The sequence below is a fragment of the Leptospira broomii serovar Hurstbridge str. 5399 genome, assembly GCF_000243715.2.
Classification (GTDB): Bacteria; Spirochaetota; Leptospiria; order Leptospirales; family Leptospiraceae; genus Leptospira_B; species Leptospira_B broomii.
In genome coordinates, this window is the sequence record NZ_AHMO02000011.1 from 344,099 (window position 1) to 401,629 (window position 57,531).

The window sequence follows — 57,531 nt, forward strand, 5'->3', positions numbered from 1 at the left end:
CGGCTGCTACGGGAGCTTACAAAGTAATTCTACTTTGGGGTGACGGTAAAATCGTTGATTCCGGAACCGGAGACGGCCGAGCAGCGGATATTACCCAAAAGGTTTCTCGTGAAAAAGCGATCGCTCAGTGGGCGGAAAGCGTTGCGAAAAAAGTAAACAAGCAGCTGAAAGAAGAGTGGTTCAACCTGACCGAAAATAATACGATCATCTTGAAATTCACCGGATTGAATGCTGATGAATCTACAAAGTTCAAGGACGATCTAACTGAATTCACTGCGGCAAAAGACGTCAACGTTCGAACTTCAGATACGAACGGATCGGAATGGGAAGTTACGTATCCAGGCAAGGACGCCCTATTTATGGACGAACTTGTATATAAGAAGGACCGCGGATTCTCTTTCCTAGCTACTAAAAACCTTACTGTGAAGTCAGCTTCTCGCGGCGTAGTAACTTTGGAATTCAAATCCAATAAATAAGATTTAGGCGAATCCCTAGTTTCTAATTTGAAAAGGCACGTAATCTTACGTGCCTTTTTTATTTCATCGGACGTCGCCCGTTACGACGTAAAACGACTCGCTTTATAAATTTATAAATCTTTGCGATTTTCTTCGTAACGAAATGCAACTTTCAGGATTTGAAGGATGGCGGACTATCAAAAGTTGCATCGGATCGGATTGATTCCATCAAAGTAATTCTCCAAAAACTTATAACAACGCAATTTCAGGTAATTCTAAAAAAATCCGCAAGCCTCTAAAGATTCTTCCTATTCTGACGAAAAAAAAACCACCGGAAGAGAAAATCTTCCGGTGGTATTTCCGGTTCCGAGGAAAACTACATTTGAAGAAGTTTCAGGACCGAATTCGGTTTCATATTGGCTTGTGCTAACATCGCCGTACCACTCTGCACGAGTATTTGTTTTGTAGTTAGCGCAACCATTTCCTCCGCCATATCGGCGTCCCGAATTCTAGACTCGGAGGCCTGCATATTCTCGTATGCCGCCATGAGCCCTTTCGCGGAATATTCAAGCCTATTAAAATATGCTCCCATATCCGCCCTTTGCTTCATGATCTTCCCGAGTGCAGCGTCGGCAAAGCCGATCACATCATTGGACTTCGTAGGAGTAGAAACGGAAACTGGTTTCCCATCCGCTCCCAGAAGTTTCAAAGCTCGAGAAGTCATCGTCCCAATGTAAAACCTCTCCCGTTGGTTCTGGTTCGGTCCCATATGGAACCACATAGAGGCCACTTTCGAGCCTCTAGCGAACTGTCCCTCGAAGAGCTTGAATCGATTGAATTCCGCTTGGGAAGCGATTCGATCCACCTCATCGACCAGAGCAGAAACTTCCACCTGGACCAATTGTCTGTCCTCGGGGCTATAGATTCCATTCGCGGTTTGGATGGCCAAAACCCGGATTCTTTGAATGATGTCCGAAGTCTGCTGAAGAAATCCTTCCGCAGTCTGTATGAAACTCATTCCGTCTTCCGTATTTCTCTCCGCTTGCCTAAGACCGTTTACCTGGGTCCTAAGCTTTTCGGAGACAGCCAAACCGGAAGCGTCGTCACCGGCTGAGTTAATCCTCATACCGGATGAGAGCGCTTTCATGGTTTTATCCACAGCTTGCTCGTTGAACTTGAGAGAACGGTGAGCATTCACCGCGCTCAGGTTGTGATTGATAATCATCCTACACTCCTTGTAGAGATTGCCGGAAGATCTCCCTATCTTCCGTCGGACAATGGTCTGTCCGGTGCTCCGGGATGGACCCGGTCGGACCACCCGACAGGCCATTTTCTCCCTAGGAGTTCAATTGATTATCTCTCGCTATAACGAGCTTAGGTTCCGAAAAACCCACGGCCATTTTTCATAGGAATTTCTTCCTAGGAAAAGGAACCGGAGCAGGATTGGATGAAAGTAGAAGACGACCAACCCTGTTCCTGTTTCTCTTCCCGCATCACAAGACGACGATAGCCGCTATTCGCGGCTTCCTAGTCGGGATGGAGAAAGATTCCCGGTGCGGGAGTATTTCTACTCCCGCACCGGAAAGTCCTAATTACCTAAGTAATTGAAGGACGGACTGGGGTCTGACGTTGGCTTGAGCTAACATTGCAGTACCAGATTGAACCAAAATTTGGTTTTTGGTAAACGCAACGGTTTCTTCCGCCATGTCTGTGTCTCTGATTCGCGACTCTGAAGCCTGGATGTTCTCGTAAGCAACCATCAAACCTTTCGAAGCGTGCTCGAGTCGGTTGAAGTATGCTCCAAGATTCGCTCTTTGCTTGTTGATTTTCAACAGAGCGTCATCCAAGAATCCGATAGCGTCGTTAGACTGTTCCGCAGTGGAAAGAGTGAGTAACGTACCATCGGCTTTGATCAGATTCAGGGCTTTCGCAGTCATCGTAGCGATATAGACTCTCTCCCTTTGGTGCTGGTTCGGACCGATGTGGAACCACATCGAAGCGCTTCTAGATCCGCGGGCAAAATCCCCTTGGAGTAGCGCCATTTTGTTGAACTCTGCTTGGGAGGCAATCCGATCGATTTCGTCGATGAGCTGAGAAACTTCTACTTGGATCATTTGGCGATCTTCAGCGCCATAGATTCCGTTGGAAGATTGAATGGCAAGAACCCGAACTCGTTGAATGATATCATTGGTTTCCTGCAGATATCCTTCCGTGGTTTGGATCAAGGACATTCCATCCTCGGTGTTTCTCTCCGCTTGGCGAAGCCCTTTGACCTGAGTTCTCATTTTCTCGGAAACGGCAAGTCCGGAAGCGTCGTCACCGGCACGGTTGATCCGCATACCGGAAGACAATGCTTCCATATTTTTTGCCACTTCGTTGTTCTGGAATTTCAGGACGCGGTGGGAGTTTATCGCGGCTAAGTTGTGGTTAATGATCATGAGTTTCCTCCTTGAAACTGATCATGAGCCCGGCGTCCGTGCCGGGATCCTGTGCATTGGTTTGGTTTTGGTCTTTATGGTTCTATATCTTTTAACGAAGGAAGATGATCTTGAAATTGCTTAAAAGAACACGGTTTCCTTCAGATATATCTTCGGTGGGAAGTAGTTGCTGGATTAATTTGGAGGATTTTGGCAAGTTTTCTGAATTATTTGCCGATTTATAGCGATTATTGCTATTTTTTGATGATTTTAAAACGAGAGAATTTCTATTTTTTTCTAGAAAATTCCCCTTTTTAGGGCATATCTTATCATTCGATCGATTTGCGAATTTCCCTAAGTATTTTTTTGATTTGTTCCCAGAATTCTCCGATTCCTATCCCCTCACCATCGATATTTCGTTCCGAAAAACATCCACCTCTCTAGATTCTCTAGATGCCTACTCCTTCCAGTCCGAGAAATAATTGCTTCACTGACGAGAATTGAGCGAATCCTCCGTCGTAAATTTGCGTTTCTAAGGATAATCGAAAAGCGGTAAGATATTAGTCATTCCATCGCTAACTTCCGAAACAGATTTATAGATATCGCTTCCCGGAAAATGACACGTGGCTATTTGAATATATGCAACTTATCAATTCTTTCCCGCCCGCAATTTGAACAAATGCGGCTTACTACAATTTTTTGGACTCCCTTCTTACCGAAAGCCTATCGCGATAGAAACTTGCTACCTCTAAAAAGACCGATGTTCAGCGCCATTTTGATAGATCAGAAAGCAGGGCGAATCTAATTCGAATAATCGGTATGAAGGACTCTCAAGGAGGAATCAAAGGAGAAGCGGATGAAATTTTCGAATGCGAACTTTAGTAGCCGAAAAATTCAAACGGACTCGAGACCTTTTACTCCGATCGTTCAAGAATTTTTTTGCAAACTGCAGGAAATCAGTTTGCTCTTCCCTCTTCCGCTTCCATAGTTAGAGATTGCAGTAGAGAAAGGAAACTTTCCGTCTAAACAAAACCATGAGCCAACCCAAAACTAAAAAAGACACCCAGGATCTCCATGAACTCTACCACCAAATGCTTTTGATTCGCCGCTTTGAAGAGGCAGCCGCTAAAGCCTATAGTATGGGCAAGATCGGCGGTTTTTGCCACTTGTATATCGGACAAGAAGCGGTAGGAGTCGGGGCAATTGCAGCTCTAGAACAAAAAGATTATATTGTTTCCACTTATAGAGATCATGGCCATGCGCTCTCGAGAGGCTTGGATCCTAAATCCTTAATGGCCGAATTATTCGGCAAAAGAACCGGAATTGCTAATGGAAACGGTGGATCCATGCATTTCTTCGATAAATCTAAAAACTTTATGGGCGGCCACGGTATTGTAGGCGGGCATATCTCTCTAGCGGCGGGCATCGCATACGCTTCGAAATACCGTCAAGACGGTGCGGTTACTTTGTGCTTCTTCGGGGAAGGAGCTGCGAATATCGGCTCTTTCCATGAAGGCATGAACCTAGCGGCGATCTGGAAGCTCCCACTTGTCATGATCTGTGAAAATAATCATTATGCGATGGGGACTCCCGAATACCGGGCCCTGTCGGTCAAAGACGTTTCTGTAAGGGCCGCTGCCTACGATATCGCCCGCGATCATATCGAAGGAGACGAGGTTCGAAAGGTACGTGATCACGTTCAAGTTGCAATCAACCGAGCAAGACGCGGAGAAGGACCGACTCTAATGGAGATTTCTACATATCGTTTTCGAGGGCATTCCATGTCGGACCCGGCCAAGTATCGCACGAAAGAAGAATTGGAAAAATATAAACAAGGCGATCCTTTGATCAAAGCCGAGAAAGAATTGCTCCAGTGCGGCTGGACTCAAGAAGAGCTGGATAAACTTAGCGATTCGATTAATAATACGGTCGAAGAGGCGGTGCTTTTTGGGGAAAAAAGCGAGGAGCCTCCGCTCGGTTGGCTGTACAAGCACGTTTACGCGGAGAACGTTTAATGCCTATCTTAACTTATAGAGAAGCTCTTAATCGAGCTATGAGCGAGGAAATGGAAAAGGATCCGAATATTTTCCTAATGGGAGAGGAAGTCGGCCATTACGAAGGCGCCTATAAAGTTTCGCAAGGGATGCTCGCCAAGTTCGGAGAGAGACGAGTAATCGATACTCCGATTTCCGAAAATGGATTCGCCGGAGTCGGCATAGGAGCCGCAATGGTCGGCCTAAGGCCGATTATAGAATTTATGACATGGAACTTTTCGTTAGTCGCAATCGATCAAATCATCAACTCGGCCGCGAAAATGAATTATATGAGTGCAGGTCAGTTTCCGATTCCGATAGTCTTTCGAGGTGCGGGAGGTGCGGGAGGTCGACTTGCGGCCCAACATTCTCAATCCTTCGAAAGTTGGTACGCGCATATTCCGGGACTCAAAGTTGTCGCCCCCTACACTCCCTCCGATGCATACGGCCTACTCAAAACATCCATCCTGGACAATAATCCGATTATTTTTATAGAAAGTGAAGTCTTGTACGGCAGCAAAGGAGAAGTCCCGGACGGAGAATTTTCAATTCCGTTGGGAAAGGCGGATATAAAGCGAGAAGGCACGCAAGTGACCATTATCAGCTGGTCTAGAGCTCTGATGTACGTACTCCCGGCGGCGGAAAAATTAGCGAGAGAAGGCATTTCCGTTGAAGTTCTGGATCTACGAAGCATTCGCCCCTTAGATGAGGAAGCGATACTCAAGTCCGTACGTAAAACGAATAAAGCGCTCGTCGTGGAGGAAGGCTGGAACGTCGCCGGATTCGGAGCACAAATCGCTTATCTAATACAGAAGGACGCCTTCGATTATTTGGATGCCCCGGTCGAAAGAATTACTCAGGAGGATGTGCCGATGCCCTACGCCGCAAACCTAGAAAAAGCATCCCTTCCCAGTGAAGACAAGATCATATCCAAAGTCAGAGAGATGATTAAATGATTTTTAATATTATAATATTAAAATATAACAATGTTTTAATAGGAATCAAACATGGCCAAAATAGCTGAAATGACGCAACTCAGCCCCACCATGACGGAAGGCGTTCTCGTAAAATGGCTCAAAAAGAAAGGCGAAGCAGTCGCACCCGGCGAGGCAATTGCTGAGGTCGAAACGGATAAAGCGGTCATGGAAATGGAAGCTTTTGATTCGGGAGTTCTCTTGGAAATTATCGCCAACGAGGGAGCGAGATTGCCCGTAGGATCACCGGTGGCAATCATCGGCAAGGCTGGGGAAGAGATCGGTTCGCTATTGGAGGAAGCAAAGGCTCGGACACCTGTAGGGGTCGCCTCGGCCCCGCCGACTACAGAATTGACTCCTGAACAACCTAAACCACCGGCCGCGGTTCCGTCTCCCGCTCAAGCTTTGCCTTCCCCTATGGAAATAGAATCTGAAATCGAAACCCCGAAACCGGTACAACCGTCTCGCGGTTTAACGATGGCGGCCCAGGAAGGACGAATCAAAGCCTCTCCCCTTGCCAAACAGATTGCAAAAGAATCCGGCCTAGATCTAAGCAGAATAAATGGAACCGGTCCCGGCGGCAGAATCATAAAAAGAGACGTTGAGGCAAACCAAGCCATTCAACCGTCGGGATCATCGTTCGCAGGACCAATCCCCCCTGAAGAAAAACAACCGATATCGGGAATGCGTAAAACGATCGCGACACGTTTGGTGCATTCCAAAACCCATCAACCGCATTTTTATCTGGATATCGAATTAAATGCCGAACCACTAATAAACCTAAGAGAAAGCCTGAATGCAGACTTGAAGGCCGCCGGCGAGGACGTCAAACTAAGCCTAAACGACTTTATTATTAAAGCCTCCGCTTTAGCTCTAGTAAAGGTTCCGGCAGTGAACTCTTCTTGGCGGGAAGATCATATACTTCGCCACGGTAGAGTCGATGTAGGCGTAGCAGTATCGATCGAGGGAGGCCTAATTACTCCTTATATTAGGAATGCCGATCGACGCTCGGTGCTCGAAATTGGCGGAAACGTAAAAGAACTTGCGTCCCGCGCCAGAGAACGAAAACTAAAACCCGAAGAGTATTCGGACGGGACCTTTACCGTTTCAAATTTAGGGATGTTCGGGATTAACCGTTTTGCAGCAGTAATCAACGAGCCTGAAGCCGCCATCTTAGCGGTCGGGAATGCGGTAGCGAAACCGGTCATCAAATCCGGAGCGATAGTACCGGGAGTAACACTTTCAGTTTGCCTTTCCTGCGATCACCGGGTCGTAGATGGAGCGGTCGGCGCTCACTGGTTGGAAGTCTTCCGTGATTTATTGGAGCATCCGTTACGCCTTCTTGTCTGATCGATTTCAGATCTTTGGAGAATCAAAATATTGACGGAGAAAGAATCCATTTCCAGATCGCAAAAAGTACGCAAAGCAGCGCTGCTATTGCTTTCTCTGGATAAGGAAGCGGCAGCTAAAGCGCTGTCTCAACTGGAAGAAAACCTAATCGAAGAAATCGTCCAGGAAATGGCTAAAATAAGAACCGTTTCCAAGACGGAAAAAGAGGAAGCCTTACTTGATTTTCAAGATTCGATAAAAGAATTGTCGGGCGAATCCAGAGGCGGTATCGACACCGCGAGGGAATTGCTATACAAATCCATCGGGAAAGAAAAGTCGGAGACTATCCTCGGAAAACTAGATAGAAAAGATACCGAAGAGGATTTTTCTTTTTTAAACGATGCCGAGCCCCAAACCCTGGCGCAACTACTTCTTCCCGAGAATCCGCAAACCATAGCGGTCACTTTGGCTTTTTTAAATCCGAAGAAAGCTGCCGAAACTTTAAAGTTCCTTCCAAAGGAATTGCAATCAAAAGTCGCACTTAAATTAGCTAATACTACCAAAACGCATCCGGACGCAATCCGACAAATCGCTCGCGTATTAAAGAAAAAATACGAACACAGAGATAAATCCGAATTTAGCGAAGCAGGCGGTACTGAAGCTTTAGCTAGCATCCTAAATCATATGGATAAATCCTTGGAAGAAACCATACTCAAGGATTTGGAAGAACATTCCCCGGAACTCGCTTCGCAAGTTCGGGAAAAGCTTTACACTTTCGAAGATGTGCTTTTGTTGAATTCGAAAGAAATGCGGCTTGTGATCAATCGGCTCGGGGACGACGAAGTGATCGCCACCGCATTGCGCGGTTCCGGCGACGAAATTCGATCCCACTTTTTCGAGGCAATGTCTAAGAATCGGGCCAATGATATTTTAGAAAATATGGAATTGCGTGGAAAAGTAACGCTAAAAGAAATTACCGATGCAAGAAATAGAATTCTAACTCTCTTACGGGATCTGGAAGAAATCGGGGAAATCATACTCAAAAAAGATACTGAAGATTTAATCTAAGCAGGTTATCATGTTAAAGCGAATCGTAAAATTTACAGCGGGGACCCTTGCGATCCTTTTCTTCGTCATTGCCGTTTACGTATCGATGACCTGGGCATCCGATAAACCCGTTAGCGAGTTGCAATCAAAATGGGCGCCGACTCCGTCGGTCTTTATAGAAGTTATGGGAATGCAAGCCCACGTCCGAGACGAGGGACCTCGCGAAGACCGTAATCCGATTGTACTGATCCACGGCACCGCCTCGTCTCTTCACACCTGGGACGGCTGGGTCCGAGAACTCAAATCCTCACGTCGAGTCATCCGATTCGACCTGCCCGGCTTTGGATTGACAGGTCCATCGCCGGACAATCGGTATTCTCTCGATCTATATTCTAAATTTGTAATTTCTCTTTTGCATAAACTGGAAGTAAAGCGGTCCGTTATTGTGGGCAATTCCTTAGGCGGAAGCATTGCTTGGTATACAGCCCTTCTTCATCCTATCCGTTTTGAAAAATTGATTTTAGTGGATTCCTCCGGATACAACTATCAATCGACTTCCGTCCCATTAGCGTTCCGCATTGCGAAAATACCTATACTACGGAATATTGCCAATAATGTCCTACCACGAAGTATAGTTGCATCTAGCGTAAAGAATACTTATGGAAATCCTTCCAAAGTGACTGAAGAGCAAATTGACCGGTACTATGATCTCGCGTTGCGCGAAGGGAACCGGAAGGCCCTAACTGAACGTTTTAAACAGATGCCAATGGGAGAAATGGAAAACCGAATTCACGAGTTGAATATCCCTACACTCATATTATGGGGAAATCTGGATCGATTGATTCCTCCTTCGAACGCAGAGCGCTTTCATAAGGACATCGCAAAAAGCAAACTGGTTATCTTTAACGAGTTGGGCCATATTCCCCAGGAAGAAGACCCTCTGAATACCGTAAAAGCAGTGAAAGAATTTATCCGGTAAGCCGGATTGTCTTTATGCAATCCGCTCTCCTTCCGCAGCAACCTAAGAGCGAAAAGACGACCCGAAAAGAAGTCGGCGATTCACTATCAGAGACAGCTCGATCACCTTTACTATACGATTCATCCACGGCTTTTGGAAATCACCCTAATTGAGACAAGTTCAAAAATGTCCTCCCGAAGAATGAAAGTGGAGAGAACTGAAGAGAGTTTACAAGTGCATTGAAAACGATCCTGGACGAGCCTTAGATCTTTGCAGCGAGAATCAGGAGCACCAAAACCGAAGAGGTTCGAGTCCTTGATAAAAATAAGTTGTGAGGAATTTTTTCGGAGCTGACGGGACTCGAACCCGCGACATCCTGCGTGACAGGCAGGCACTCTAACCAGCTGAGCTACAGCTCCTAATATGAAGAACATGATTTCCCAGGAGGGCTCCGGGTCAACCGGTTTATAGGAAAAAGGGATGAATTTTTAAGTCCCTTCCTCATTCTTCTCCAAAGGGTGGAAACTACCCACTCAGTGCGGCAAAAAGATAATGCTACAAGAAAAAAAACCAAAGGATTTGCTCGAAGACCGAATTTTCACTGTCTCGAATTTCTTATCCGTAAGCCGAGTATTCCTACTTCCATTTTTCATCCATTTCACTCGTAAACACATGGAAGCTCCGAGGCATGGCGAATACTTGTTACTTGCAATCGGAACTTGCGTCCTCGCAGTGCTAACGGATTATTTAGATGGATTTTTAGCGAGGTTACTCGGACAAGAATCCATCCTAGGAAGATATCTGGATCCGGTATGCGATAAGATCGTTACCGTCGGCGGTCTTTCCGTTATCGTACACTACTATCAATTTCCTCTTTGGATTCTCTGCGTATATCTATTTCGCGAAGTTCTCGGAGTTTGGCTGGGAGGATTTTTATATCTAAAAAGAGGAATCCAAGGTAGACCGAATTGGTGGGGAAAATTCGGTGTAGGCTTGGTTGCCGTTACAGTTCTATGGTATATGACACTTCCATTATTAGGCGACGACTATTCGCAGGACCATCTATTTCATCACCCGGAATATTCAGGATATGTACTTGTAACGATTTTAATTATCGGTGTTGTAGCGTACGCACGCAGATATTGGGATATCGTTTTCCATCCTGAAAGAGTCGTGCTTGATCCGGAAGACAAGAAGCAAAAGAAGAAATACCAGTTGGTATGAAATTCGTTGACACGGCAAGGTTCTCCCACATTCTGTCAATCGCAGCCCGCTCGGGTGGTGGAATTGGTAGACACGCAAGCTTGAGGTGCTTGTGCCGATTAGGTGTAGGGGTTCGAGTCCCCTCTCGAGCAAACACACCCCTCGGGAACTCTGGACCAATTCAACTGAAACCTCAAATTGGGCCCGTTCAGCGGTAAGACTCAATGTCATCGAGCCCACTCTCCGTACAAGAATTTTTGAATAAGACCAAGTTGGTTTTCTTCGGTGTATTCGGATTGCTTTTCATATTCTTAATCTTGTTTTTCTCCGCTCCGCTTCTACTCGTTTCGAAAGCCGACCCAAAAAAGTCGGACGCTATCGTAGTCGAAGCGATTGAAACTGGCCGGAAAGATAAATTCAAACAAGCGGCGGCTCTATGGAAGAAAGGACTGTCTCCTGTAATTCTAGTTTTATATTCGCCTACCGGAAACGATTCGGATCTCGGGATCGGTTCGGATCTGGCTCCAAATCTCCAATCCTTTTTGACTTCGCAAGGAGTGGAGGAAAATAAAATATTGGTTTATACCGTTTCGGCCGGTCCTCAAGAATTTCCAAAAACTCTATTGAAGATAGCATTGGATCGACAATGGAAAAATTTTCTTTTAGTTGGACGCGAATACGATTCTGCAACATTATTACGACTCTATCGCGCCGTCTTAGAGCCGGCAGGAATCTACTTTGCGGTTTCTAAAGTTCCGGAAGGATTCTCAGCCTCCGATTGGTTTTTAAAACCGAAAAGCCTCGAAAGCATTTTGGGTCGTTTAGCGAAGTATTATTATCTCATATTATTAGGAATCTAAGAATGTCCCAGCAAGAAGTTAAGGAAACCAACGAACTCATACAACAGAGGATTCAAAAAGTAAACGATCTAAAGACCAAGGGAATAGATCCTTATCCTGTACGTTATTTTCCGGATTCTATATCTTCTCAACTGATCGAGGATTATTCCAAGAATCCGACGGGTCCGGAAGCCAGATTTAAGCTCGGCGGCCGATTGCATTCAAAACGAGTAATGGGAAAAGCCAGCTTTGCTCATTTGAAGGACAAAGGCGGTGTGATACAGCTCTACGCTACTCGAGATGATTTAGGCGAGGAAAGTTATTCTCTTTTTAAAAGTTTGGATCTAGGCGATTTGATCGGAGTGGAAGGCTATCTATTTCAGACTCAAAAAGGAGAAACCACTCTACACCTAACTTCCGTTATCCTGCTAGCTAAATGCATCCGTCCTTTGCCCGTAGTGAAAGAAAAAGACGGTGTCATCTACGACGCTTTTTCAGATGTAGAACAAAGATACAGAATGCGTTATGTGGATTTGATCGTTAACGATCACGTTCGGGACACCTTTGTGGTTCGAAGCAAAATCGTCTCCGAGATTCGGGCATTTTTAACCGGGGAAGGATTTCTTGAAGTCGAAACTCCGATGATGCAACCCATCGCGGGAGGCGCTGCTGCTCGCCCCTTCTCTACCCATCATAACGCATTGGACATGCAGTTGTTTTTAAGAATCGCTCCGGAACTGTATTTAAAACGTCTGATCGTCGGAGGATTAGATCGAGTTTTTGAATTGAATCGAAATTTTAGAAACGAAGGTATTTCAACTAAGCATAATCCGGAATTCACCATGATGGAAGCTTATATGGCGTTCGGGGATATGGGAAAAATGTTGGATCTTACCGAAAGATTGATCACTCATGTAACGCAAAAGATCTGCGGATCCTTAAAAATTCCGTACGGCAAAGACCAGGTGGATTTATCCCCTCCGTGGCGGAGAGTTAAGTACGTGGACATTATTAAAGAATATTCGGGTCTTGATTTTTCACAAATCAAGACATTGGAAGAAGCCAAGGAAAAAGCCTCTGCAATTAAGGTTGATGTTTCTAAATGCCATTCTATCTGGAAAGTCGCAGACGAGGTTTTTTCCGAAAAAGCGGAACCGAATTTAATTCAACCTGTGTTCGTGACCGACTACCCTAAAGAACTGTCTCCGTTGGCAAAATCCCACCCTGATAATCCCGATTTCGTCGAACGCTTCGAGCCTTACATTGTCGGTCGCGAAATAGGTAACGCTTTCTCCGAATTGAACGATCCTTTCGATCAGAAAGAACGTTTTGAGGAGCAGGTTAAACAACGGGAAGCCGGCGACGACGAAGCCTTTATGATGGACGAAGATTATATAAGAGCGCTGGAATACGGTATGCCGCCTACTGGTGGGCTCGGAATCGGAATCGATCGCCTAGTAATGTTACTTACAAATTCGCACTCGATACGGGATACGATCCTATTTCCCTTGATGCGACCCGAATAAAATCGGCTAGCGGTTAGTAATTTGTGATCATAAGCTTGGCCTGGGCCTCTATCCTTGCTCTAGTTTCTCTCAAAAAGCTCTTAAAGGTTTCCGCTTCGCTTACACTAAGACCCCTAGTGGTCGTATGCTCCCTAGAAGAAAAACTGAATTCGATTTCCTTTGCAGACTGAATTTTGTCCGCGACTTCGATCGGGAGCATGGAAACCAAGCGGAGAGTGTCACCATATTCCGTGGAAACCTTTCTCAAATTATGCCAGGTTTGATCTAGTTTTATGGAAACTCCGAGCGGAAAACTCTCTTCGAAAGAACTGACGTGATATTCCAAAAATAGAGGTTTTTCGCCGGTTCGATTATTTAGAATTCCTTTAAAATTTAGGGAGCCTGAACGTCCGCTGGAGCAAAACCAGGAAGAAATACAAATCGGCCCCGAACGAAGTGAAATCTGCTCGATAACCGGTTCGGCGACGATTGCAGGACGAGATGAGCAACCCCCGATACCGATTAATGCGACGCTTAATTGCAGGAACAACGATATGAGATTGGGGAAATGTTTTTTCTGCAAGGCGGGACCCTCCTAAGATTTCGACTCCATCCTCTTCGACACTCTTCATAAGTGAAGTAAAAAATCCGATTTCCAGGGAATCGAGGAGACCTTTACATGGTTCTATAACTATGATTTCCTATCCAAAAGAAAAGATCAATGTCCTCCTCTTGGAAAACGTACACAAGGACGCCTTCGACCTCTTTCAAAAAGACGGTTTTAATGTCCGATTGCTGCCGCAAGCGTTAAGCGAAGACGAACTCATGAAGGAAATCGAGAACATTCATGTTCTCGGAATACGTAGCAAGACGAACGTTACTGCTCCGGTGTTGGCAAAAGCTAAGCGTTTGATGACTATCGGCTGTTTTTGTATCGGAACGAATCAAGTAAACCTAGCAGAGGCGGAGCGGAAAGGAATCCCGGTATTTAATGCACCCTATTCCAATACTAGATCCGTTGCGGAATTGGTCATTGCAGAAATCGTGATGTTAGCAAGAAGAGTCCCCGATCATATTCGCAATACACATGCGGGAGTCTGGAATAAAATCTCTAAAAATTGCTTCGAAGTCAGAGGCAAAACGTTAGGAATTGTAGGTTACGGTCATATCGGAAGTCAGGTCTCCGTGTTAGCCGAAGCCATGGGATTAAAAGTGGTTTATTACGATGTGCAGACCGTTTTACCGTTGGGAAACGCCACTCCGATTCAATCCTACGAAGAGCTCCTACAAATTTCGGATTTCGTCACGTTCCACGTTCCCGAAACCCCGGAGACCATGAACCTTTACGGGAAAAAACAAATTGCGGTTACGAAAAAAGGGGCCTATATCATAAATCTTTCTAGAGGAAAAGTCATAGACCTTGAAGCTCTTGCAGAATCGATCAAGACGGGGCAAATAGCTGGCGCAGGCGTGGACGTATTTCCGGAAGAACCCGAATCCAATAACGATCCGTTCATCACTCCGATACAAAATCTTCAAAACGTAATATTAACCCCACATATCGGGGGCTCTACGGAAGAAGCTCAGAAAAATATCGGATCCGAAGTCGCTAGCAAATTGTTAAAATTCATGAACAATGGTTCGACTTCCTTCGCGGTGAACTTCCCTCAATTGGAATTAACGCCGATCCCAGCCGGAATGTATAGAATCTTGAATGTTCATAAGAACCAGCCTGGTTTCCTGAAAGATATCAACGCGTTAGTTTCGGAAGTTGGAGCGAATATCAGTTCTCAACTTTTAGGCACAAGTGCTGAAATCGGTTACTTATCGATGGTAATTAATATGAGCGTGGGTGACGAGTTAAAGGAAAAGATAGAGAAGCATCCTGGATCGATTCGCACTAGAATTTTGTATTAACCGAAGAAAACCTCCCGTTTTAGGCATCGGGTTTATAAGGGATACGCTGTGGTTCTTCTAGTATGGAGAAGGATTCTCTTCTCATGCCGCTAAAAGTCTTGGATAGATTTATGAAGATCCGTCTAGCTTTAGATAAAATCAGCGTTGAAAAGTTCATTTAGCTGCTAAACTAAACAGCTTGTCTGAGCGCCCAGTAACCGTCTCGGCATTGTTTTCAGTTAAATCGATCGATTTCCGACAATTTGTCCGGTTAAAACGAATGCAATCGATGTTTCTTATCAATTCAACGCATTATAATCTTATGATTCTTTTTAGTTTTCCATCCTTTTATATCAATCGAATTCATTTCGGCATGTAACTTGCATATTGAATATCGGAGGTGGCAAAACGACGCTTAAGATTCTTTCCTATTCTTAGTTTTCGCTTCGAATCGTAAAGCATTCTTAATCCTGATGTAAGCTACCTCCGCTACGATTACAGGCAACATCGGGAGGACCGCCATGAAATACAGTAGAATCCCTTCCACCCTAAACGTCCGTTTTCAAGAGATTGAAGACGTTAAAATCAGGATTGCCGAGAATGTGCTGGTAGGACTCGTTCACAGGTCCGACTCACCAGTCGAACCCGGAACCAATCTTGCTATCCGAATTGGGATGGTAAGCTTATCCGGAAATATCGAGCTTCCTATGAAAGTAATTAAGTGTGATAAGATTTCGGACGCCGAATTCGATCTATATTTGAATTACTCGGAAAAGGACTTCGGAAAAATTGAGGAGATCGAGGATCTAATCAGAGATTTAGCTTAGAGACAAGAAACTTTAAGTACGATAAGAGTTCTGACTCCACGCGTAAAAATAGCGGGAGTCAGATCCGATTTTTACGCTACAAATAGATCAGCCTTGCTGATCATCGTAAGAGGAACCTTGCTAGCATTTAGTTTATCAGGGAAATAGACGATCTCTTCGCCAACAAGTCTACGATTCCGGTCGAGTTCAACTACGGATCCGTCTTTCAGATGAAGGACAATATCGATACCACGATAGTTAACATATCTCTCGAGTTGATCTCTGAATTTATTTCCCTGTTCCATGGTTGCTCCTCAGCTAAAACGTTGAAGCGTAGCCTATTTGAGTACCATAAAAGTACAAGTTTTTTTATTTCTTCCGATAAAAATTTTTTATGTCATATACTGTTAGGGGTACTTAATGAATGGCGAGGACTATCGTTTTGTTTAGCTTTCCGATTTTTCGATTAATTTTTATATATATTTAATAATTTCAATCTATACTAATATTTCTTTTTCTGAAAATATTAAAAATCGGACGTTGTCCGTCCTTATACAGGTAACGCCAAGCTATTTAAATTTAAAACGATTGATCATCGGATTCGAAAACCCATCGACTATAAGATTTATCGACGAATAAAATAGATTCGGGTAAGATAAATTAACGACTCTCCAAATCGCGCGCTCAAAATAAGACGGAGTAGCGGAATTCTCCGTACAAAGCTCTCCCGGTCGACCCGACGACCGAACTCGAACCAATCGTACTCGAATTCGATGCGCCACGGTCGTAACCTGCGTTCCACTGAATTCCGTTTCGAATAGGAGTTCCGTCTGAAGATAACACGACATCCTCCTTCGCCCAAGAGCCGCCTGTAAAATAAGAGTGCACTAGCTGAACTAAATATACCGCTCCCACTATCGCAAGAGAGTTATTATATTCCTTAACATCATGTTGATACTGGCTCTTTTTTCCGCTTACATAAATGCTTCCTAAGCCAATCGAAGAATTTCCGAAAATCAATGTAGACGTAAGAGACGCTTGATCATAGTCGGATTTAGCCGAATGCGCATGCTTCGCAGACACTGCGGCATATCCCAAACTTGATACTAATAGACCGCTATAGACGATTCCGGTCGTTTTTCTTCCTGCGTAAATGTGGCCCCAACCGGGCAATACTGCGGATCTCCACACTACGCTCCATCTGCTTCTGCTAGGCGTAACGGGAGTGGGAACAGGAGGAATAATAATGATTGGCTCTTCTTTAACCGTCTCAGGTTCTTCCTTTACTTTTCGTTCTTCTTCTTGTCGGATCTTTTTTTCTTCATCTTTGGTTACTTCTTTATAAATTACTTTCAAGATGGATCGTTTTGAGACATTTACTATCTTACCATCTTGACCACGGACCTGAATCGTTTTCTCATTTTGAGTGATCACGTCCCCTTTAATCGTATTCCCGTTTCTTAGAAGAATGGATTGCATTGCGAAAAGATGAGAAGAATAAATCAGAGCGAAGGTTAATATCGCGAAACGGATAGTATTGAGGGCTTTTGCAAACATTCTGGCCTTTAAAACTTTTTGACAAGAGTAAAGCCGCCTGTCGATAAGCAAAGGAGTTTTTCGGCTAAAAAAACCGCTTTCTCTCCGGTTTTTTTCCAGGACGGGAAAACGCGTATCTATGAATCATGCTTCCTAAAGTCAAAGTATTGGAGATTTACGATGTCTCGGACTGAAAAAAAAATTTTTGATTTTCAACCCCATGCGCTAATTCGGTATCCTCTCCTTAGTCGAGTTCGTTTCTGACTTGTACCCCGCTCAGTTTTTACATCCTCTCTTTAAGGCATGTTCCAATTTCATTCTCAATCGCGAATGTAATTCGATATCGCAATAGTCACAGTTTTCGATAAAAATCGGTTAAGATCGCCGCTAACTCCTCAGGCTTGTCATGATGCATATTATGCCCGGCGTCTTCCAACTCGAAATATTTTAGATTTCGTATATGCGAAAAAACCTCTTCCCTATCATCCAAGGGCAGATGCGTTTCCTTGCCGTAGACGACAAGAACGGGACAAGAAATTGTTTCCCAAAGATATCTAGTGAACTGGGGGCTAATGAATACCGGCGGACCGTTTTTATACGCGGGATCACTTTTCCAGATATAACCGTCATCCACCGGTTTTGTCAAGTATGCCGCTATTTTTAACAAACGTTCCTTCGGCAACCTAGGATAAACTGGTGATAAGCGAAGAGCTGCCTCTTCGATGCTTCGAAAACTTTTTTGCCTCTTTCTTTCTTTACCGGCTAACCCACTCTCCCATGTTTCCAGCCAAGATCGAAATCTCTTCCGCTCCTTTTCGGGATTCTGAAGGGAGCTAAAACCCTCAAGACAAACCAACGATTCCACTCTTTCCGGGATGATGCCCGCGATACGGGATCCTAGGCCGCCTCCCATCGAGTGACCGAGGATGTGAAATTTTTCCGGTAAATGTTTGGAGATAAAACTTTGAGTATCGACGAGGGGCAGCATAAAGTGATAGAAACCTTCACGGAGCCATTCGGAATCTCCATGACCGCGATAATCGAATCGATACAGATCAAAATTTTCGGAAAGAAGATTCTCCTGGAACAGAAAGGTATCCGACGAATCCATAAAACCATGAAGAAGTAAAAGCGCCTTGCCTTTGTTATTATCACGTTTCGTATAGGCGAGTTTGTATCCGCCGGATTCAAAATAATTCCGCTCTAACTTGCCGATATTTTCGTTCGCTGTTTCCATATTTCCTTCAAAAGTCATAGTAAGAAATACTCATACAGATGAAAACCATTCCTCTCCCGTTTCGGTCATCATAGGTAAAGAAAGCTTGCGAATTTGTTCAATATCCCAACCAAAATCTCCGCTGAATTTCGTAAGTAGGATTTCCAAAAATTGAATCGTCTTTACGGTATGAGCACGACCTACCAACGAAAGCTCCGAGGATCGTAATAAAGCATCAAATTTCTCTTTAGATTTTTCAGCCTGCATTCTGGCTCCTCTTATATTCGGTTTTATGAATATTTTATTTAGAGAAATCGCCAATTGTATCCAACCGTGTAAAAGAAGTTTCCTTCCTCCGGATTCTTTCTTCCACTGGAATTCGAAAACCTCATGCAGCTCGAAATAGTTTCCGGAAGAGTATAATTTTCTCCCTTCCATCCATGCAAAGGAGAAGCTGGACTCCAGGTCTGAAGCATTGCGAATCCGGTCTAAAATTGCCAGAATTTCAGGATCGAATTCCATGGTATCCCCATTCCTCCTCTGAAATCGGGGACCAGACTTGATCTTTAAGTTGTAATATATCTTTGACGTATTCCTCTTTTCTCATCCCGATCAGCACTGTTCCCTTTTGTAAAAGTTGAGACAAATGTAAAACCATCATAGAAGAAAGGCTGCTAGGACCGTGCCTGTCCGAATGAAATCTGCCTTTTAATTCCTCATACAAAGAAGACCTGGCTTCGGTCTGATGCAGTAAAATCCATTCCTCGAAATACGGGATAGTCTTGTTTAACAGATCCGTATAGCGAATCGCTTCAGATTTTCCCAAATGATTGGATATAAATTTCAAGGAAGATTGAACGGCGGGAATCCAGGATCTACCCAAAATTTGATGTAGCTGTTCAATATTCTGAATTTTCTCTCGATAAGCGAACCATTGAGAGTTCAAGCTTTGAAACCCTGTTTGACTTTCTAAAAGATCTTGGATCCGAGTCTCGTACGTTTTTAACTCTTTGAATAACGATTCCAAAGCGGCAATTAGCGCTTCTCGATCCCGTCCCGGTTGATAAGCCAATCGAACCATTCCTTTGTCAGAAATGAAAGAATTCAAGGGCCGATTGACTAGCGGGAGGATGTCGAAGTTCCTACAAGTCGCTAATAGATTTTCTCCCGCCGAATTATGATTCCGCAAAAAACCATCTTCGTACCAATTTGCCGGAAATTGAGCTACGGAGAAGCCGGAGTCGTCTCCGCCGACCTCCTTGGAAATTTGTAGTACCTTCGACAAAGAAGTACCGGTGTAAGAATCTTCAGCATCCGGGAAGGTATTGCTTGAGATTCCATAATAAAGAATTCTGCCGTCCGCTCTCGCTCTCTCCAGAAAGGAAAACGCTTCTCGAATTCGTCTATAATATTCGTTCTTTGCTTCCTTTTCAGGAACTCCTTGCTTCTGTCGATCCATCAGAAAATATTCCGGATTATGCAGTAGAAAAATATCGATCGTATACAAACCCAATCTCTTTCTAGATCTATCCAATTGATCTTCTAAGAATTCAGGTGAAATACAATGGAAACATCCGGGTTGATAATATGTCGTTTCGGGAAATGGATTTCCGGATGCCTCCTTTTGTTCAGCGACTTCCATATTACGACCCTGAATATATCCTGCTTTCGTAACGATGCAAACAGATTCACGTTTCAAATTCCCGAATGCGAATTCTTCCGAAAGCACTTCTCCGACTAGACTTTCTGCCTCGCCATCCCCGTAGTTAGCAGAGGTATCGATCAAATTTACACCGGAGCGAAGCGCGAGAATGAGAGCCTTTTTATGCGTTGGATTTCCCAATCCTACTCGATAGCAACCGAACCCGACTCTCGAAAGTCGAAACCCTCTGAATTGGAAATAGAAAGCCTCCGATTCCGAGTCTAAATTCTCGCCGGCTGGTTTAATAGAACCAGGAAAAAGCTCTCTACGATATAGCGAAATAAATGGGTCTATTTTTTGCATGGAGATTGCACCTGATTCAGTTTTCTTTTAGAAATTTCCGCGTTGCACAAAATGGAAGTTCATTATAGCAACTTTGGATACAAATGTCCATTTTTTGTACTTTCGTTTAAAAATGCTTTCCGTATAGACCATATTTTTTACTCTAAATATTAGGGCGAATCGGAGAACATTTGTTCTTTCGAAGTTCTCCTCCCCCATAAAAACAAATCGATGACTTCTTCCCATTACTCTCACAGGAGAATTTGAATGGATTTTCAGGCTGGATACCTTAGGTCTTCCATCGGTAGAAAAACTATCGTCGGAATTACCGGACTCGTTTTCTTCGGCTTCGTGTTTTTGCACATGCTGGGGAATCTCCAGATTTTCCAGGAACCGGATAAAATTAATAGTTACGCCGCGTTCCTCCAAAACCTCGGCGGACTTCTCTGGATCGCTCGAGGTACGCTTTTGATTGCCTTCGTATTGCACGTTTTCTATGCAATCAAACTTTCTCTAGAAAACAAACGGGCGAGACCGGTAGCTTACGTAAAAGAAAGTACGATTCAAGCGACTCTTTCTTCCAGAATGATGGCTCTCACCGGTTTATTAATTTTTGGAGCGATTTTGTATCATCTCGCTCATTTTACGTTCGGGATTACGGACCCGAAAGACTTCGCATTAAAAGATCCCCAGGGACGGCATGACGTTTATTCCATGGTCGTTTTAGGATTCCAAAATCCGATCGTTTCAACCGCTTACGTTCTTTGGATGTTCATATTGGCCTCCCACCTTCGTCACGGAGTTTCCAGCGTGTTTCAGACATTCGGTTTAAATACGCCGTTTTGGGCGCCGAAGACCAATGCATTTGCGATCGGATATGCGCTTCTTATTTTTGTGGGAAACTCTTCCATACCACTATCGATCCTTTTAGGATACGTTAAGTTACCAGGAGCATAATAGAATGAGCTTAGATTCAAAAATTCCTTCGGGTGCTCTGGAGCATAAGTGGGACGATTATAAATCCCATACCAAGCTGGTAAATCCCGCCAATAAACGTAAATATACGATTCTTGTAATCGGAACAGGTCTTGCGGGAGGCTCCGCCTCGGCAACATTGGCGGAACTCGGCTATAATGTAAAAACGTTCTGCTTTCAAGATAGCCCACGACGGGCCCACTCGATCGCAGCACAGGGTGGAATTAATGCCGCAAAGAATTATCAGAACGACGGCGATTCAATTTACCGACTCTTTTATGATACGATTAAAGGCGGAGATTTTAGAGCTCGCGAAGCCAACGTTTATCGCCTAGCTCAGGTTTCAGCGAATATTATTGATCAGTGCGTTGCTCAAGGCGTTCCATTCGCAAGAGAATATGGAGGCCATTTAGATAACCGCTCTTTCGGAGGAGCTCAGGTTTCCCGCACATTCTATGCCAAAGGTCAGACCGGGCAACAACTTCTTTTAGGAGCCTATTCATCCCTTTCTCGACAAATCGGATTAGGAAACGTTAAAATGTATCCCCGGACCGAAATGGTCGATTTGGTCGTAGTAAATGGACATGCGAAAGGTGTGATCATTCGCGATCTAGTTACGGGTAAAATCACCGCTCATGCAGGCGATGCGGTAGTGTTGGCATCGGGAGGATATGGCAACGTATTCTATTTATCGACGAATGCAAAAGGTTCCAATGTTACGGCAACCTATAGAGCTCATAAAAAAGGGGCTTTCTTTGCAAATCCGTGCTATACGCAAATCCACCCCACTTGCATCCCGGTATCCGGCGATCATCAATCCAAACTTACTCTAATGTCCGAGTCGCTTCGAAATGATGGGCGAATTTGGGTCCCGAAAAAGAAAGGAGATACTCGAAATCCCGCAGATATTCCTGAAAGTGAACGCGATTATTATCTCGAAAGAAAATATCCTAGTTACGGTAATCTCTGTCCTCGGGATATAGCTTCGCGCTCCGCCAAAGAAGTTTGCGACGCAGGCTTCGGAGTCGGACCAGGTGGGCAAGGAGTTTATCTTGATTTCTCATCCGCGATTCAGCGATTGGGTGAACATACCATTGCGGAACGTTACGGAAATCTTTTCCAGATGTATGAGCAAATCACTGGCGAAAATCCTTATAAAGTTCCGATGAGAATCTATCCTGCCGTCCATTATACTATGGGTGGACTTTGGGTGGATTATAATCTTATGAGCAATCTTCCGGGCTTGTTTGTTATCGGTGAGGCCAACTTTTCCGATCACGGAGCCAACCGATTAGGCGCCTCGGCATTAATGCAGGGTTTAGCGGATGGATATTTCGTACTCCCTTATACGATCGGTAACTATCTTGCGGAAGTCGGATTCGGTAAAACTCCGTCAGCAGATAATGCGGAGTTTAAGAAAGCGGAGACCGATAGTACGGACAAAATCAATAAACTTCTGACCGTTAAAGGACATCGGACCGTCGATTCATTTCATAGAGAGTTAGGCAAACTTGTCTGGGATAAATGTGGAATGGCCAGAGACGAGAAAGGTCTGAAAGAAGCTCTGCAGAAAATTCCTCAAATCAGGGAGGAGTTCTGGCAGAACGTTAATGTACCTGGATCCGGTGCGGATTTGAATCAGTCTTTGGAAAAAGCCGGACGTGTAGCCGACTTCCTCGAATTTGCCGAGCTTCTTTGCTTTGACGCGCTAACTAGGGAAGAATCTTGCGGCGGACACTTTAGAACCGAGCATCAGATGGAAGATGGCGAAGCCAAACGAAACGACGAAAAATTCTGCCATGTCACTGCGTGGGAATGGAAAGGAATTGGAGCCAAACCGGTTGAACACAGGGAACACCTGGAGTTCGAGAACATTAAACTCGCAACGAGGAGCTATAAGTAATGGATCTCAAACTAAAAGTCTGGAGACAGAAAAATTCTCAAGAGAAAGGCAAGATCGTGGATTATGCCGCGAAAGATATCTCGCCTGATATGTCCTTTTTGGAAATGATAGACGTCGTCAACGAGGAGCTAATTACGAAAGGCGAAGAGCCGATCGCATTTGAACACGATTGCCGCGAAGGAATTTGCGGATCTTGTAATATCATGATCGACGGAGTGGCCCACGGTCCCCTACCGGGCGTGACCACTTGTCAACTTCATATGAGATCGTTTAAGAACGGGGATACGATTTATCTAGAACCTTGGAGAGCGAAAGCATTTCCGGTCATAAAAGATTTAATCGTGGATCGCAGCGCGTTTGATCGAGTTATTCAATCAGGCGGATTTGTAAGTATCAATACGGGCGGCGCTCCGGACGCGAATGCTCTTCCGATCGCTAAAAAACATGCGGATGTGGCGATGGACGCCGCGACTTGCATCGGATGTGGAGCCTGTGTCGCATCTTGTAAGAACGCGTCTGCCATGCTTTTCGTTTCTGCCAAGGTAGCTCATTTGGCCCTGCTTCCTCAAGGACGGGTAGAAAAGAAAGAACGGGTCAAGAATATGGTGTCCGCGATGGATAAAGAAGGTTTTGGAAATTGTACAAACCAGTATGAATGCGAAGCTGCTTGTCCTAAAGACATTAAACGGGATTTTATTCGAGTACTTAACAAAGAATACATACTCTCCTAATATTTAGGGATCGGCGGAGATCCATCCGCCGATCCCCTTAGTTAATGAATCAGAATTTCATAATATTTTAAAACATATGGTTTTATTCCGATAATGCGTCTGTAGAAAAATTCTGCAGTATACCGCCTTGGTATATATATAAAATTCGACCTTCCAACTTCCCTTTGAGAACCATACTCTCTAAAACGCTTAACGTCTTGCAAGCGTATACCGACTCGAAATAAATTCCTGTTTTCTTCCAGAGTTGTTTCGCTTTATCGTGCCAGCTTTCCGTTTCTCCGAAGGAAAAGGAAGCGAACGGTAATTCCGCTTTCGGTTCGATTAAGGAATCATAAGGGATTGCAATTTGTTTCAGATCGAGACCCGCTCGGTGAGACTCCATCCAAACTTGCATTTTCCTCTTAGACAATCCTAAAGTGACTCCAAAAACCGGGAGTCGATTCCACTCGAGAGCTGAAAGCCAGGTAATTCCGGAACCGACATCAAGAACGATGCAATCGAATTCCTTAGGGTCAATTTCGTCCCATAGGGGAGCCAATCCATTTAATGCATTTTGACAGAATAAGTATTCCGGGAGGAGAATTTGCATTCCGTTTGTAGGAACTTCGACATCCCCATCGATCCGATCGAGGCGAAGCATTGTTCCGCCCCTCACATCTGCGGGTAATTCCAGTATGCGATGTTCCCATTCTCGCCTTGTAGGATAAATTACAACCTCCGAAAATCGTTCGGCCAAAATAGAAGCGGGACTCCGCAATTGGAGATTTCGGGAATAGCCGATAATTTTCGTAGGAGTGCCTAACCATCGAAAAAAAAGAATCCCAGCTAAAATCGCGTTCGAATGAATATTCCCTTGCAAAACCACATTTTGAATTTTTTCGGACGGTAAATAGGTAGCAAGCCTCCGGTAGATTCCGAGCAGCTTTCGAATTTTAGTTCCTTGAGAAAAGAAAAGTCGATCCTCGCGTTTTACAAAAACTTCAGACTTATCGATCTTATATAGGAATTGGACCGGGCTAGCTCCGTAGAATCGCTTCGGAAGCTTCAGAAACATTAATCGCCGGTTTTCAGGACCGCCAAGAAGGCTTCTTGAGGAATTTCAACATTTCCTATTTGCTTCATCCGTTTTTTTCCTTCTTTCTGCTTTTCAAGAAGTTTCTTTTTACGGGTAATGTCCCCGCCATAACACTTAGCGGTAACATTTTTCCTGAGAGCGGAAATACTTTCTCTCGCCAGAATTTTCCCCCCGACCGAGGCTTGGATAGGAATCATGAATTGGTGTCGCGGGATTAATTCCTTTAACTTTTCGATAATTTCTCTTCCTCGTTGCTCCGCTTTACTTCGGTGTACGATCATCGAGAGCGCATCCACCGGTTCCCCGTTTACTAGAATATCCATCTTAACCAATTGAGACGCTCTATACCCGCAGGGCTCGTAATCAAGAGATGCATATCCGCGGGTCAAAGATTTAAGCTTATCATAAAATTCGAAAATTAGTTCGGCAAGCGGGAGCTCGTAGGTAAGCTGCACTTTTTCTTGCGTAAGATAAACAGTATCCAATTGAATTCCGCGTTTATCCATCGCGAGCGACATGATATTTCCCACATATTCGATCGGAGTGATTATCGACGCCTTCACGAACGGTTCTTCGGTGGTTTCTATAAAAACCGGGTCCGGGAATTTGGAAGGGTTATCGATATCGAAGACTTCACCATTCCTAGTTTTGATCGTATATTTTACGGAAGGCGCCGTCGTGATGAGGTCTAAGTTGAATTCCCTCTCCAACCTCTCCTGCACAATTTCCATGTGCAACAAGCCGAGATAACCTACCCTAAACCCGAATCCTAAAGCTGCGGAACTTTCTTTTTCGTACACTAGAGCCGCATCGTTTAGCTTCATTTTTTCGATTGCGTCCACCAGTTCTTCGAACTGTTCGCCGGCGATCGGGAAAAGTCCGGCAAAGACCATCGGCTTAGCATCCTTATAACCCGGGACCGGCTCCGCAGTCGGGTTCGACTGTAAAGTTACGGTGTCACCCGACCTTGCATCGGAAACTTTTTTGATGCCCGCGATAATATATCCGACTTCTCCCACAGATAGCGAGTCTTTAGGCATCAATCCGATTCCTTTAATACCTACCTCGTTGACCGTAAAATCTTTCTGATTACTCATTAAAAGAATCCGATCTCCCTTTTTAACGCTTCCGTCGAACACCCGAATTTTGATAACTACCCCCATATAGGGATCAAAATAAGAATCGTAGATTAAAGCTTTCAAAGGCGCGTTGATGTTGCCTTTCGGGGCAGGAATTTGACGAGTAATTTCCTCAAGCACCGCCTTCACATTCAAACCGGTTTTTGCGGAGATTGCTACGGCCTTTTCCGCATCCAGACCGAGACTATCCTCGATTTGAAGTTTAGTCCTCTCTACGTCGGCTGCCGGTAAGTCGACCTTGTTCATCACTGGAATAATTGCGAGATCCTGCTCCATAGCAAGATATAGATTTGCCAAAGTCTGCGCCTCCACCCCTTGGCTTGCATCCACGATCAAAAGAACTCCCTCACATGCTTTTAAAGAGCGAGATACCTCGTACGTAAAATCAACGTGGCCGGGTGTATCTATCAAGTTCATCGTGTACGTATGACCGTCATCCGCCAGGTAATCGAACGTAGCATTATTTGCCTTTATGGTGATTCCCCTCTCCCTCTCGATATCCATCGAGTCCAAGATTTGATCTTTTTTCGTCCGATCGTCCGTGACCCGGCCGATTTCCAAAAGTCGGTCCGCTAACGTCGATTTGCCATGATCGATATGAGCAATGATGGAGAAGTTTCTGATGTATTTTTGCCGGTCGGACATGCTTAGAAACAAAATTCGAGGGAATTCTTCCCCTGAAAAGCCTTTTCTGCGCCAACTCAGGAATGAGGGATGATTTGGAGATCGGAGACTACCTGACAGTGCCTCCTATGAAAACTGCCTTTGCCTTTTAAAGAAACAAAAGGATTCCAGCTAAAAAGCGGGAAGAGAAAAGTTTCTTCCCGCGATTCGACTTAGTAGATGAGCCCGTCCGCAGTAATTCCCTTACAAGAGGAAATAACCGTTAGCGTCGATCCAATCAAATAACCTTTTACTCCCTTGATATCCGTCACACATTGATTGACGACCGATTCTTTGTAGTATTTAGTCGGATCAATGCCGGCTATATCGCTTGCGAGTATGGATAAAATCGAAACGGAGGCTTTTCCGTTTAGAATCGTCGAATTTACCAAATCCGTCGTGATTGCTGCGTCCGTAATTTTACTTGCGGCTTTATCGCCTTTAATTCGATCATAGGTGAACCCTGTCGGATCCAAAACCGCGCAATTAGCGAAAGCAAAAGCCAAAACAATCGCTGAAGAAATTACAATTCTTTTCATTTAGAATTCATCCAATTTAGAATTTTCTCACTTATGAAGATTTTATATTTTAATTACAAGTATTTTTACTCAACAGGTTTGAAAACCACTTGGGGGTGCGAATCTCCTGGAATTTGCATTCCGATTGATACAATTAGGTCTAGAAAACGTAGACAGATTCCGATTTAAGTGCATTTATCTATTTTGAAATTCGATTTTGCTTTCTTAGCTCAATAGGAAAGCTAACTTTAAAAAGCGACCTTAACGAAGGATCGATACCCCATGTTTTTCTAAAACGGAAGGGTCGCAGACGCTTTGAGCTATATCGATTTGTTTATGATGATCAAATAAGAAGGTAGTCATTTTTCCTACGAATCTTCCCTCGTACTCTTCTTCCACAAATCTTAACCAGGAAGAAATATCGATAATTTCATGACATAAAAATTCAAAATCGAATCCTGAATTCCGATCCTTAAATTTCTCTCGACTATTATATATCCGTTCTTCGTCCAATAACAACACGTTTTCAAGAGTAAACGGATAGTCTTTTAATCCTCCTGCTAAACCGACCTGATAGAATTTTTCGGCTTCCGATTTAGTTCTGAATGCAGTAGTCCTGGCATCACAATAATAAGCGAATGAATTCGGTTCAAAAACCGTTTTTATCCTAGCCTTCCCGATGGAAGTGCCGAGGTAAGAAACTTGATGATCTATAATTAATTGCTCGGATTCTTTTGAATTTTCGGGCGGCTCTACCATACAATATCCCTTTTCCCAGACGAGCCCGAAAGGCTTAGAAACGGATATCGATTTACGTGGTGCAATAGCTTGAAGGTTTCCGATCAATCCGTCCAGATAAGGTCGATCGCAAAAATCGAATGTAGGCAGACTTGATTCTGCGGTTTCGATATCGACATATACGCCGAACGCTAACATCCAAGCAAGAGGATGTTCGATAATTTTAACCTCGCCCAATTGTATATTATGATTTCCTTTTACACAATCGGCGGCATTTAAGGGAAATTTTTTTCCGTTAAATGAAAAGGAGGATCGCTTACCCGCAGCGGGGGAAACTTTTACAAGGCTATTCTTATTTTCAAAGGTAGCCTTCCCTTCTAAGGTAAACGCTTTTTCCAGCGTGTAGGAAATGTTCGGTTCTACGCTTAAAGACGAATCCGTAAAATAATCGGGTAACCGCAAAACCGATCGATTTCGATCCTCGAGCAGGTCCTTTATTTCCGCAGCTCCTGTGATTATTCGTGCGTCCATTTTCCACTCCATCACTTAAGAAAACGATCAACTACAATCTGTCAGAATTGATCCGAGGAATAGAATTATTTTTTGTTTTCTAAAATCGACTTTTATTCAAAAGGGGAACCGGTACATTTACGATCGCCAGACTCCTTCCAAAAGAAGATAGAACCACGATAGCGCCCCCAAATAAACGAGCATGGTGGGAATTGTCCAAAGAAGTTTGGAACGCAAAGGTTTTCCCTCGGTATGAAAATATGCAAACGCAGTGAACACCCCTAATATCAATTCGGGAAGCAACACATACACGGCGGTATGGCCGATCATCGAAACGTTTTGGGCGTACCAAATTGGAATCGTTCTAGCAAACTCTTCCGAGAAAGCAAAAATCGCAAACGCGACCCCACCTGCCACGCAGTATTTCGTAATCGGATTAGCGGAAGGCTTGCGCTTGGAAAATCGGACGGCCGCGAAGGTGGATAGAAATAACGGGATCGTCCAAAGTCCCGCCATGTAGGCCGGAACAGTTCCTATCTTATAGAACCCGTCTTCCGGGAACACAAGAACGCCTAACACCCTAGAAAGGAACCAGTCGGGAAACACTTGCAAAATACTTAAAGGAAAGACGAATCGAAAAATGTCCAACCATCGATCATGTTCCCAAATTTGAGCTGCGACCGGTAATCCGATCGTGTAAGCTACCACCAAAAAAAATAATCTCCATCCTATAGAGGCGGGAATGGGGAGTAAAAGCGTAATGATACATAGTACCAAATAACTCGAATGAAAGAAAAATGCATGTTTCTCCGTAGATTTCATGGAAGCGTTTCTATTGTTTCCAAGGGGTTGGGCAACCCTTTTTCCCCGTTTCCCGCTTGATTTATTTTGCTTAAAGCCAACAATCTCTGAAAAAATCCTTCGGGAAAAAATATTACAGGAACTACCATGCTTAAATCTTCCAAAATCTCCGGGATACGAGCCCGAGAAATTATGGATTCTCGCGGAAACCCCACAGTCGAAGTGGATGTAAAACTTGAAGACGGATCTTTCGGACGAGCAGCCGTTCCGTCCGGGGCCTCGACTGGCGAATATGAAGCAGTGGAATTGAGAGACGGGGATAAATCCCGTTATGCCGGAAAAGGCGTTCTCAAAGCCGTCGAACACGTAAATCTAAAAATTAAAGAATTATTGATTGGTGAAGATGCATTGGATCAAAACAGAATCGATGCACTCATGCTCGAAAAAGATGGGACGAAGAATAAAGGTAAATTGGGAGCCAACGCCATTTTAGGAACTTCCCTCGCAGTTGCTAAAGCCTCGGCGGCTCATACAAAGCTTCCTTTATACCGGTATATCGGCGGCAATTTTGCCAAGGAACTCCCCGTCCCTATGATGAATATTCTTAACGGAGGAGCTCACGCAGACAATAACGTGGATTTTCAGGAATTCATGATTCTTCCGGTCGGAGTTCATAGTTTTCGAGAAGCCTTACGAGTCGGAGCGGAAGTCTTCCACACTCTTAAATCCGTCCTAAAGTCAAAAAAACTCAATACTTCCGTGGGGGATGAGGGTGGATTCGCTCCGGATTTGGCCAGCAATGTGGAAGGACTGGAAGTCATCCTGGAAGCGATTGAAAAAGCGGGATATAAACCCCAAAAGGATGTCTTGCTTGGACTGGACGCCGCATCTTCGGAGTTTTACGATAAATCCAAAAAGAAGTATGTCCTGGGCGGAGAAGGAAATAAAGAGCTCACCAGCGTCGAAATGGTGGAATACTACTCAGATCTAGTCTCCAAGTATCCGATCATTACTATTGAGGACGGTTTGGACGAAAACGATTGGGATGGATGGAAAATTCTGAGCCAAAAACTAGGAAAGAAAATCCAGCTCGTAGGAGACGATCTCTTTGTGACGAACATAGAGAAACTATCTAAAGGGATTTCATCCGAGATCGGAAATTCAATATTGATCAAAGTCAATCAAATCGGATCGCTTTCTGAAACATTAGCATCCATCGATATGGCAAAGAAAGCAAAATATACCAATGTAATCAGTCATAGGTCCGGTGAAACGGAAGACGTGACGATTTCGCATATCGCTGTGGGAACCAACGCGGGCCAAATTAAAACCGGCTCGCTATCTCGAACGGACAGAATTGCCAAATACAATGAACTTCTTCGAATCGAAGAGGAACTAGGAAACTCGGCAATCTATAAAGGAAAGGAGACCTTTTATAACTTATAGAATAAGATGGGCTCGGAACTAGCGAACAGGCTATTCTTTCTCCTGGTATTTCTCTCCGGACTTTTTTATTTTACAGTCTTGGGTGAATCCGGCCTGGTCGTAAGGTCCACCTTAGAAGCCAGCCTTTCCAATCTAAAACTGGATGTGGAAAGGCTGGAATATGAAAATCGACAATTGGAAGAGCGTCAAAAACTCTTGCGAGATGATAAGGTAGCATTAGAGCGCGAAGCGAGAAAATACTATCTTTTATCGGAAAATGCACATATAATTAAATTTAAAGAGCCCGAACCCAGGACGGAAAACCGACCGGTGCTCGCCTCCCGGCTGATTGCACTGCGTGCGGGGAAAGACCTACCCGTTCCCCCAATTCAACTGATTCGCTTTTTTTACGTCTCGTTTGTTGCGTTCGTATTTATTGGTGTTTTCAGGAAATTGAGGAGGAAGAAACTGGAACAACGAAGTGCTTAAGGGAGCCAGAATGTCCGAAAACGAGAAAATCGCCGAAGTCTTCGAAGAACTTACCGGTAGTAAAATTTCCAAGAAGCTAATTGACCATAGGAAAATATTCTTATGGGGAGCTGTTACTGATGAGTCAGCCAAAGATATTGTAGGGAAACTACTTTTTCTAGAAATGGCGGATCCAGGCAAAGAGATCACGTTTTATATAAATAGCCCCGGAGGCGTCGTAACTTCCGGACTTACCATTTACGATACGATGAAAATGATAACCTCGCCCGTTCATACCGTATGTATGGGATTGGCTGCTTCGATGGGATCCGTACTTCTCGCAGCAGGAGTAAAAGGGAAAAGGTCTATTTGGCCGAACGGAAAAGTGATGATCCACCAACCGTCGATCGGAGGACAAATCGTCGCGCCTGCAAGCGATCTAAAAATTCAAGCTGAAGAAATTCTAAAAACGCGAGCCAGACTAAACCAAATTCTTGCCGAAGCCTGCGGGCATCCCGTTTCTAAGCTCGAAGAAGATACGGATAGGGATTATTATATGGACGCCGATGAAGCTATCCGGTACGGCATCGTAGATTCACTCGCTACGAAAATCGAATTTCCTAAATCGAATTCTTAAAGGTTTTAGGTTTTGTCGGACGCTCCAAGAATCGAAGACGTCCTCAAGGACTACCTGTCCAATCAGCAGGGCGGAAGTCGGGATGCGGATGAAAAACTCTGCACCCTTCTTCTTGAGTTTTCCGAATTGTTATTCGGAGAGAACGAAGACCAAAAAGAAGATCGAATCACTTTAAAGAATCTCGGGTCATTCGAGCTGGATGAATTCCTACATTTTTTCCTGACCGATATGCATCCGGATGATAGCCTTGTTCAAAGTCGGGCTAAGGATTTCTTGAAGCGATTTAGAAAGTTTCTGGAAAAAAGAAATCTTCTTGGAAAGGCTCAGTTGGAAGATTGGAAGGAATTTTTTCAAGAGAACGGGATCTAAATCACGGCGCCTCTGCTATGGAACACCTGCCCTTTCGCCCTAAACGATTCGTTTCAGGAAAACACGCTCAAACGATCTATAATACTTTTTTTCCTCCTTCAAACCGATTACGGACCGCTTATTATTGCGAAGATATTCTTCTTACGGTAAGTGGAAATTCAGGAGACACTCTTTGGTTAGAGCATAATCCTCCGATCGCAAGCTATAAACGAGATTCTATTCCGTGGAATGGAACTTATATCGTTATGGTTCATGGTATGGAAGGAGATTCGGAAAGCCCGTATCTAATTTCACTAGCTCAAAGTGCATTAGAAAGAGGTTATGGAACTCTTAGAATGAATTTACGAAATTGCGGAAAAGGCAGAGGATATGCAAAATATTCTTATTATGCCGGACAGTCCGAAGATTTACAGGACGTTCTGGACTTCGCAAGAGACTCTCTCTCTGCAAAGGTCTTCGTATCGGGGTTCTCACTTTCCGCAAATCTAGTATTGAAATTTTTCGGAGAACGATCGGATCGGAAAGCGTTGGCCTTTTCCGCAGTATCGCCCCCTTTAGATTTGGCAAAAAATTGCGCTTTTATCGATTCCTTGGCAGGTCGCTTTTATAGAGAGCATTTCTTAAATGCCTTTAGAAAGAAAATTAAGGAAGGAATCGTAGAATTAGCGCCTGAGATAAGAGCCAATCTAGGCAACGTAAAAACCTTCTTTGACTTCGATGATTTGATTACGGCTCCTACGTTCGGATATAGAAGTGCATTAGATTATTATAAGATAAATTCTTGCAAGAATTACATTCGCATGATACGTCATCCCGGAATACTTGTACACGCCGAGGACGATCCTGTCGTTCCTATTTTCGAATGGGATTCCATTCCATGGGAAAATCTTCCGAACCTTCAGGTTTTGCTCACTAAAAAAGGGGGTCATGTCGGATTCTTGTCCGATCGCAGCCCGGCCGTTCCGGACGGTCATTGGGTCACGAAAATTCTGCTGGATTATTTCGATTCCAAATTATAGTCTGATCCCAAGGGATTCTCGACGGGCGCACCGAAGCCTTTATGAGTGAAAAAACAACTCTAAGCAGACGTGAAACAAAAGCTACCCGCAACTAAGCAACGCAAACCTTTACCTGCATCATTTTTCTTAATCGTATCTTTCGAGAATCAGGAAGTTTACTACAAGTTGAAGGAAAGAGCGGAAAATATCTTTTCCCAAACCTTGTATGAATCACAACCTCTCCCTAAATGGAGTCATCAATTCGCAAACTTCTTAGATTCCCCTCTGGGACGACAAACCAGGATACTCTCCTTTAAACGTCGCATATCAAGGGAAGAATTACCCAGTTTGCAAAAGGAATGTCTTAAATTCCAGGAACAGCTTAGGAAAACGGACGAGTCCTTTCGAATTTTCCCCGGCTACCTGACGCCTTATAACCTAGTCTTATCCTTCGTCGAAGAGGATTTGCATAGAATCTATCTTTTTCACGGAGCCTTTGCCGAAATCATATACACATATCAAAGCCAGAAGTGGATATGTCAATCTTCGGCTCCGGACTTTTTTAAAGCCCCCGAAGTAATTTACTTTTTTACAAACTTGAGAGAATCATATGTACTTTCCCTGGAAAAACGCTAAACTCCTTATTCTTTTTATCTTTCTCGCTAGTTGCGAGCCTGCCACTCTCCGGGTGGAGAAAGTGGAATTATGTGATTATTTTACTCGTTATGGAAACTGCGAGGAACCCACTCCCCTCAACCGAAAATACGAGGTGAAAATTCCTAATAATAAAAAACCTCTCACATGGGAGGATTTGGGAAACTATCTGTACTTTCACGCAAGGGAAACCCCGGGTTTCATCCTGCGCATGAATCGAAAATTCACTCCGGAAGAGCAAAAAGGAATCCGAGAATCCTATGTAGCGATCTACGAATTTGCGGGAGATCGGGGAAAAATGGAGGGCTTCGAAGTCGGGGAAGATTGGATCGGGTCCTTTAATTATTTGGGGAGTATGATCAAGGCTAAGCAAAAAAAAGAAAACCGATTGAAACTCTATCCTTATGAAACTAGCCTATTCCCGACCGATTTAGAATTTAGCTGGACTTCGCCCTGGTTTAAGGGAAGCACCAAAACAAGAATCGATTTCGTATATTCCATACTTCCTCCGGAACCTAAAACGACTCCATAAAAATTAGTTAGTAGAATTTCTTAATAAAACATATCCAGAGGATTCAGGAAAATTCGAGAACTGTCCACACCTAACACTAAAAAGGCGACGATCCCAAGCACCAAAGCTGATACCACCGGGATCAATAAATTATCGTCGATTAAACCGTTCCAGTAGGTTCCGCTATAGAGCTCCGTAAATGCCGCCGTAACGATCGCAGGAAGAATCAAAATTAAATTCTGCGAAAGTTCGCCGGAACCGTATTGATAAATTCCTAACGCTTTCGGTTGCCCCTGAATGACATATAAAAACCAAAGCCCCACGATTAATGTGGAAAGAATAAATGCAACGATCCCTTCCTTGGATTTTCCGTTCGCGAATCGATTTTTTCCGAAATGAACTCCTACCCAAGCCGCCATCGGGTCTCCGATCACTAAGAACAACATCGATAAGATCGTAATATCCGGAGGAAAAAATAGAACAACAAAGGTAATGGATAGAAAATAAGGAAAGGTTCCGTTGATCCTATATTTCTCTTCTTCTTTAAGTAAAGGCCCGGCAACTTTTACGAATAAATTTTGAACCGCCTGTACCCTAAAACGGGAGAATTCCACGATCACAAGTAAGCCGAGCGAAAAGAATAAGAGGAATGTAATAATCACCCAGGTAGCGTGTTCCAGCCCGAAACCGCCTTTGAAGACGTCGAAATAATAGCAGACCGGTATCAAAAGACCTAACAAATGCCAAGCTTTGCGAAAATAATTAAAGGGAGCGGGGTTTGTCATTTCCAATTTTCTAAATCCTAATTCATCTTTTAGAAGCGATCTTTAAAGCCGCTTCCTCGTCTCCGGCGATCAGAAAAAAACCGTTTAAACCGGCCATCTTGAATACGTTGGTAATGGCCTTCGAGATATTTACTAAGACTAGCTTATTTTTATTCCCGAAGCTCACCTGACTCACTTCCTTTAAGGCCTGAACACCGGTAGAAGAGATAAGGTGCACATCTTCCAGATCCATAATTACGGGACCTTGACGAACGGCGACAGAAAGTACGTCCCTAAATTTTTTCTCCGTAAAGGAGTTGATAGAACCCTGCAATTTCAGAACTTGAACGCTGTCTATCTTTTCCGTCGAGATTAGAATCTCGTTCAGGATCATAGCTTCCTCGATTGGTCAGGATACGGAATTTTCCGAAAAGATACAAATGGTTTTTCTGGTATTCACTTCCGCCTTCCTCTTTTTCAAATCGTACAATTTTCCCTTTTCCGGCGTATTAGTCCTTGGAGTAGCCCTGAGTAGCTCGGTGCTTGTTCGGTCCGGAAGCAAACGTCTAAATCCGCCTGTATTACTATTCCCTCTCGCTCTATTTCTTACATCGCTCTGGGACGGTTCCTCACCCGAGGATATCCTTGATCTAATCTGCCTCAGTTTAGCCGGTATCATTTCCTGCCGGGATATTTCCTGGTTTCGGGGTCGTTCCATTTCGATATTTCGGGAGGGGGTTTTTTCACTCTTATTCGCCTCCGGGATTATATTTTCTTACTCTAAGGAGGAATATTCCACCTTTCTCGCACCTGGAATGGCGGTTTTATTTCTACGCGGAATTCTTGGAAAAAAACTTCGAACCGCCTTACTCTCACTATTACTTGCAGCGACCACAATCGGATTCCTAGTCTCCGATCCTACTCAACCGTCGGAGCCATCATTTTCAAAAGCGATCCTACTATGTTCGGCGATTGGAATTCTTCTTTTTTACGGTAAGGAAGGCGAAGGGTCCGAAAAAATCATTTTCTTACTTTCTTTTTTACTTGTAGCGGCCTCCCGACCCGGACCGGAATTTCCAGGTTATACAGTGGGTCTCTTCTTTTCGTACTTGCAAGAAGAGACCCAGGAACCAGACTCCGAAATGGGTGGTTCCTCCTTAAATGGCAGGCATTCTTATGAAGATTAAAGTTGCTCACCTTCTACGAAAAACCGAGGAGATCGAACGAGATCTTACCGAATTGGGAAAGATTAGGGATCGAATCGCTGCAGACCGAGATTATTCCGAATCACTTCGAGACTCGATCGGCGCCGAAATGCAAAAATTAACGGCTCAAAGAGATGAAATGCTTTCATTATCGACTAAGGAAACTCCGAGCGATTGGAATTCTCCGTCGCCTCCTTCCGGTGCAAGAGCGGCGGAAGGTTTGTATCAGGATAACGAAAAACGACTCACTCGGGAAATATCCGTTGAAATCCAAGGAAAGCGCTCACAACCTGCCCGAAAGACCATTCACAAATACTGATCCTCCCTAAACTCCGTAAAACCAGGTAATAGAAAAGAAACATGAGTAAAAAAATCATAGTACTCTCACTCTTGGGCTTCCTGTTTGCCGATTGCAAATTGGATTCCGACGTACTCGCCTCTTTCAAAGGCGGAACCCTAACTAGAAAAGAATTAAGACTCCATTATTTTTATAGCTTAAAAGGCAGGAAGGTGGATGAAACGACAGCTTCCGTCGAAAACCAAAATAAGGTTTTAGAAGAACTCAGTCTTTTGAAAATCGCGGAGCTATATAATAAAGATCATTCATTAGTCTCGGAAGGGGACATGGAAAGATTCCTTAAATATTCCGAACCCCAATTTGCATTTTCTCTCTATCGTAAGAAATTCGAGGATCAAATTACGAAAGAAGGTAAAGTAAGAATGGCCTTCATTCGGGTTTTACTAGTGGCTGCTCCGGACCCGACCACGGGAAAGACCTTAAAGCAAAAAGCGGATGATTATCTTGAGCAACTGAAGAAACTTTCATCCAAAAAAGAGATCGCTCAATTCGTATCGGAGCATACCGAAGAACCTCAAAGAAAGTCCGTAAGCGGAGTGTTAGAACCGGCCTGCTTGGATTGCGGTAACGACCCTCTCTCCGCAATCCTTTCTAAAGCCGCCGAAAATAAAGGGCAATGGATTTTAGAGGAAAGCGCAGGTAAAATTTACATCCTACGTTCCGAAAGACTTGAAAACATCTATTTAGCTAGACTAGAGAAACTTTTTAAAAATGAATTAGGTAAACAAAGGGACGCGGCTAAAGATTATCTGAAGAAAGATAACTTAAGCGAAGACGATAAGAAAAATTCGAAATTCTATTCCGAATTGCGAGTGGAAGAAATCGCGGGACAATACGCGGATTACTATAAAAATAAATTTCTGGCCGAAGCTTGGAAGAAGAGCATCGACCAAGTTATGACCGAGTCCGGTTGGGAACCCGCGCAAATTTCCCAGGCGAATATCGGAGCGATCACTCCCGAAACAGTTCTCTTAACGGATAAAAAAACCGGAGAAGTCGTTCGTTATAAGGAAGTATTGGAAAAATTCAAAGATTTCGCCGCGATTAGCGGTACGGATGCGACCCCTGCGAAAGACGAAAAATCGATGGTGATTAATTTCTATTCTTCCCGATATCTACCGTTAAAAATCGGAGAACGCTCCGAGGCTATTAAGCGAATTCGGAACTCCGAGGAATATAGAGAGTTATTCCCGATTCAAAGGAGATTCTTAGTATTACCGCTTTTGATGAAGAAAGTGTTTCCGCCAAAGATAGACGTTACCGAAGCGGAAATTAGAACAACTTACGAAGCGGGGAAAATGTTCTCTTATTCAAAGCCGAATCCGACGAAGCAACAAGAACGCATACCGCTTCCTTTTGCGGATGTAAGAGACAAGATTCGCCAAGAGCTATTGGATTCCAAAAAACAAAGCCTTGCTCAAGAGTTTATTGGTAAATTAAAATCCGAGTATCAGTTAACGGTTGCGACCGAACAGCTTAAGCCCGGAAAGATTTAAATACATCCTAAAAACTTTTGTAAGCTGCTAGCCTCGGTTATTTCAGACCGAGGCTTTTTTATTCCATTTTAGGTTTTCGATTCTTTCCCTAGAACGGGTCATAGACTAAAGTCTGATTTAAGTTATCCCTTAGATATAACACTCTATTTTTGGACTACGTTTAACGTAGCTTTCCCACTGAAATAAAATGAAACCTGTTTAAATGGCACAATTTTCCTTCAAAAGATCGACATTCATCTTAGTGTTACTTTTTTTATCGTGAATTCTATGAAATAGGAAAAAAATTGTAGCCCAACTAGTTAAACAGGAAGTAATGGAAATTTATTCTTGAGCCTATATGACGCATGAATAGAACGGTAAAAAAGAGGGGATAGAATGAATAACCACATCTACATGCTCCGAAAAAAACGGGGTGTCAAACAATACGATATGGCAAGGGCTTTGGGTGTTTCCCCTAGCTACCTCTCCAAGATCGAAACAGGAAGCCAGGCTCCTACTGAGAAATTCAGACAAGCTTGTGCGAAATATTTGAAAACCACTCTTGATAAATTATTCAACGACCGTCCGGTCGAAGATGTTTATCCCGAATTCAGCCAAGGCCTCACCAACAAACTCTGGGCAAAACGTAGAGAGTTGGGAATTAAACAATATGACATGGCAAAGAAATTGAAGGTTTCCACTCCATTTCTATCCAAAGTAGAATTGGGTCTCCTGGAACCGCCAGAAGAATTTAAGAATATGGCCTCTAAGGTCCTAAAAATGAAAAAAGAAGAATTGTTTTTACTGAAAGTAGAATTCTAATTTAAAAACGGGAGGCTAAAGTTGCCTCCCGTTCATTCTAACCTTTTTCTCCCTCGGATATTTGTGTCCCCAATGAACCCCGGCTCTTAAGACCGGGGTTTTTATTTGAAGAGCGTAAAGTCTTAGGAATCGAGTCAGCCTTTTTTAATTTCTACCCGGCCGCCCTGATAGTCTACGTTCACTTTCTGCCCTTGCTGAAACTCCCCTTTTAATATATAGGAGCTGAGTGCATTCCCGACTTCTCTTTGGATTAACCGCTTGAGAGGCCTTGCTCCATATTCCGGATCGAAACCCGCTTTGGTGACGTATTGCTTCAGAGCAGGACTGAAGCTGACATCCAAACCGTTCTCCTTGGCTTTCTTTGACATGATCTGCAATTGCAGTTCGGAGATTTTGGAAAGCATCGCTTCATCCACGGACTTAAACAATATCACTTCGTCCAAACGATTTAGGAATTCGGGTTTGAACTGTTTCTTAAGTCGTTGTTCGACCAACCTTTCCTTTTCTTCCGCGCTGTATTCGAGTGAACCTAATATATCGGATCCTATATTCGAAGTAAGAATAATCACCGTATTCTTGAAATCCACGCTCCTCCCTTTACTATCCGTCAATCTACCTTCGTCCAGAATCTGCAGGAAGACATTGAAGACTTCAGGATGAGCTTTTTCCACTTCATCAAATAGTATGACCGAATAAGGTCTTCTTCTTACGGCTTCGGTGAGTTGCCCGCCTTCGTCGTGTCCTATATAACCGGGAGGAGCACCTATCAATCGCGATACGGAATGCGCTTCCATATATTCGCTCATATCGATCCGGAGCATCGCATTCGGATCGTTAAAGAGGAATTCCGAAAGAGCCTTTGCCGTTTCCGTTTTACCCACACCGGTCGGACCGAGAAAAAGAAATGTGCCGATCGGTCTATGCGGATCCGCCATCCCCGCCCTTGATCTTCGAATCGCTTCGGATAATAAAGACAAGGCATGATCTTGGCCGATAACTTTTGCCTTTAGAGATTCCTCCATATCTAGAAGCTTCGCCTTTTCACCTTGAAGCATCTTGGAAACCGGAATGCCCGTCCAGCGAGAGACTATATTCGCGATATCCTCCTCGTCCACTTCCTCTTTCAAGAGACGGCTAGCCCCTGCGATCTTTTTAAGCTCCTCGTTGGCCTTTTCCATTTGTTTGTCGAGCTCGACTAATTTACCGTAACGAATCTCGGCTACACGGTTGATTTCTCCGCGTCGTTCGGCTTCCGCTTCCAAGACCTTAAATCGATCGATCTGTTCCTTAATTTCCTTAATTTTTGCTATCTTGGATTTTTCCAAATCCCATCTTGCCTTTAGAGTCCTGAAGGTTTCCTCTTGCTCAGCCAATTCCTTTACCAATATTTCGGTGCGTTGCTTGGAAGCAGGATCCGTTTCCCTTTTTAGCGCTTCTCTTTCGATTTTAAAGGACTGGATCTTTTTACTGAGACGGTCCAATTCCTCCGGCATAGAATCCATTTCGATCCGCATTTTAGAACTAGCCTCGTCTATCAAATCGACGGCTTTATCCGGTAAGAAGCGATCGGCGATATAGCGATTGGAAAGAGTCGCGGCGGCAACAAGCGCGGAATCCAAAATCTTAATTCCGTGATGCAACTCGTATCGGTCCTTTAATCCCCTCAGAATCGTTACCGTTTCCTCTACGCTCGGTTCTTTAACGAGAACCGGTTGGAATCTTCTCTCTAATGCGGCATCCTTCTCGATGTATTTCTGATACTCCTTGAGTGTCGTCGCGCCGATACAGCGTAGTTCTCCTCGAGCCAACATAGGCTTTAGCATATTCGAAGCGTCCATCGCTCCCTCGGTAGCCCCGGCTCCGACGAGAGTATGAATCTCGTCTATGAAGAGAATGATATTTCCTTCGCTCTGCTTGACTTCATCCAACGTAGCCTTGAGTCTTTCTTCGAATTCTCCCCTATATTTCGCACCGGCGATCATAGCCCCCAAATCCAGAGCATAGATAATCTTATTCTTGATTCCTTCCGGAACTTCTCCCTGAATGATTTTGTTCGCCAACCCTTCTACGATTGCAGTCTTACCCACGCCTGGCTCACCGATAAGAACAGGGTTGTTTTTGGTTCTTCTTGTCAAAACTTGGATTGTACGACGAATTTCCTCGTCTCTTCCGATAACCGGATCTAATTTTCCTTTCTTTGCGAGCTCATTCAAATTTTTCGCGTATTTTTTAAGAGCATCTACCTTGTTTTCCGGTGAATCGTCCATAATAGGTTGTCCTTTTCTTACGTCTAAAACGACTTTCAATAATTTTGCATAGTCCAATCCGAGTTTTTGAAATTCCTCTCGTAGCGGGGAAATTCCCGATCGAACAAATCCTAGAAGCACATGATCCGTGCTAAGATAATCATCCTTTAGCTCTTTTCGCAAAGCTTCGGAATTTTGAAGGAGGGATACGGCCTCTCTTGAAAAACCCCTTTCTGTGTCACCTTCCACTTTGGGAAGTTTTTGAAGTGCGGACTCGGTTCTGCGACGAAATTCATCCAGAGGCAAACTTAATCTAGCGAATATCGGCGGCGCAAATCCGTCTCCCTGAGATAGAATTTGAGCTACGATATGTTCTTCCCTAATTTCAGGATGTCTTAAATTTGCAGCCGTCGTCTGCGCTTCCGATAAAGCTTCATTTAGCTTTACGGTAATCTTATCCAATTTCATTTTCTATTGCCTCAGGCCAGGGTTGTATCTTTCTTCCCCAGTTGTAAATTTAGACTTCAAAGTTTGCAAAATGGCCATGTTTTCTGCCACATAGTCAGAGACTTTTTCCTTCCATTTATGTCCCGTTTTTTTCCTTTCCGCGAATGGAAATCCTTTTGACAAACCAAGTTCTTCTCGTGCGATTATGATTCAACTTCCCTTTCGAGCTAAAAATAGCACGGAAATCCCCAAACGGAAAACGCAATGCCGAATCAACCTGTTAAGGAACGCTGGAAATCCCGCACTGGACTCATTTTAACCGTGGCTTCGGGAGCAATCGGTCTCGGTAATTTTTTACGATTTCCCGGACAAGCCGTTCAGAATGGTGGCGGGGCCTTTTTACTTCCATATATCGTAAGTTTCATCTTAGTCGGAATTCCCGTCTGTATCACTGAATGGGTCATGGGACGACTCGGCGGAGAACAGGGTCATAGCGCGCCTAATTTATTCCGCTCCTACCTATCGGGAGTTCCCCTTCGACTAGTTGGGGCTATCGGGATTACTATTCCTCTTCTTATTTACGTATATTATGTTTTTGTTGAAGCCTGGTGTCTCGCTTACGCTTTCGATTTTGCCACCGGTCAAATCGATCTCACTACGAACGGGAATAATCGGAGTGCCGTCATCGCTACAGCAACGGACTACTTTCAAACATTAGTCGGTGCGAAAGAGAACGGTTCCGCTATCGCCGGAAAGATTTTCTATGCGACCCTCGCCTGTTTTCTCATGAATTTTATTTTGGTCTATCGGGGAATTGCGAAGGGAATCGAAATTTTTGCCAAGATCGCAGTTCCGTTAATGTTGATCTGTTCAGTGATCGTCTTAGTTCGAGTTTTGACTCTGGATGGTATCGAAATCGGTCTGGGGAAAATGTGGAACCCCGATTGGAATTCTCTCGGGCAGGCGAAGGTTTGGATTTCGGCGGCCGGGCAGATTTTCTTTACGCTATCCGCAGGTTTCGGGATCGCGCTGGTATTTTCCAGTTATTTAAAACGGGAAAACGATGTCGTCTTATCTTCCTTATCCGCGGCGTCATTAAACGAATTCGTGGAAGTCGCATTCGGTGGAATGATCACTATACCTGTGGCCTTTTTATTCCTAGGTCTGACGGTGACCTCATTCGGAACTTTCGGGATGGGATTCATTGCACTCCCCTCCGTTTTCGCGTTGATGCCCGGAGGTCAGTTTTTCGGGACGATTTGGTTCTTCGTTTTATTTTTGGCTGCACTCACATCCTCGGTGACGATGCTTCAGCCCTGGACCGTCTTTCTGGAGGAATCCTTTCATGTAAGCCGAAGAACTTCCAGTTTCCTTTTATTTCTACTTACATTCTCTCTCTCCTTTCCTATCTTATATTTTAATAAGAATTTTAACGCTCTCGATCAGGCAGATTTCTGGATCGGAACCGTGCTAATCTATATTCTTGCAACCATACAAATCTTGATTTTCGGTTGGGTGATCGGAGCAAAAAAAGGGTTGGAAGAAGGATATCGCGGTTCGCACATCAAGCTTCCGAATTTTTTTTGGTGGATCATCAAGTACGTGACTCCCGCATTTCTGCTAGTTATCTTCGGAATGTTCTTATACCAAAATGTGGAATCCTATATCAATAAAATGAGCGTCGACTGGATGGTTGCCAATGCCGGTCCTGGTACGAGTCCCGAAGAGGCTACGGTTCAGGCCTTAGTTTCCCGTTACGTATTTTTAAGCATCGTAGCGGTATTCGCTTTCTTCTATTTTCTGGTTCACCTAAGTTTGAGAGGAAAAGAAGAGGCGGTAACCGAAAAGGATTTACGGAAAAAATATATATTGCCTGCCGTTCTGGGCGGATTCGGATTTATCTTAGTAATCGCGTACAATTTCTTTCCGTATAAAAACGGTTCGATTTCTTCTGCGTTCGCTTCCCTGCCGGTCACTGAATTGAGCATTGAAGGAGCTTTGACAATGGGATTTTCCTTGGGTCTTGTTTCGTTACTTTCTCTTTATTGCATCATAAAACTCTTCCAGACAAGGAACGATTGAGGGATTCTTGGGTAAAACAGCAGATCAATTTTCTAAACTTTCAACTCTATGGCCTGAATTCGAGTCCAGACCTGGCCAGATTCAAATGGCAAACGGAGTCGAAGAAGCTTTCCAGGAGGCTAAGCATTTAATTGTAGAAGCGGGAACGGGGGTCGGTAAATCACTAGCATATCTCATTCCGGCAGCATTATCAGCATTGGAGAACGAGCAAACCGTAGTAATTTCAACAGAAACGAAAGCGCTCCAGGACCAGTTAATCAAAAAGGATATCCCTCTCGTATCGGAAATTTTAGGCGAAGAGATCCGTGCCGAGGTGGCGATGGGCGCCTCCAATTACGTATGCAAGAGAAAACTAGGAAACGTTCTCTCTCAAGGAACCTTCGGTCCAGAAATGATGGATCATTTGGAATCCTTTAAGAACTGGGTCTCGGTCAGCCAAAGCGGACGTCGTCAAGAATACGACGGTTATGCATCATTCGACTTTTGGAATAAGGTTACGCGAGAAGCGGATTCCTGCCTCGGCAGAAATTGTCCGAACTTTTCGCATTCTTTCTATTTTTTAGAGCGAGCCAAATGGCAAAAGGCGCATATACTGATCGTCAACCACCATTTACTCGCTGCCCATATCGCGTCGGACTTCAATATTCTTCCCGAATTTAAAAAACTCGTAATTGATGAAGCGCATAATTTTCCCGAAACCTTAGGCTCCGCATTTCGAATCGAATTGTCTTCCGGAGAAATCCAAAAACTTCTGCAACAAGTTTGGAACTCTCAGAAAAAAACGGGTCTCGCGGTTAAACTGAATTCGCCAAAGATTAACGATTTAGCGACCCAGGCCGGCGAAAGACTTTTTTCTTGCTTTAACGCGATCGCCGGAGAACTCCCTTTGAATTTTTACGGTTCACAAAGAATTCGTAAAGTTCTGAAAATGGACGGGGGGATGTTCGAATCCAATTTGGATGCATTGGAACAAACTCTTCTATTGGAATTAAAAAAATACAGTAAAGAAAGCGAGGAAGTGAGCGAAAAGGAAATCGCGCTGGAAATAGAAATGCTCGCCAATCGAATCGGCAGTATCGCCGAAGGTCTGCATCTCTTCCGAACGATGGATGGCGATGAACGCGTCTATTGGGCCGATCCTCCCAGTCAAAAAACCAAGGAACTATATCCGAAACTTCTCACTCAACCTTTGGAATCCGAATCCATCCTGAAGGAAATTTTAGAACCACGTATGGAAAGTATCATATTCACTTCCGCGACTCTCGCAACGGATAAAGGAAATCTAAAGTATTTTAGCGAGAGAATCGGAAAACTTCCGTCCAAATCAAAGATCGTTCCGTCCCCCTTTCCCTATGAAAAGAATTCCATTTTATTTCTCCCAAAAGATGTGAGGGACGCCTCCGAAAACGCCGAAGGAAATTCCGCCGATTTGTCCCGCTATATCGTAAAACTGATCGAACTAACCCAAGGAGGAACGTTCGTGCTTTTCACTTCGAATCGTTCCTTAAATGAAATACTAGAAATAGTCCGTCCCGTTACGAAATTTCCTATCTTTTCCCAAATTGAGATGGGTCCGGAACCTGCGAAGAACGCTTTCTTATCGGAGGAAAATGCGGTACTGTTCGGGGTATCCACATTTTGGCAGGGGGTTGATATTCGAGGCGATAAACTTCGCTCGGTAATTCTCACTAAGCTACCTTTCCAACCGCCGAATGATCCTGTATTGGAAGCAAGGAGCGAAAAGTTGAAGGAGAGAGGAGGAAACCCATTTCGAGATCTTCAACTTCCTTATGCAACTACGATTTTAAAACAAGGATTCGGGAGATTGATTCGGTCCGAAAAGGATACAGGAATCGTCAGTCTTCTGGATTCTAGAGTCTGGACCAAGTCATACGGAAAAGATTTAATCACCGCTCTTCCTCCGGCCAAGAGGATCTCAAATTGGGACGAATTGAAAATAGAATATTCAAAATTGCCGAAGTATGTCTCGGGAGCGCTCCGATGAAGGAATTAATTTTTTTCAGATACCCGATAGTTTCCCTAACCTGCATCTTTTTGACTTTGATCCTTCCTGTTTTAGCATGGGAATCCAGAGATAAAACGGATACGATCGTGGATTGGAAATCCGGCGAAATTCGCAAAACCCTAGAACTGAAGTTACCGAAGATCGTTTTTCATCCTGACGATCCGGATTATAATCGGGAAGGGACCGCGAAGAATTTAACCGAAGCTAGGAGCATCGCCAAAGAAAAACTTCGGGAAGATCTGAAGAAGTATTTATTTCGCGGTATGGAAAACCTTAGATTAGATTCCAGTCGTTTGTTGAGAGAGAAGATAGCGGAAGACGAATCGTTTCGAGAAGTCTTTCAGGAATTTTACGGAAAAGATCCCATAGAAATTGAAAATCGTTTTAAAGAAAACCGATTGAATGCGACCGGAACTCTTCCATTAAAAGGCAATAAAGGAGTCTTTGCCCATATCCTACTTCCTTACGGGTCCGAGAATTTTCCGGAATTCACTTCTTCCGATCTCCCTGCGGATCCGTATACGGGCCTAATCGTTGACGCAAGACATTTGAAAGCGGAGCCGGCACTCTTTCCGGAAATTAGAAACGAAGACGGGATAAGCCTTTATTCCCCTTTATTCCTGAAAAAGGGAGCTATCGTAAATAACGGTTTCGTAATGTATCTTTCCGATCCCAAAGAGGCGATGAAGAGGGAATTTACGGGGGATAAACCCTATATTGCGATGGCTTTATCCACCTCTGGAAAATATCCGGTCGATTTAGTGGTTTCGATCGAAGACGGAGAAAAAATGCTAGCCTCTCCTAAGACGAAAGAGGCTCTTCGAAAAGGGAAAGTGATTATTTTGCTTGGGAAACCAGAAAAGTGAAAACTTCTTCGGCTTTTTTATACGATTCCGAGAAGAGATACGCATAACCTAAATCTAATAATTCCTTCTTGGATAATTCTTTGCGGCGTTTTTCGTAAACGGAAATACTCTGAATGACAGGAGCATACTCGGTTACTTTTTCCTCATAAGAGGGAATTTCTCCCGCGCCGGGCAATTTTTCTAGAATACCTTTTGCCTCCTCGAATTTTCCGAGTTGAACCAAGCATAGACCCAGGGCGGCAAGAACGTCGCGATCTTCCTTTAGAATCGAAGCATTGTCCTTAAATGCCACCAAGGCCTCTTCGAATTTGCGAAGATAATAGAACGAAAAGAATTCTAATTTGGCGAAATAATTATCTTTGAAAAGCGCCTTGTAACGCAGGATCAAATCCAAGGCAGCCTTATGTCCGCCCGCTTCCTCGCAGGTTTTAATTCCTGTTTTCAAAATAGAATAAGAAACAAGAGACGACGAAGCCTTGAAATATTCGTGAAACAGCAAGGCTGCCTCTTTCACTCTTCCGTTAGCCCTATGCAGGTATCCGGCTAATAAAGGGGTTAGAACCGTTTTGCCTTCCAGGGGAAAATTATTAGCGCTTTCCCCGCCGGTTTCAAATTCGGTGATAGCCCTAAGATGATTGATAAAAACATTTTCCGGATGTCTCTCCGCTACTCGGACGACTTCCTCGTACGATCCCGTTTCAAAGAGTTCCCATACGGACTCTTCCAAAGAGACTTGAGTAGAAAGGGCTGCACTCTTAGCCATACAATACCTCTACTTCTGATATCGGTGCTTGTTCGGTATTTCGGAGTTTTTTTTCCGAGCCCCGTCGGACTTTCCGTCACCCCTTCAGGGATACAGCCTTTCCATCATTCTAGGGAAAGGGATACATTCCCGAATATGGGGTAATCCGCAAATCCATGCGATCAGACGTTCCGACCCTAGACCGAATCCGGAATGAGGAACGGATCCGTATTTGCGTAATTCCAAATACCATTCATATGTCTCCACGGGAAGTCTCTCTTCCTCTAATCGCTTAACGATCGTCTCGTAGCTTTCTTCCCTCTCGGAACCTCCTATGATTTCCCCGACCCCGTCCGGCGCGATCAAATCGGCATTTAACACGGTCCTCGGATCTGCCGGATTCACTTTCATATAAAAGGCTTTTGCCTCTCTCGGATATTTCTGAATAAATATCGGCCCGCCAAACTTGGTAGTCAGCATTTGCTCCCGCTCGGAATTGATATCATCTCCCCAAACGATATCCTCCTTTTGTGACTGTAGATATTCCAACGCGTCCTTATAGTCGATTCTCGGAAAGGGCTTTTCCATGTAAGAAAGTAGCGGAACAGGATCTCTTTCTAGAATCTTCAACTCGGCCGAGCAGGTTTCTACGGTTTGCTTTACGATTGTCTTAACAAAGTCTTCCTGCAATCGTAAGTTTTCTTCGTGTTGAACGAACGCCGATTCTACTTCCAACATCCAGAACTCCGTTAAGTGACGTCGCGTCTTACTTTTTTCCGCACGAAACGTCGGCCCGTAACAATACACCTTACTATGCGCAAAGATGGCTGTTTCCAAATATAGCTGGCCGGTTTGTGCCAAAAACGCTTTGCCTAAATCGAAATATTCCGTCGAAAACAGGGATCCTGCCGACTCTCCGATCGACCCCGTTAAAATAGGCGTATCGATTAAAGTGAACTTTCTTTCATGAAAATATTTTCGAATATTAAACGACACTTCGTCACGGATCCTAAGAATCGCCAATTGTTTGCTGGATCGTAACCAAAGATGACGTTGCGAAAGTAAAAAATCGATTCCATGTTCTTTAGGAGTGATCGGATAATTTTCAGAATCACCGACTTTGCGAAAGGATTTTAGGATAAGTTCAAAACCAATGGGCGATTTTTCGTTCGCTACCAACTTACCCGTCATTTCCAAAGAAGTTTCCTGTTTCAGGTGCTTAATCTGAGTAAAAACTTCTTCCCCCAAAATTTCCTTCTCGGCCAGAACTTGGAGAATTCGTCCGGAATTCCGTAGGCTGATAAATTGACGAGCGTTGGAACCTCTGATCCCGTGTAGCCATCCGGGTACGGTAACTACCAGTCCTTCGTTTTCGGAAAGTTCATTTAAGGAAATCATCTTCGTTTCGGACATGATCGTATTTTAGCTCTCCACCATCACTGAAAAGGATTATTTTCGGATGACATTCTTGGCCGAACCAAAATCCTGATTCCATGACTGCGGTACTCCTGGACGGAAAAAAACTCTCTCAAAAAATCAAAGATACGATCGCGGAAGAAATTCGCACCATGGTTGCATCCGGAAAAAAACCGCCCAAGTTAGCCACGATTCTGGTAGGTAATAATCCCGCCTCGGAAACCTACGTGAGTATGAAAGTTAAGGCCTGCCATTCCGTTGGAATGCTTTCGGAGAAAATCGAACTTTCCGAATCGACGTCTACTCAGGAACTTCTCGCGGTCATCGATAAATTAAATCTGGATCCCGATACCCACGGAATTCTTTTGCAGCACCCTACGCCCTCGCAAATTGACGAGAGAGCGGCGTTTGACAGAATTGATCTTAAAAAAGACGTGGATGGAGTTACGACTCTATCTTTCGGAAAACTTTCTATGGGTGTGGAAACCTATCTTCCCTGTACGCCGTATGGAATGATCCTTTTACTCAAAGAGTACGGCATAAATCCTGAAGGGAAAAGAGCTGTCATTGTAGGAAGGTCTCCTATTTTGGGGAAGCCTATGGCAATGCTTCTGACGGAAATGAACGCGACGGTTACTCTTTGCCATTCCAAAACTAAAAATTTGGAAGGAATCGTTCGCGAGGCGGATATCGTCGTAGGCGCAGTCGGCAAACCCGAATTCGTAAAAGCGACCTGGATCAAACCGGGAGCGGTTCTTTTAGACGCAGGATATAACCCAGGTAATGTGGGAGATATAGAAATCTCGAAAGCTTGGGAAACTTCCTCTTATTATACGCCGGTTCCGGGCGGGGTCGGTCCAATGACCATCGCGGTCCTATTATTGCAGACTCTCTATTCGGCAAAAGATCACTTTACACCGCCGCTAAAATGAAAACGATGTATCCCTGATGGCTATCAGTTTCGACGAATGCTTCCAGACGTATCCTCCCCTGCAACCTCCGGCCGATCTGGACGATTTTTGGACCGATGCAATTCGGGAATTGAAAGGCTTTCCGGTTAAAAACCAGACCAAAGCACTACTAAAAGGAACCATCTTAAAGGAAACGATTTACGATATCTCCTTCCAATCCTACGGGAACGCTACGTTAACTGGAAGTTTAGTCATCCCGCGAAAACGAGGGGATTTACCCGTGATCGCTTACTTTCACGACTACGCAAAAGATCGCCCCCAAATCATCAAGGGGCTTACCGAGGCTGGGGTCGCGCAGCTAATCTTAGACCTTCGAGGCCACGGATCCCAGCTTATACGTCCTGTTTTAAAAGAAGGAGAATTCCCCGATCCCGATTGGACCCCCGGATACTTCCGCAAAGGATTGGAAACAAAAGAATCCTTCTTTCTAAAAGGGATGTATTTGGATGTGATCCGCACGATCGAATTTCTCCGACTGACCGACGGTATAGACGGGGATCGAATTATTCTGGCTGGAAAAGGAATCGGGGCGGCTCTCGCCGCGTTCGGAGCCGCCAACTCCAATCGCGTAAAAGCAATTATATTAGAAACTCCTAATTTTTGCCACGTAGACGATACTCAATTAAGATTAGGGACGAGTTGGACCAAGGAAATCTCGGAGCAGCTTGCTCTATCCAAATCCAAAAAGACGATCCTGCGTAAGAATTTGTCCTACTTTGACACTCTGAATTTTTCTAAGAAGATCAAAATTCCGACTTTGGTTTCGGTCGGAATGGAAGATCAAGTCTCCCACCCCAAATCAGTCTTTGCACTATTCAACCATCTCGTTTGTGATAAACGAATGCAAGTATATCCGACCGAGGGAAACGAAGCGGGAATCGCAGGGGATAAACAAAACCTAGCCAACTTAGAATTTGTGAGAGAAATATTATTTTCGGAATGAGAGAGGTTCGCTTTCATAATTCGCTCACCGGGAATAAAGTCCTATTCTCGCCCGACGACACGAATCGCGTAAAAATTTACTCCTGCGGTCCGACCGTTTATAATTTCGCTCATATAGGAAATCTACGTGCATTTTTGTTCGTAGATCTTCTGCGCCGCTCTCTTAAAGCTCTCGGTTTTATTCCCGATATGACGATGAACATAACCGATATCGACGATAAAATCATTCGAGAATCCATCCAAAGTAAGAAAAGCATTCTCGAATTCACCAAACCTTGGACGGAGGCTTTTTTCCAGGATTTAGAAACGATCGGTATCGAAAAGCTTGAACATTACCCGAAGGCTACGGACTCGGTTCCTGAAATGGTGGAAATCGTTCACAGACTAAAGGAAAGGGGTTTAGTTTATGAAAAAGAAGGAAGCCTTTACTACCCGATTTCAAAATTCCAATCGTACGGAAAGCTATCTCATATAGACGTAACCGGAATGAAAACGGGAACTCGGTACGACACGGACGAATATGAAAAGGACGATGTCAGAGATTTTGTTCTATGGAAATCGCCGAAGTTAGAAGGGGAGACTTCTTGGGAAACGGATATCGGCACGGGTCGCCCCGGATGGCATCTAGAATGCTCTGCCATGATTCGAAAGATCTACGGATCGGGAATCGATATCCATACCGGAGGAGTAGACCTTACCTTCCCTCATCACGAAAATGAAATCGCACAAAGCGAAGGCGCCTACCCTAATGAAGTTTTCGTAAAATACTGGCTTCACTCCGAACACCTTCTTGTAGAAGGGGAAAAAATGTCCAAATCCAAGGGGAACTTTTACACCCTTCGCGATTTAATTTTAAAAGGGGCGGAACCTAAAGCTATCAGATTTCTCCTACTGACCACGCATTATAGGTCTAAATTGAATTTCACATTCGAGCGTTTGGAAGAAGCTAGACAATCCGTTTTAAAACTACAGGCCTGCGTAAATAGACTTTTAGAAGCGAAACAAATCTCCGAAATCGAAAAGTCCGACGAACCACCTCTCCCCGACCCCAAACTCTGGGAGGATATGTTAGACGCCCTTGCCGACGATCTAAATATCTCCAAGTTTCTGGCTTCGACCTATGAGGCAGTGAGAAGCGTTAACCAACGTCTGGATAAACCCGGCTTGGGAAGAGCGGAAATAGAAGACGCCGTTCGATTTTTCGAACGAGTCGATCGAATTTTGGGTGTCTTAAACTTCGATCCAAAACGGGAATCTTTGGATTCCGAGATCGACGAATTAGTGAAACAAAGGCAAGAAGCCCGTAAGAATAAGGATTTTGCACTTTCCGATAAAATTCGAGATCAACTCAATGATATTGGAATCGTAATCGAGGACACTAAAGAAGGTCTTCGCTGGAGAAGAAAATGAGCAAGTCGGATTATATATATGGAAAACGTAATATTTCCGAAAACCTGGCACGGCATCTTGAAACCGGAACCGACCTGTCGTTTCGGGAAGTCTGGGTTAAATCGAATCCGAATCATGAATTGAGAGAAATACTGGAAAAGCTTCCTTCCAACGTAAAGATAAACGAAGTTTCGCTGAGCCGATTGGATCAATTAGCTCCCGGCGTTAATCACCAGGGTATTATTGCCGAAAGAATTCTACTTCACACTGGCGACAAAAAATCCTTCGAAGAACATTTAGAAACTTGTAAAGGACCGATTCTAATCCTGGATCGAATCCAAGATCCCGGGAATTTGGGAAATATTCTTAGAACGGTGGAATGCTTCGGAGTGGAAACGGTTTTGATTCCGGAAAGAGATTCTTCCGGAATCACTCCTGCGGTGGAAAAGACCGCATCCGGAGCGCTCGCATATCTAAACGTATATCGCGTCGGAAATTTGGCGCAACTGATAGACAAACTTAAAAAAAGAAATTTCTGGGTGGTGGCGACCGCCGATCAAGGAGTGGAAGACTGGTCTAAAGTTCCTGCATGGGAAGAGCTGGTAATTTTGATGGGAAACGAAGGTGACGGGGTAAAGAGAATTCTATTGGATAAATCCGACTTTGTCCTTCGAATTCCGCTTCATGGGCATATTTCCTCGTTGAACGTGACTGTCGCAACCGGAATCACCTTAGACCGACTTAAAAACCGACCTTAGTTTTGTCATTTTTTTGCGTTTCATTTCTATCCTTGTTCCCGATTCGTAACTGGGGTATGAATTTTACTGCTTGCGGAAAGTTTGTTCGATAATAGCATTATCGAATCATGTTCGGGTCCGCCGTCGTTAGGAACCTTCCTGCACTACTATTAATCTTTTTCTCCTTTAGTTATTGCCACGTTAACGATCTAAAAGCCCGATTGAGTCCGCATACTCATAAATCCGATCAGGATAAATTATTAAATTACATTTTATTCGAATATTATACCGAGACGAATCATGCTCTCTATCGCTATATAAATATCTTTAGTCCGGTTGCCGCCACTAAGTCGCAAATCAACGCGGATTTCTTCGGAGACCCTTCTATAGGGCAAGTCGCCGGAAAGACAAAATTGATTTTCATACACGGATGGGATTTTACCGAAAGGAATACGGACCCTCCCACGAACAAGTACAAGAAGGTGAGCAATTTACTCGGAACCTGGAATCAAGCTCTGGAGTTCGTCGATAATAATATCTCGAGCGTTTATACGAACTACGAGATATACGTATTTACGTATAGAACTTCCGACTACATCTCCAATAACGGACGTCGTTTAATCGATACGTTAAACGCAAATTTTTCCTCGTCCGATAAGGTGATTATTTTAGCTCATTCTATGGGAGGACTAGTTTCCCGCGCGGCGCTGTACCATCCCAATAATACGAAGGACATTATCCATAATATCGTTAGCCTAGGAACACCTTATTACGGTTCTCCGTTCTCTTCGCCTCAATATCAAAGTAACGATTTATCTGCCATCAGTAGTATCGTAGGATTCGTCACCGGAACGCCCGGGGGAAAGGACCTAGGTTACACCAACGGAGGAACTTTAGGGTCGAATCTTTTACCGGGAGAATACATTTCTAATTCCTATAACGCGTATTTGGAAAGTCTTCTCGGCCAAACATCCAAAGATTCTAAAGTATCCGTGTATTACGGCGATTTGGCGGGTAGTTGTTCCGGTCATGACATTATCTATGCGAGCGGGTGCACAATCTTGAATTCAACTACGCCTCAATTTCCGAATACTGACGGTATCGTAACTGCCTATTCGGGGCAGATGTACCATAACTCCGTTGCAGGAAGATTCTCCCAAGCCGGTTTCGATCATTCCCAAATGTCTTTTCGAAACCCCGCCAACCCGTCAAATATTGCCGCTGCACAAGCATTCTTCACGACCGTTATCACTTATATTAACGGACTTTGATAATTATAGCCGGGACCGCCCCCGGCTTAGAATCCGTTTAAAGTCTAACTTTTATGCCCATCTCTCGCATATTCTCTTTGGTCTCTCGAATCGTATATTCGCCAAAATGAAAAATAGAAGCGGCCAGGACGGCGTCGGCCTTTCCTCGAAGAATCGCCTCCACCATATGCTCCGGATTTCCGGCTCCGCCGCTGGCTATGATTGGAATCTCAAGATTGGAAGAGAAAAGTTTTAATAACTTGATGTCGAAGCCTTTCTTCGTTCCGTCGCGATCCATAGAAGTTAATAAAATTTCGCCTGCACCTCTTTCCTGCGCTTCTCGTCCCCAGTCTAGAGCTTCCCTACCGGTCTCGGTTCTACCGCCGTGCAGAAATATCTCGTGCCGATTTCTTTCCTTGTGAAACTTAACGTCGACCGCACACACTATACATTGTGATCCGTAAATCTCCGCAGATTCCGTCAGCAATTCCGGATGTTGGAATGCCGCGGTATTGATCGAAACTTTGTCGGCTCCCTTTTCTAAAACGGCTTTTACGTCCTCTAAGGTTCGGATCCCTCCACCGACAGTAAAAGGAATAAAAATTCTTTCGGCGACCGCTTCCACTAAATGTATCAGAATGTCTCGTTTATCGCTCGAAGCGGTGATGTCCAAAAAACAAAGTTCATCCGCCAGATTGGCTTCGTACGCCACGGCCGATTCAACCGGATCGCCGGCATCGACTAAATTTACGAAGTTCACTCCCTTTACGACCCGGCCGTCCTTAATATCCAGGCAAGGAATGATTCTGGCGGTCAATTCACTCATCGAATATCTTCCGGAAGCGAAATTTTCAGATTTTCCCAGCTTGAAAGGGCTTGTACAAAACCGAAAATTTTGTCTTCCCCCAAGGCCGGTCCCGTTACCTGGAGTCCGATCGGTAACCCCTTGGTATCCGTTCCGATCGGTAACGATAAAGCGGGAACTCCGGCTAAATTAACGGAGGTTGTTAATATATCGGCTTTGTACATCTGTATCGGATCGGAAGTCTTTTCACCGACTTTAAACGCGGTCGTCGGGGAAGTCGGCTGCAGAATCAAATCCACTTTAGAAAAATAATATTCGTATTCTTTTCGAATCAAAACCCTCGCTTTTTGAGCCCGGCCATAATAGGCGTCGTAATAACCGGCTGAAAGAGAGAATGTCCCGAGCAGAATCCGCCTTTTTACTTCCTTACCGAAACCCTCGCTTCTACTGGCCACGTACAAATCCTCCAGTTTTCCGCTAGGATCTTTTCTTGCTCCGAAGCGAATCCCGTCAAAGCGGGATAAATTGGATGAACACTCGGCGGTCGCAATAATATAATAAATCGGAATTGCGTATGCTAATTTAGAAAAATCTAATTCAATCAGTTCCGCTCCCTTGGATTTCAATTCTCCAAGAACTTCTTTGTAGGCATTCGCTACTTCCGAATCGATTTCCGAAGTCATCTTCATGGTTCCGACCTTCAAGCCGGATAGATTTAGAGATTCTACGACGGAGGCGTCGAAGCTAGGAATCTTTCTAGAACTTGAATCTCTAACGTCCTCACCCGATATGACCGAATAGACGTCGATGACTCCTTCAAGATCTTTAGAAAGAGGGCCGATTTGATCCAGGCTGGAAGCGTAAGCAACGAGTCCGTAACGAGAGACAGTTCCGTAAGTCGGTTTCAATCCATAAATTCCGCATAATGAAGCCGGCTGACGAATGGAACCTCCCGTATCGGAACCTAAGGAGACTGGCACCATCGAGGCTGCCACTGCCGCTGCGGAACCGCCGGAGGACCCGCCGGGAATTCTAGTCGTATCGAACGGATTCGTAGTAACCTGAAATGCGGAGTTTTCGGTGGACGAGCCCATCGCAAATTCATCCATATTAGTTCTAGGAAATAGAACAAATCCTTTTTTCAAAAGGCGGTCGACAGCGGTAGCATTAAAAGGAGAACGATAATTTTCCAAAATCTTAGAGGCACATGTGGTCAACATGTCCTTAACGCATATATTATCCTTTATTCCGATCGGAATCCCGTCGAACTCAGATAAGGCTTTTCCGTTCTTCCTACGCTCCGTGCTCTCTGCGGCAGCGTTCAGAATAAATTCTTTTTCAAGCGATAAGAAGGCTTTTATTTTCGAATCAGTGGATTCGATTCTTTCCAAAAGTGCTTTTGCAAGTTCTGAAGGAGTAAACTCGCCCGCATTCAAACCTTTCTTTATTTCACTATACGTCAATTTCCAAAGAGAGTTCATGTTTCAATCACCTTAGGAACTACAAAATATCCGTTTTGAAAGCTCGGAGCAAATACCTCGATTTCCTGACGAGTCAATCCATCCTCAGCTTTATCCTTACGAACCGAATTTCCCGAATTCGGATATAATTCGTCCTCCGTGACGGAACTCACGTCGAGTTCCTTTATCGTATCTACATAATTTAGTATTTTATTAAAATCTTGGAGAAACGGTGCGACTTCTTCGGAACGTATTTTCAGTCTAGCCAGGTCGGCGATTTTTTTTAAGGATTCTTCGTTCAAATTCACGAGTGCGGGTTCTCCTTTGTCCTAAATTAGTAGGCGTTTTTATCCATTACCCCTTTAAAAGGAGTAAGTAGAATGATCTTTATGTCCAGCCATAGGGACCAGTTTTCTATGTAGTAGATATCGGCAGCTATTCTTTCATCTATCGAAGTATCACCTCTTAGGCCCTTTACCTGCGCTAATCCGGTAATCCCCGCTTTTACGGCATGCCTACGCATATAATGTCGGTGGTCGCTTTTGAACTTCTCCACGAAATGAGGTCGTTCAGGACGAGGCCCGACAACTGACATATCTCCTAAGAGCACGTTAAAAAACTGAGGGGTTTCGTCAAGGGAGGTCTTTCTCATAATTCGACCGATTTTTGTGACTCTCGGATCGTTCTGAACGGTCCAAGTAGTTTCCGACTGCCCTTTTTCCTGAACGACCATACTTCGAAACTTAATCATTTTGAAGCTTTTATTATCCAAACCGACTCTATCCTGGAAATAAAAAACAGGTCCTTTCGAAGTCAGCTTGATTAAGACCGCCAGTAAAAGATAAAACGGAGAAAATAAGGCGATAAACGTTAAGGAAAAAAGAATATCAAAACTTCGCTTAATAAACCTATTATAGCCCAGCCGAATCGGAATATTACGAATCGAGATAACGGGTAAACCGTCCATCTCATCTACTCTACCTTTTGCTTTTATGAATTCTTGAAACCCGGGAATTACTTTTAAGTCGATACCCTCGGTATCGCAGGCGTCCAGAACGTCGTGTAAAAACTCTCCCTCGTCGTTATTCAAAGCGTAAACCACTAAGTCAGGCTTAACTTCAAGAAGGACTTTTTCAATCTTCTCCGCCTTTCCTAATATCTTCATTTCCTTACGAATCGGTTTGATATTCCCGGATGAGACATACCCGATGATTT

General features: G+C 44.1%; 55 protein-coding genes and 2 tRNA genes (2 of these 57 only partly in view). 34 read left to right on the forward strand and 23 right to left on the reverse strand.

Translation table 11 applies throughout. From position 1 onward, the window contains the following. Positions 1-476, forward strand: the 3' end of a protein-coding gene (locus LEP1GSC050_RS18985; RefSeq protein ID WP_010569935.1) for a lipoprotein LipL46. The gene continues 763 nt to the left of window position 1, outside the view; only the last 476 of its 1,239 coding nucleotides appear in the window; its start codon lies beyond the left edge, outside the window; it ends in the stop codon at positions 474-476. 355 nt (positions 477-831) lie between these two features. On the opposite strand, the gene LEP1GSC050_RS18990 is transcribed toward LEP1GSC050_RS18985, so the two are convergent. Together LEP1GSC050_RS18990 and LEP1GSC050_RS18995 are read right to left on the reverse strand one after the other, a co-directional pair. Next, positions 832-1,680 (reverse strand): flagellin N-terminal helical domain-containing protein, encoded by an 849-nt coding sequence (locus LEP1GSC050_RS18990; protein ID WP_010410442.1) that lies wholly within the window; start codon positions 1,678-1,680, stop codon positions 832-834. Between the two features lie 367 nt (positions 1,681-2,047). Next, positions 2,048-2,893: a flagellin N-terminal helical domain-containing protein gene (locus tag LEP1GSC050_RS18995; protein WP_010569936.1), complete on the reverse strand. Its 846-nt coding sequence runs from the start codon at positions 2,891-2,893 to the stop codon at positions 2,048-2,050. 1,013 nt (positions 2,894-3,906) lie between these two features. Between LEP1GSC050_RS18995 and pdhA the strand changes: the two genes are divergently transcribed. Genes pdhA through LEP1GSC050_RS19025 form a run of 5 tightly spaced genes read left to right on the forward strand, consistent with a single transcriptional unit; the run spans position 3,907 to position 9,234 of the window. After that, positions 3,907-4,887 carry a pyruvate dehydrogenase (acetyl-transferring) E1 component subunit alpha gene (pdhA, locus tag LEP1GSC050_RS19005; RefSeq protein ID WP_010569938.1) on the forward strand — a complete coding sequence of 327 codons (981 nt, stop codon included), beginning with the start codon at positions 3,907-3,909 and terminating at the stop codon, positions 4,885-4,887. Further along, positions 4,887-5,861, forward strand: coding sequence for a pyruvate dehydrogenase complex E1 component subunit beta (locus LEP1GSC050_RS19010; protein ID WP_010569939.1), 975 nt, complete (start codon positions 4,887-4,889; stop codon positions 5,859-5,861). Before pdhA ends, LEP1GSC050_RS19010 begins: the two co-directional genes overlap by 1 nt. Before the next feature lie 51 nt (positions 5,862-5,912). Next, positions 5,913-7,229: a pyruvate dehydrogenase complex dihydrolipoamide acetyltransferase gene (locus tag LEP1GSC050_RS19015; RefSeq protein ID WP_010569940.1), complete on the forward strand. Its 1,317-nt coding sequence runs from the start codon at positions 5,913-5,915 to the stop codon at positions 7,227-7,229. 30 nt (positions 7,230-7,259) lie between these two features. Next, positions 7,260-8,276, forward strand: a complete 1,017-nt coding sequence (gene fliG, locus LEP1GSC050_RS19020; RefSeq protein ID WP_010569941.1) for a flagellar motor switch protein FliG — start codon at positions 7,260-7,262, stop codon at positions 8,274-8,276. 10 nt (positions 8,277-8,286) lie between these two features. After that, positions 8,287-9,234 carry an alpha/beta fold hydrolase gene (locus LEP1GSC050_RS19025; RefSeq protein ID WP_010569942.1) on the forward strand — a complete coding sequence of 316 codons (948 nt, stop codon included), beginning with the start codon at positions 8,287-8,289 and terminating at the stop codon, positions 9,232-9,234. Between the two features lie 324 nt (positions 9,235-9,558). Here LEP1GSC050_RS19025 and LEP1GSC050_RS19030 read toward each other — a convergent pair. After that, positions 9,559-9,632, reverse strand: a tRNA-Asp gene (locus LEP1GSC050_RS19030). Between the two features lie 130 nt (positions 9,633-9,762). Between LEP1GSC050_RS19030 and LEP1GSC050_RS19035 the strand changes: the two genes are divergently transcribed. The 4 genes from LEP1GSC050_RS19035 (at position 9,763) to lysS (ending at position 12,781) form a co-directional block, all read left to right on the forward strand. Beyond that, complete coding sequence (locus LEP1GSC050_RS19035; RefSeq protein WP_040911944.1) at positions 9,763-10,437, forward strand: CDP-alcohol phosphatidyltransferase family protein; 675 nt, start codon at positions 9,763-9,765, stop codon at positions 10,435-10,437. Positions 10,438-10,485: 48 nt separating this feature from the next. Continuing rightward, a tRNA-Leu gene (locus tag LEP1GSC050_RS19040) sits at positions 10,486-10,568 on the forward strand. Between the two features lie 72 nt (positions 10,569-10,640). Then, on the forward strand, positions 10,641-11,276 hold the full coding sequence (locus LEP1GSC050_RS19045) for a hypothetical protein (protein ID WP_010569944.1): 636 nt from the start codon (positions 10,641-10,643) through the stop codon (positions 11,274-11,276). Positions 11,277-11,278: 2 nt separating this feature from the next. Beyond that, positions 11,279-12,781: a lysine--tRNA ligase gene (lysS, locus tag LEP1GSC050_RS19050; protein WP_010569945.1), complete on the forward strand. Its 1,503-nt coding sequence runs from the start codon at positions 11,279-11,281 to the stop codon at positions 12,779-12,781. Positions 12,782-12,794: 13 nt separating this feature from the next. Here the strand turns inward: lysS and LEP1GSC050_RS19055 are convergent, their stop codons facing one another. Continuing rightward, on the reverse strand, positions 12,795-13,343 hold the full coding sequence (locus tag LEP1GSC050_RS19055; protein ID WP_010569946.1) for a hypothetical protein: 549 nt from the start codon (positions 13,341-13,343) through the stop codon (positions 12,795-12,797). A gap of 110 nt (positions 13,344-13,453) precedes the next feature. Here LEP1GSC050_RS19055 and serA point away from each other — a divergent pair, with 110 nt between their 5' ends. Next, a complete protein-coding gene (serA, locus tag LEP1GSC050_RS19060) occupies positions 13,454-14,677 on the forward strand; it encodes a phosphoglycerate dehydrogenase (protein ID WP_010569947.1) in 1,224 nt (407 codons plus the stop codon). A 500-nt stretch (positions 14,678-15,177) separates the two neighbouring features. Further along, entirely contained in the window at positions 15,178-15,483 is a 306-nt protein-coding gene (locus LEP1GSC050_RS19065) for a hypothetical protein (RefSeq protein ID WP_010569948.1), read from the forward strand. Positions 15,484-15,554: 71 nt separating this feature from the next. On the opposite strand, the gene LEP1GSC050_RS19070 is transcribed toward LEP1GSC050_RS19065, so the two are convergent. The 5 genes from LEP1GSC050_RS19070 to LEP1GSC050_RS19090 all read right to left on the reverse strand — a co-directional run bounded on the left by LEP1GSC050_RS19070 (position 15,555) and on the right by LEP1GSC050_RS19090 (position 20,219). Continuing rightward, complete coding sequence (locus LEP1GSC050_RS19070; protein WP_010410485.1) at positions 15,555-15,767, reverse strand: hypothetical protein; 213 nt, start codon at positions 15,765-15,767, stop codon at positions 15,555-15,557. Between the two features lie 379 nt (positions 15,768-16,146). Continuing rightward, a complete protein-coding gene (locus LEP1GSC050_RS19075) occupies positions 16,147-17,019 on the reverse strand; it encodes an LA_0442/LA_0875 N-terminal domain-containing protein (RefSeq protein WP_020987955.1) in 873 nt (290 codons plus the stop codon). A 331-nt stretch (positions 17,020-17,350) separates the two neighbouring features. Then, complete coding sequence (locus LEP1GSC050_RS19080) at positions 17,351-18,235, reverse strand: alpha/beta fold hydrolase (RefSeq protein ID WP_010569950.1); 885 nt, start codon at positions 18,233-18,235, stop codon at positions 17,351-17,353. 30 nt (positions 18,236-18,265) lie between these two features. Beyond that, the gene (locus LEP1GSC050_RS19085) at positions 18,266-18,736 is read right to left on the reverse strand and encodes a DUF309 domain-containing protein (protein ID WP_010569951.1); all 471 of its coding nucleotides are present in this window, start codon (positions 18,734-18,736) and stop codon (positions 18,266-18,268) included. Beyond that, a complete protein-coding gene (locus LEP1GSC050_RS19090) occupies positions 18,720-20,219 on the reverse strand; it encodes an aldo/keto reductase (RefSeq protein ID WP_010569952.1) in 1,500 nt (499 codons plus the stop codon). The genes LEP1GSC050_RS19085 and LEP1GSC050_RS19090 overlap by 17 nt, the downstream gene beginning before the upstream one ends. A 246-nt stretch (positions 20,220-20,465) precedes the next feature. Here LEP1GSC050_RS19090 and LEP1GSC050_RS19095 point away from each other — a divergent pair, with 246 nt between their 5' ends. Genes LEP1GSC050_RS19095 through LEP1GSC050_RS19105 form a run of 3 tightly spaced genes read left to right on the forward strand, consistent with a single transcriptional unit; the run spans position 20,466 to position 23,807 of the window. After that, entirely contained in the window at positions 20,466-21,155 is a 690-nt protein-coding gene (locus LEP1GSC050_RS19095; RefSeq protein ID WP_010569953.1) for a succinate dehydrogenase cytochrome b subunit, read from the forward strand. Between the two features lie 4 nt (positions 21,156-21,159). Then, positions 21,160-23,076 carry a fumarate reductase/succinate dehydrogenase flavoprotein subunit gene (locus LEP1GSC050_RS19100; protein WP_010569954.1) on the forward strand — a complete coding sequence of 639 codons (1,917 nt, stop codon included), beginning with the start codon at positions 21,160-21,162 and terminating at the stop codon, positions 23,074-23,076. Then, positions 23,076-23,807: a succinate dehydrogenase/fumarate reductase iron-sulfur subunit gene (locus tag LEP1GSC050_RS19105; protein WP_010569955.1), complete on the forward strand. Its 732-nt coding sequence runs from the start codon at positions 23,076-23,078 to the stop codon at positions 23,805-23,807. Before LEP1GSC050_RS19100 ends, LEP1GSC050_RS19105 begins: the two co-directional genes overlap by 1 nt. An 82-nt stretch (positions 23,808-23,889) precedes the next feature. On the opposite strand, the gene LEP1GSC050_RS19110 is transcribed toward LEP1GSC050_RS19105, so the two are convergent. The 5 genes from LEP1GSC050_RS19110 to LEP1GSC050_RS19130 form a co-directional block, all read right to left on the reverse strand. Then, on the reverse strand, positions 23,890-24,861 hold the full coding sequence (locus LEP1GSC050_RS19110; protein ID WP_010569956.1) for a PALP domain-containing protein: 972 nt from the start codon (positions 24,859-24,861) through the stop codon (positions 23,890-23,892). Further along, complete coding sequence (gene lepA / locus LEP1GSC050_RS19115; RefSeq protein ID WP_010569957.1) at positions 24,861-26,666, reverse strand: translation elongation factor 4; 1,806 nt, start codon at positions 26,664-26,666, stop codon at positions 24,861-24,863. The genes LEP1GSC050_RS19110 and lepA overlap by 1 nt, the downstream gene beginning before the upstream one ends. Positions 26,667-26,857: 191 nt before the next feature. Beyond that, the gene (locus LEP1GSC050_RS19120) at positions 26,858-27,223 is read right to left on the reverse strand and encodes a TIGR04452 family lipoprotein (RefSeq protein WP_010569958.1); all 366 of its coding nucleotides are present in this window, start codon (positions 27,221-27,223) and stop codon (positions 26,858-26,860) included. A 240-nt stretch (positions 27,224-27,463) separates the two neighbouring features. Then, on the reverse strand, positions 27,464-28,471 hold the full coding sequence (locus LEP1GSC050_RS19125; RefSeq protein ID WP_010569959.1) for a UDP-3-O-acyl-N-acetylglucosamine deacetylase: 1,008 nt from the start codon (positions 28,469-28,471) through the stop codon (positions 27,464-27,466). Positions 28,472-28,588: 117 nt separating this feature from the next. Then, on the reverse strand, positions 28,589-29,272 hold the full coding sequence (locus LEP1GSC050_RS19130; RefSeq protein ID WP_010569960.1) for a DUF6989 domain-containing protein: 684 nt from the start codon (positions 29,270-29,272) through the stop codon (positions 28,589-28,591). Between the two features lie 126 nt (positions 29,273-29,398). Between LEP1GSC050_RS19130 and eno the strand changes: the two genes are divergently transcribed. From eno to lcpA, 7 genes are all read left to right on the forward strand, one after another. Continuing rightward, complete coding sequence (eno, locus tag LEP1GSC050_RS19135; RefSeq protein ID WP_010569961.1) at positions 29,399-30,697, forward strand: phosphopyruvate hydratase; 1,299 nt, start codon at positions 29,399-29,401, stop codon at positions 30,695-30,697. 6 nt (positions 30,698-30,703) lie between these two features. Then, positions 30,704-31,165, forward strand: a complete 462-nt coding sequence (locus tag LEP1GSC050_RS19140) for an FtsB family cell division protein (RefSeq protein WP_010569962.1) — start codon at positions 30,704-30,706, stop codon at positions 31,163-31,165. A 10-nt stretch (positions 31,166-31,175) separates the two neighbouring features. Beyond that, positions 31,176-31,781, forward strand: a complete 606-nt coding sequence (locus LEP1GSC050_RS19145; protein ID WP_010569963.1) for a ClpP family protease — start codon at positions 31,176-31,178, stop codon at positions 31,779-31,781. A 12-nt stretch (positions 31,782-31,793) separates the two neighbouring features. After that, positions 31,794-32,150: a hypothetical protein gene (locus tag LEP1GSC050_RS19150; RefSeq protein WP_010410531.1), complete on the forward strand. Its 357-nt coding sequence runs from the start codon at positions 31,794-31,796 to the stop codon at positions 32,148-32,150. Positions 32,151-32,167: 17 nt separating this feature from the next. Next, positions 32,168-33,169 (forward strand): YheT family hydrolase, encoded by a 1,002-nt coding sequence (locus LEP1GSC050_RS19155; RefSeq protein WP_020987837.1) that lies wholly within the window; start codon positions 32,168-32,170, stop codon positions 33,167-33,169. Between the two features lie 69 nt (positions 33,170-33,238). Then, positions 33,239-33,784 (forward strand): DUF4416 family protein, encoded by a 546-nt coding sequence (locus tag LEP1GSC050_RS19160; RefSeq protein WP_010569965.1) that lies wholly within the window; start codon positions 33,239-33,241, stop codon positions 33,782-33,784. Further along, positions 33,759-34,334: a complement regulator-acquiring protein LcpA gene (gene lcpA / locus LEP1GSC050_RS19165; protein ID WP_020987844.1), complete on the forward strand. Its 576-nt coding sequence runs from the start codon at positions 33,759-33,761 to the stop codon at positions 34,332-34,334. The genes LEP1GSC050_RS19160 and lcpA overlap by 26 nt, the downstream gene beginning before the upstream one ends. Positions 34,335-34,354: 20 nt before the next feature. Here the strand turns inward: lcpA and LEP1GSC050_RS19170 are convergent, their stop codons facing one another. Together LEP1GSC050_RS19170 and LEP1GSC050_RS19175 are read right to left on the reverse strand one after the other, a co-directional pair. Then, positions 34,355-35,098 (reverse strand): diacylglycerol/polyprenol kinase family protein, encoded by a 744-nt coding sequence (locus tag LEP1GSC050_RS19170; protein ID WP_010569967.1) that lies wholly within the window; start codon positions 35,096-35,098, stop codon positions 34,355-34,357. 22 nt (positions 35,099-35,120) lie between these two features. Beyond that, a complete protein-coding gene (locus LEP1GSC050_RS19175) occupies positions 35,121-35,471 on the reverse strand; it encodes an STAS domain-containing protein (RefSeq protein ID WP_010569968.1) in 351 nt (116 codons plus the stop codon). Positions 35,472-35,517: 46 nt separating this feature from the next. Here LEP1GSC050_RS19175 and LEP1GSC050_RS19180 point away from each other — a divergent pair, with 46 nt between their 5' ends. From LEP1GSC050_RS19180 to LEP1GSC050_RS19195, 4 genes are all read left to right on the forward strand, one after another. Further along, complete coding sequence (locus LEP1GSC050_RS19180) at positions 35,518-36,264, forward strand: hypothetical protein (RefSeq protein WP_020987877.1); 747 nt, start codon at positions 35,518-35,520, stop codon at positions 36,262-36,264. Further along, a complete protein-coding gene (locus LEP1GSC050_RS19185; protein ID WP_020987922.1) occupies positions 36,254-36,601 on the forward strand; it encodes a hypothetical protein in 348 nt (115 codons plus the stop codon). The genes LEP1GSC050_RS19180 and LEP1GSC050_RS19185 overlap by 11 nt, the downstream gene beginning before the upstream one ends. A gap of 41 nt (positions 36,602-36,642) precedes the next feature. Then, on the forward strand, positions 36,643-38,136 hold the full coding sequence (locus LEP1GSC050_RS19190; protein WP_010569971.1) for an LIC12015 family putative lipoprotein: 1,494 nt from the start codon (positions 36,643-36,645) through the stop codon (positions 38,134-38,136). A 393-nt stretch (positions 38,137-38,529) separates the two neighbouring features. Further along, positions 38,530-38,937, forward strand: coding sequence for a helix-turn-helix transcriptional regulator (locus LEP1GSC050_RS19195; RefSeq protein WP_010410551.1), 408 nt, complete (start codon positions 38,530-38,532; stop codon positions 38,935-38,937). A 134-nt stretch (positions 38,938-39,071) separates the two neighbouring features. Here the strand turns inward: LEP1GSC050_RS19195 and clpB are convergent, their stop codons facing one another. Continuing rightward, a complete protein-coding gene (gene clpB / locus LEP1GSC050_RS19200) occupies positions 39,072-41,651 on the reverse strand; it encodes an ATP-dependent chaperone ClpB (RefSeq protein WP_010569972.1) in 2,580 nt (859 codons plus the stop codon). Between the two features lie 243 nt (positions 41,652-41,894). On the opposite strand from clpB, the gene LEP1GSC050_RS19205 reads away from it, so the two are divergent. Genes LEP1GSC050_RS19205 through LEP1GSC050_RS19215 form a run of 3 tightly spaced genes read left to right on the forward strand, consistent with a single transcriptional unit; the run spans position 41,895 to position 46,604 of the window. Then, positions 41,895-43,712, forward strand: coding sequence for a sodium-dependent transporter (locus LEP1GSC050_RS19205; RefSeq protein WP_020987970.1), 1,818 nt, complete (start codon positions 41,895-41,897; stop codon positions 43,710-43,712). Between the two features lie 7 nt (positions 43,713-43,719). Next, positions 43,720-45,717 (forward strand): ATP-dependent DNA helicase, encoded by a 1,998-nt coding sequence (locus tag LEP1GSC050_RS19210; RefSeq protein WP_010569973.1) that lies wholly within the window; start codon positions 43,720-43,722, stop codon positions 45,715-45,717. Beyond that, positions 45,714-46,604, forward strand: a complete 891-nt coding sequence (locus tag LEP1GSC050_RS19215) for a hypothetical protein (protein ID WP_010569974.1) — start codon at positions 45,714-45,716, stop codon at positions 46,602-46,604. Before LEP1GSC050_RS19210 ends, LEP1GSC050_RS19215 begins: the two co-directional genes overlap by 4 nt. Here the strand turns inward: LEP1GSC050_RS19215 and LEP1GSC050_RS19220 are convergent. Together LEP1GSC050_RS19220 and asnS are read right to left on the reverse strand one after the other, a co-directional pair. Continuing rightward, positions 46,576-47,367: a tetratricopeptide repeat protein gene (locus LEP1GSC050_RS19220; protein ID WP_010569975.1), complete on the reverse strand. Its 792-nt coding sequence runs from the start codon at positions 47,365-47,367 to the stop codon at positions 46,576-46,578. The genes LEP1GSC050_RS19215 and LEP1GSC050_RS19220 overlap by 29 nt on opposite strands. An 84-nt stretch (positions 47,368-47,451) precedes the next feature. Beyond that, positions 47,452-48,744, reverse strand: coding sequence for an asparagine--tRNA ligase (gene asnS / locus LEP1GSC050_RS19225; RefSeq protein ID WP_010569976.1), 1,293 nt, complete (start codon positions 48,742-48,744; stop codon positions 47,452-47,454). A 95-nt stretch (positions 48,745-48,839) separates the two neighbouring features. Here asnS and folD point away from each other — a divergent pair, with 95 nt between their 5' ends. The 5 genes from folD to LEP1GSC050_RS19250 all read left to right on the forward strand — a co-directional run bounded on the left by folD (position 48,840) and on the right by LEP1GSC050_RS19250 (position 54,072). Beyond that, complete coding sequence (folD, locus tag LEP1GSC050_RS19230; RefSeq protein WP_010569977.1) at positions 48,840-49,694, forward strand: bifunctional methylenetetrahydrofolate dehydrogenase/methenyltetrahydrofolate cyclohydrolase FolD; 855 nt, start codon at positions 48,840-48,842, stop codon at positions 49,692-49,694. Between the two features lie 16 nt (positions 49,695-49,710). Beyond that, a complete protein-coding gene (locus LEP1GSC050_RS19235) occupies positions 49,711-50,676 on the forward strand; it encodes an acetylxylan esterase (protein ID WP_010569978.1) in 966 nt (321 codons plus the stop codon). Continuing rightward, positions 50,673-52,085, forward strand: coding sequence for a cysteine--tRNA ligase (gene cysS / locus LEP1GSC050_RS19240; RefSeq protein WP_010569979.1), 1,413 nt, complete (start codon positions 50,673-50,675; stop codon positions 52,083-52,085). Before LEP1GSC050_RS19235 ends, cysS begins: the two co-directional genes overlap by 4 nt. Then, positions 52,082-52,822 (forward strand): 23S rRNA (guanosine(2251)-2'-O)-methyltransferase RlmB, encoded by a 741-nt coding sequence (gene rlmB, locus LEP1GSC050_RS19245; protein WP_010569980.1) that lies wholly within the window; start codon positions 52,082-52,084, stop codon positions 52,820-52,822. Before cysS ends, rlmB begins: the two co-directional genes overlap by 4 nt. Positions 52,823-52,929: 107 nt before the next feature. Next, entirely contained in the window at positions 52,930-54,072 is a 1,143-nt protein-coding gene (locus LEP1GSC050_RS19250) for an esterase/lipase family protein (protein WP_010569981.1), read from the forward strand. Positions 54,073-54,109: 37 nt separating this feature from the next. On the opposite strand, the gene hisF is transcribed toward LEP1GSC050_RS19250, so the two are convergent. The 4 genes in view from hisF to LEP1GSC050_RS19270 are tightly spaced (at most 26 nt apart) and all read right to left on the reverse strand, a layout consistent with a single transcriptional unit that may run on beyond the window. Beyond that, positions 54,110-54,877: an imidazole glycerol phosphate synthase subunit HisF gene (hisF, locus tag LEP1GSC050_RS19255; RefSeq protein WP_010569982.1), complete on the reverse strand. Its 768-nt coding sequence runs from the start codon at positions 54,875-54,877 to the stop codon at positions 54,110-54,112. Beyond that, positions 54,874-56,337 carry an Asp-tRNA(Asn)/Glu-tRNA(Gln) amidotransferase subunit GatA gene (gene gatA, locus LEP1GSC050_RS19260; RefSeq protein ID WP_010569983.1) on the reverse strand — a complete coding sequence of 488 codons (1,464 nt, stop codon included), beginning with the start codon at positions 56,335-56,337 and terminating at the stop codon, positions 54,874-54,876. The genes hisF and gatA overlap by 4 nt, the downstream gene beginning before the upstream one ends. After that, on the reverse strand, positions 56,334-56,624 hold the full coding sequence (gene gatC, locus LEP1GSC050_RS19265; protein WP_010569984.1) for an Asp-tRNA(Asn)/Glu-tRNA(Gln) amidotransferase subunit GatC: 291 nt from the start codon (positions 56,622-56,624) through the stop codon (positions 56,334-56,336). Before gatC ends, gatA begins: the two co-directional genes overlap by 4 nt. Positions 56,625-56,650: 26 nt before the next feature. Continuing rightward, positions 56,651-57,531: the 3' portion of an undecaprenyl-phosphate glucose phosphotransferase gene (locus LEP1GSC050_RS19270; protein WP_010569985.1), read on the reverse strand. Its footprint extends 535 nt past the window's final position; only the last 881 of its 1,416 coding nucleotides appear in the window; its start codon lies off the right edge, out of view; the stop codon is at positions 56,651-56,653.

Coding starts and splice junctions, on each gene's coding strand:
- LEP1GSC050_RS18990 (WP_010410442.1), bottom strand. CDS start 1,680: ATGATTATCAATCACAACCTGAGCGCGGTGAATGCTCACCGTTCTCTC.
- LEP1GSC050_RS18995 (WP_010569936.1), bottom strand. CDS start 2,893: ATGATCATTAACCACAACTTAGCCGCGATAAACTCCCACCGCGTCCTG.
- pdhA (WP_010569938.1), top strand. CDS start 3,907: ATGAGCCAACCCAAAACTAAAAAAGACACCCAGGATCTCCATGAACTC.
- LEP1GSC050_RS19010 (WP_010569939.1), top strand. CDS start 4,887: ATGCCTATCTTAACTTATAGAGAAGCTCTTAATCGAGCTATGAGCGAG.
- LEP1GSC050_RS19015 (WP_010569940.1), top strand. CDS start 5,913: ATGGCCAAAATAGCTGAAATGACGCAACTCAGCCCCACCATGACGGAA.
- LEP1GSC050_RS19025 (WP_010569942.1), top strand. CDS start 8,287: ATGTTAAAGCGAATCGTAAAATTTACAGCGGGGACCCTTGCGATCCTT.
- LEP1GSC050_RS19045 (WP_010569944.1), top strand. CDS start 10,641: ATGTCATCGAGCCCACTCTCCGTACAAGAATTTTTGAATAAGACCAAG.
- lysS (WP_010569945.1), top strand. CDS start 11,279: ATGTCCCAGCAAGAAGTTAAGGAAACCAACGAACTCATACAACAGAGG.
- serA (WP_010569947.1), top strand. CDS start 13,454: ATGATTTCCTATCCAAAAGAAAAGATCAATGTCCTCCTCTTGGAAAAC.
- LEP1GSC050_RS19065 (WP_010569948.1), top strand. CDS start 15,178: ATGAAATACAGTAGAATCCCTTCCACCCTAAACGTCCGTTTTCAAGAG.
- LEP1GSC050_RS19070 (WP_010410485.1), bottom strand. CDS start 15,767: ATGGAACAGGGAAATAAATTCAGAGATCAACTCGAGAGATATGTTAAC.
- LEP1GSC050_RS19075 (WP_020987955.1), bottom strand. CDS start 17,019: ATGTTTGCAAAAGCCCTCAATACTATCCGTTTCGCGATATTAACCTTC.
- LEP1GSC050_RS19080 (WP_010569950.1), bottom strand. CDS start 18,235: ATGGAAACAGCGAACGAAAATATCGGCAAGTTAGAGCGGAATTATTTT.
- LEP1GSC050_RS19085 (WP_010569951.1), bottom strand. CDS start 18,736: ATGGAATTCGATCCTGAAATTCTGGCAATTTTAGACCGGATTCGCAAT.
- LEP1GSC050_RS19090 (WP_010569952.1), bottom strand. CDS start 20,219: ATGCAAAAAATAGACCCATTTATTTCGCTATATCGTAGAGAGCTTTTT.
- LEP1GSC050_RS19095 (WP_010569953.1), top strand. CDS start 20,466: ATGGATTTTCAGGCTGGATACCTTAGGTCTTCCATCGGTAGAAAAACT.
- LEP1GSC050_RS19100 (WP_010569954.1), top strand. CDS start 21,160: ATGAGCTTAGATTCAAAAATTCCTTCGGGTGCTCTGGAGCATAAGTGG.
- LEP1GSC050_RS19105 (WP_010569955.1), top strand. CDS start 23,076: ATGGATCTCAAACTAAAAGTCTGGAGACAGAAAAATTCTCAAGAGAAA.
- LEP1GSC050_RS19110 (WP_010569956.1), bottom strand. CDS start 24,861: ATGTTTCTGAAGCTTCCGAAGCGATTCTACGGAGCTAGCCCGGTCCAA.
- lepA (WP_010569957.1), bottom strand. CDS start 26,666: ATGTCCGACCGGCAAAAATACATCAGAAACTTCTCCATCATTGCTCAT.
- LEP1GSC050_RS19120 (WP_010569958.1), bottom strand. CDS start 27,223: ATGAAAAGAATTGTAATTTCTTCAGCGATTGTTTTGGCTTTTGCTTTC.
- LEP1GSC050_RS19125 (WP_010569959.1), bottom strand. CDS start 28,471: ATGGACGCACGAATAATCACAGGAGCTGCGGAAATAAAGGACCTGCTC.
- LEP1GSC050_RS19130 (WP_010569960.1), bottom strand. CDS start 29,272: ATGAAATCTACGGAGAAACATGCATTTTTCTTTCATTCGAGTTATTTG.
- eno (WP_010569961.1), top strand. CDS start 29,399: ATGCTTAAATCTTCCAAAATCTCCGGGATACGAGCCCGAGAAATTATG.
- LEP1GSC050_RS19140 (WP_010569962.1), top strand. CDS start 30,704: ATGGGCTCGGAACTAGCGAACAGGCTATTCTTTCTCCTGGTATTTCTC.
- LEP1GSC050_RS19145 (WP_010569963.1), top strand. CDS start 31,176: ATGTCCGAAAACGAGAAAATCGCCGAAGTCTTCGAAGAACTTACCGGT.
- LEP1GSC050_RS19155 (WP_020987837.1), top strand. CDS start 32,168: ATGGAACACCTGCCCTTTCGCCCTAAACGATTCGTTTCAGGAAAACAC.
- lcpA (WP_020987844.1), top strand. CDS start 33,759: ATGTACTTTCCCTGGAAAAACGCTAAACTCCTTATTCTTTTTATCTTT.
- LEP1GSC050_RS19170 (WP_010569967.1), bottom strand. CDS start 35,098: ATGACAAACCCCGCTCCCTTTAATTATTTTCGCAAAGCTTGGCATTTG.
- LEP1GSC050_RS19175 (WP_010569968.1), bottom strand. CDS start 35,471: ATGATCCTGAACGAGATTCTAATCTCGACGGAAAAGATAGACAGCGTT.
- LEP1GSC050_RS19180 (WP_020987877.1), top strand. CDS start 35,518: ATGGTTTTTCTGGTATTCACTTCCGCCTTCCTCTTTTTCAAATCGTAC.
- LEP1GSC050_RS19185 (WP_020987922.1), top strand. CDS start 36,254: ATGAAGATTAAAGTTGCTCACCTTCTACGAAAAACCGAGGAGATCGAA.
- LEP1GSC050_RS19190 (WP_010569971.1), top strand. CDS start 36,643: ATGAGTAAAAAAATCATAGTACTCTCACTCTTGGGCTTCCTGTTTGCC.
- LEP1GSC050_RS19195 (WP_010410551.1), top strand. CDS start 38,530: ATGCTCCGAAAAAAACGGGGTGTCAAACAATACGATATGGCAAGGGCT.
- clpB (WP_010569972.1), bottom strand. CDS start 41,651: ATGAAATTGGATAAGATTACCGTAAAGCTAAATGAAGCTTTATCGGAA.
- LEP1GSC050_RS19205 (WP_020987970.1), top strand. CDS start 41,895: ATGCCGAATCAACCTGTTAAGGAACGCTGGAAATCCCGCACTGGACTC.
- LEP1GSC050_RS19215 (WP_010569974.1), top strand. CDS start 45,714: ATGAAGGAATTAATTTTTTTCAGATACCCGATAGTTTCCCTAACCTGC.
- LEP1GSC050_RS19220 (WP_010569975.1), bottom strand. CDS start 47,367: ATGGCTAAGAGTGCAGCCCTTTCTACTCAAGTCTCTTTGGAAGAGTCC.
- asnS (WP_010569976.1), bottom strand. CDS start 48,744: ATGATTTCCTTAAATGAACTTTCCGAAAACGAAGGACTGGTAGTTACC.
- folD (WP_010569977.1), top strand. CDS start 48,840: ATGACTGCGGTACTCCTGGACGGAAAAAAACTCTCTCAAAAAATCAAA.
- LEP1GSC050_RS19235 (WP_010569978.1), top strand. CDS start 49,711: ATGGCTATCAGTTTCGACGAATGCTTCCAGACGTATCCTCCCCTGCAA.
- cysS (WP_010569979.1), top strand. CDS start 50,673: ATGAGAGAGGTTCGCTTTCATAATTCGCTCACCGGGAATAAAGTCCTA.
- rlmB (WP_010569980.1), top strand. CDS start 52,082: ATGAGCAAGTCGGATTATATATATGGAAAACGTAATATTTCCGAAAAC.
- LEP1GSC050_RS19250 (WP_010569981.1), top strand. CDS start 52,930: ATGTTCGGGTCCGCCGTCGTTAGGAACCTTCCTGCACTACTATTAATC.
- hisF (WP_010569982.1), bottom strand. CDS start 54,877: ATGAGTGAATTGACCGCCAGAATCATTCCTTGCCTGGATATTAAGGAC.
- gatA (WP_010569983.1), bottom strand. CDS start 56,337: ATGAACTCTCTTTGGAAATTGACGTATAGTGAAATAAAGAAAGGTTTG.